Origin of the sequence: Yersinia sp. 2540 StPb PI (assembly GCF_052217165.1) — a bacterium.
Taxonomy (GTDB): Bacteria; Pseudomonadota; Gammaproteobacteria; order Enterobacterales; family Enterobacteriaceae; genus Yersinia; species Yersinia enterocolitica_E.
In genome coordinates, this window is the sequence record NZ_JAZGQC010000001.1 from 2,767,953 (window position 1) to 2,825,269 (window position 57,317).

The window sequence follows — 57,317 nt, forward strand, 5'->3', positions numbered from 1 at the left end:
TCTACCGCGCCACGGCAAACGGCTTCGGTGATACGCATTTTACGATTATCATTCAGCGTATCAATGCGGCTAGGCATAATTCGGTCTGTACGCTCACAGATGGTCGCCATGATGGTGACAGACTCTAATGGGTACTTACCCTTGGCGCTTTCACCCGACAGCATCACGGCGTCTGTACCGTCCAGAATGGCGTTAGCAACGTCGCCAGCTTCTGCACGGGTAGGGCGTGGGTTTTTGATCATTGAATCGAGCATTTGCGTTGCAGTGATAACAACTTTGCGAGCGCGGTTACATTTCTCAATCATCATCTTCTGCGCGAAGATAACTTCTTCAACCGGGATCTCAACACCCAGGTCACCACGGGCAACCATGATACCGTCAGATGCTTCCAGGATTTCGTCGAAGTTATTCAGACCTTCCTGGTTTTCGATTTTAGAGATGATTTGGATATGCTCGCCACCGTGCGCTTTCAGGTGTTCGCGAATTTCCAGCACGTCTGAACGTTTACGGATAAACGAGGCTGCAACGAAGTCCACACCTTGCTCACAACCAAAGATCAGGTCAGCTTTATCTTTTTCAGCCAATGCAGGTAGCTGGATAGAAACGCCTGGCAGGTTAACGCCTTTGTTTTCACCCAGATCACCGTTGTTCAGTACTTTACATACCACGGTGCTTTCAGTGACTTCAGTCACTTCCATGCCGATCAGACCATCGTCAACCAGCACGGTATTACCAATTTTCAGGTCAGCAGCAAAACCGGGATAAGTCACAGCAACGATATTGTCGTTACCGATAACACTTTGATCCGTGGTAAAGGTGAAAGTTTGACCGGCAACCAGGGCTGCATCTTTGCCGCCTTCCAGTTTCATGGTGCGGATTTCAGGGCCTTTGGTGTCCAGCAGGATGCCAGCTTTGTGGCCGGTTTTTGCCATGACAGCACGAATATTCTTGATACGTTGACCATGTTCTTCATAGTCACCATGAGAAAAGTTCAAACGCATAACGTTCATGCCGGCATCAAGCAGTTTTGTCAGCATTTCTTCAGATTCGGTTTTGGGACCGATAGTACAAACAATTTTAGTCTTTTTGTCGTTCATGTTCATGAGGATTTTTCTACAAGTTGTGATGGATTAAAAACGAAAGTTCCGTTAATGAGATCAACGGAGTGGGATCTGATTAGTGTCTGGTGTAGCGAAACGTTACAAAGAAGCAAAACATTACTAAGGATAGATGACAGTTGCGGAAGTTGAGCGGAAAACTTTAGCACGAGGCTAACCGCATGATCGGTATACGATGGCGTAAATGTGAGTTGTATTTTTTTAGCGTATCGGCAGATCAAGATGCTGAAACCATTCAACTGAAACGACGGTTCGTATTATAAGCGGTAAGTAACGGGAAATGAAATAGAAAACAGAAACTCATTGCCGTTTTTTATAAAAAGGGGGAATTAGTCGCGCAAGTATTGCGAATATTTCTTAGTTTGTTGCGCAACTGGTGTGATTTTTAACATTTTTAGCCAATCCAGGGTTGAAAAACAAGCAGGAGGTGGCAGGGCGATTGGTTGATATTTATTGCTTTATCTCGGTTATATATTGCAGGAGATAGGGGGGTAAAAGAGTATTGGGAAAATTAAGAAAACAGAGAGTAAACCGCAAATGCAGAGTGGTGCGTTCTAATGGACTCGAACCATCGACCCCCACCATGTCAAGGTGGTGCTCTAACCAACTGAGCTAAGAACGCATCTAAAGATGATAAACCTGTTGCCAGAGTGGTGCGTCCGAATGGACTCGAACCATCGACCCCCACCATGTCAAGGTGGTGCTCTAACCAACTGAGCTACGGACGCACATTACCCGACTGACTTGACGCTACAGTGTTACCAACTGCAACGACTACTACCCTGGCGACTGAACTAACAAAATATTTAACGCAAGCTACATGCAATAAATTTGGTGCGTCCGAATGGACTCGAACCATCGACCCCCACCATGTCAAGGTGGTGCTCTAACCAACTGAGCTACGGACGCATCCTCTTTTATTACTCACCATCAATGCTGACAGCGGGGACGAATATTAACGAGCTGCCCGTCTGCTGGCAAGGGGAAAAACACAATATTCACCGCAAACTCACGTAATTGCTGCGCTTTTGCCCATTGCGCTGTTTTTTTCTCCACCTCGGTGTTTTACGCAGTCGCGACTCGCCAATATGAATTCTGCCCGTCACGCCAGAGACTATCGGTACTAATGCGCCGCCTTTTGCAGGATAAATGCTGCTGGTTGTTTTTGTAACCAGCGGATGCGCAGTGCCATTAAAATCGCCGCAGAAGTTAAGCCAATAACGAACCCAATCCAGAAACCACTTGGCCCCATGGCGGGCACGATATAATCGGTCAGCCCCAGCACGTAACCACTCGGTAACCCCAGTAACCAATAGGCAGTAAAGGTAATAAAGAAGATCGAACGTGTATCCTTATAACCACGTAGCACACCGCTACCGATCACTTGAATCGCATCCGATAGCTGGTAAATAGCGGCCAGCAACATCAAGTGCGAGGCCATCATTACCACTGCCGGTGTTTTGTTGTACAGCAAGGCAATATGCTCGCGGAAAATAACGGTAAATACCGCAGTGACACAGGCCAGCATTAAACCCACGGCAATACTGGTATAAGCGGCCACTCTCGCTTGTTCTACCGAGCCTTGACCGAGGCGGAAACCAACACGAATGGTAGCTGCTACGCTCAGCGACATCGGTAACATAAACATTAATGAACTAAAGTTGAGCGCAATTTGGTGCCCGGCAACAGCGACAATGCCCAGGGGCGAAACCAGTAAGGCGACAACCGCGAACAGCGTCACTTCAAAGAAGAGTGCCAGAGCAACCGGCAGGCCAAGGCCACCCAAGCGTTTCATTACTTGCCAGTCCGGTGCGGCGAACCCTTTCTCCAGTTTGATATCTTGCTGTGAACGAGCGCGGGTGACATACCAGCGCATCATCAGGAACATCACCCAGTAGACTGTGCCTGTTGCCACCCCGCACCCGACGCCACCCAATGCCGGAGCACCGAATTTCCCGTAGATGAAAATATAGTTAACCGGAATATTCACGAGCAAACCAATAAAGCCGATAACCATCCCCGGCTTGGTTTTGGATAAACCTTCACATTGATTACGTAGCACCTGGAAGAAGAGATAGCCCGGCGCACCCCACATAATGGCATGCAGGAAGCCAACGGCTTTATCTGCTAGCACGGGGTCAATATTATGCATTTGCATAATAACGTGGTCGCTATTATATAGAACAAACATAATTAGCAGTGAAACGCAAAGCGCCAACCAAAACCCTTGCCTGACTTGATGGGCAATTTGATTGCGACGCCCGGAACCGTTGAGCTGTGCAACTGTCGGGGTTAGTGCCAACAACAAACCATGGCCAAATAAAATAGCCGGTAACCAGATAGAAGTACCTACCGCCACGGCAGCCATATCAGTAGCACTGACAGAACCGGCCATAATGGTGTCAACCACGCCCATGGCGGTTTGAGATAATTGCGCGATGACAACGGGAATAGCGAGAGCCAATAAGCTACGCGCTTCGACGATATACTTCTGCACGTATGCACCTTTCTCTACCTGTCGCCCTTCAATATACAGGGGTGTTGGCTGCCCTTGCTCACTCCAGACACTTAGTTATCTAAGCTGCTGGAGGTTCACGCGGTTGCCGCCTACCTGTATCTCGAAGTAACTTGGGTATAACCTAGTTATGATTTCAATAACGACTATTTATCGCGCCATGGGCGATAAATAAAATAGCGGAAAAACAATAAAGGATTGTACCTGCTCATCGCGCTTAAGCAATCTTTGTTACTAATTATCAGCTAAATACCTCTTATCTGTTTTTTTAGTGTAAGTGGTTTGGTTTTCCTTATCTTCTGAGGCAAAATCAAGGCAAAGAAACTTTCTTTCTATAGATAAGAGGCATGGCGTATGTTTACCGGTATTGTTCAAGGCACCGCGCCGGTGGTTGCCATCGAAGAAAAATCAAATTTCCGCACCCATGTAGTCGACATGCCAGCGGAGATGTTGCCTGAATTAGCGTTAGGCGCTTCTGTTGCCCACAATGGTTGCTGTCTGACAGTCACCGCCGTTGAGGGTAATCGGGTTAGCTTTGATTTAATGAAGGAGACACTGCGTATTACCAATTTGGGCGATATTAAGGTTGGTGATAGCGTTAATTTGGAACGTGCGGCTAAATTCAGTGATGAAATCGGTGGACATCTCATGTCCGGCCATATTATTTGTACTGCTGAGATTACCAAAATATACACATCAGAAAATAATCGCCAGATCTGGTTTCGTATGCCCAGCTTTGATTTAATGAAGTATGTGTTACACAAAGGTTTTATCGGTATTGATGGTATCAGCCTAACTATTGGTGAGGTTGAGAGGAACCGCTTCTGTGTACATCTGATACCAGAAACACTGTCGCGGACCACATTAGGTAAAAAGCGTTTGGGACATCGGGTAAATATCGAGATCGATCCACAAACCCAGGCGGTGGTGGACACGGTTGAGCGGGTATTGGCTCAGCGGGAAACTGTATCCGCTACGCCGGTAGTTGATAAGGTCACTCGCGGATAAATGTGGGTTTAACGTAAATAGGATAGGATAGGACAGGCAGTTCACCTGTCCTTTTTAAGTATTAACGCGGCACGCGAATCCCACCCTCGACCCCGTTAGGGCTGAATAATACTTGCCACAGTTGGATGTCTCTGGCGCGGAAAGCACCCGCACAGGCATTGAGATAATAGCTAAACATCCGCTCAAATCGTGACGAGTAATTCGCAGCCAGGCTCGGCCAAGCGGTTTGAAAACGTTCATACCACGCCATCAGGGTGCGATCATAATCAGCGCCAAAATTGTGCCAATCTTCCATAATAAAATAAGGCTCACTGGCGTTAGCAATATGTTTTACTGACGGCAGGCAGCCATTAGGGAAGATATATTTATTAATCCACGGATCGATACTCAGATCGGTACGATTAGCACCGATGGTGTGCAGTAAGAACAGGCCATCTGGCTTCAAATTGCGGTTTACGACATCAAAATAGGTGTGATAGTTCTTTGGCCCGACATGCTCGAACATACCGACAGAAACGATACGATCGAACTGTTCGTTCAGATCACGGTAGTCTTGCAATAAAATAGTGACGTCTAAGCCTTCACAGCGTTTTTGTGCCAGTTTTTGTTGTTCAGCCGAAATGGTCACACCGGAAACGACGACCCCGTAATGCCGGGCGGCATAGGCGGCGAGGCCCCCCCAGCCACAACCGATATCGAGCAATGTCATGCCCGGAGCCAATTGAAGTTTTTCGCAGATCATCCGCAGTTTATTTTCCTGCGCTTGCTCAAGGGTCGTGGCATCTTTCCAGTAAGCGCATGAGTATTGCATATTCGAATCCAGCATTAGGCTAAACAGATCATTACCCAGATCGTAATGTTCTTTGCCAACAATCCAGGCTCTTTTCTTTGATTGCAAATTAATAATACGCGCAGCAGCAATGCGTAAAGTATCTTTGAGATGGTGTGGAAGTTGATTTTCCAGGCCAGCCCTGAGAACCCGTTGGAAAAAGATATCCAAGCGGTCACATTCCCACCAGCCGTCCATATAACTCTCACCTAATGCCAAAGATCCTTCTTGAAGTATTCGTTTGAAAAAGTCTGGGTTATTGACTCGAATGTCGAAAGGGCGTGAGCCATTGATTTCAATATCAGCCCGATTCAGCATTTCTTGTACAATGCGAAACCAAGGGGTTTCTTGAATACTCTGGTCTTCTATACAGGATGAACTCATAGCTTCTCCATCACTTTCTTCTGACTTATGACCCGCGATACATGCAGATACATACCAATAAGGTTGTCGTGACCTTGGTGTCTAATATCCATAACGGACAGAGGAAGATTAAGAAGAAACCCTAATAAAGATTGATTTAGGGTAACTCATCCATAAGCGTAAATGTGACGCAATCCACGCGCACAGAAAGTACTTAAGATAATGCTTTTTTTTAATGATATCGTAATCGGTTAAATCGAGTATAGGCTTGCCGGGAGGCTTTCTCAATAATAAATCACACCCGGCTCACGTGTTCCTTAGTGACTATTTCTATTGGAAATTAATTCACTCCGACCTTGACGCTACCGCTGTGTTAGCGACTCTCGTTACTTAGCCCATCCTTGGGTCTTGCCTCTATCAGGCCGCCGCTTGCAGCGTTCAAATCGATTTCCGACCCGAATCATTCCTTATCCAGGCTCATCGTGGTTCATTCGCTTGTTGCTTTGCTGTGACACCGATGACGTTGGGCATCGAATTAGTATCATTTTTTTCTTTTCGCAATGCGTAGCAATGAATGCCATATCCTAAAAACGCCAGCACCACGGTCGACAACATCACGGTCACTGTTGCCAGCAATGGCTGGCTGATATAGGCCGATACCAACATACTGGCAACAAAACATAACCCGAGCTGAAGCGTATTTTGTAGCGCGGCTGCTTTACCGGTGTTCGCTGGAAAAGGCATTAATGCATTCGCTACGATAATAGGGTAGCAGGCACCATTCACCAGCGCCATTATGCAGAATGGAATAAGTAAGGTCAGCAGCGTCGGCGTGGTTAACGTTGCTATCAGATAAAGTGCAATCATGCTGATTGCATATCCCGCCAACAGCCACGGCAGCAAGGTATTGCCCTTGATCCGGGAAAGAGCACTGCGACAACCAAATCCACCTAACAGGAAGGCCAGGGTCTGGGGGACATAACTTAATCCGATGACATTCGGGCTATAGCCCATATCACCCAGAATAAAAGGTGAACCGGTTAACCAGGCAAAGAAACCGGCACTACAGGCAGCAAACATCATTACGTTGCCACTGAATGTTGCCGACTTAAGCAACTGCCAGAAACTGATGTTGGTGCTATTGCGTGCCGCATTATCTTGTGCGGTTTTTTTGCGTTCGTTCAACCGCGCCGTTGGGATCAATAGCAGCAACGTAACGGCCAGTAGCACTACAAAAATTGAACGCCAACTGAAGTGGTTTAATAACCAGGCACCCAGCAGCGGAGCTAACGCGGGAGAGAGTGCTACGAGCGGCATAATGGTGGCAAACACGCGATTGGCCTTGCCATCGCGATAACGGTCTACCACTAACGCCTGCCAACTTACAGCAGCAGAACACACCCCTACCGCCTGAATAAAGCGGAGGACCAATAATTGTGTCGCATTTTCAACCCATAAGATCCCCAGACAACCGATGGCAAATAACGCCAAACCGGCTAACAGTACCGGTTTACGGCCTAACTTATCCGATACGGGTCCCCAGATAAGCTGAGCGATAGCAAAACCGGCGAGGAAGATACTTAAGCTGGCACTGATGGCGCCGGCAGACGTTTGAAGCTCTTGTTGCATTGCGCCAAAAGCGGGCAGATACATGTCAGTGGCCAAATAGCCCAACATACTCAGACCGGCCAGATAGAACATAAAACCAGACGACGTTTTCATTCTTTATTTCTCTTTATATCCTTGGTCCTTGAAACCGCAGAGGTGTTAGCAGCGGCTCCAATGACGTTGGCTAAATTATAATTTTTGCAGGCAAAACTTCTGTTATAGAAAATTAATTGCGGAGGGCATTCTATCCGCTGCGATATTCTGTTGTGAAACGGTAATATTTGCACCATGCTGTTAAAAAATTTGATAGCAAATTAGTGATGTAAAAAGGTGAAAAATCATGTGGTCTGAATATTCACTGGATGTGGTGGACGCAGTAGCCCGTACTGGGAGTTTCAGTGCTGCTGCTCAAGAATTGCACCGCGTACCGTCTGCGATTAGTTATACGGTGCGCCAATTGGAAGAGTGGCTGGCCGTTCCGCTGTTTGAACGACGTCATCGCGATGTGGAATTAACCGAAGCTGGCGTGGTTTTTATTAAAGATGCGCGCGATGTTATCAAAAAAATGAATGACACACGCCGTCAGTGTCAACAGGTGGCGAATGGTTGGCGTGGGCAGTTAAATATAGTGATAGATAAAATTGTTAAACCACAGCGTAGTCGCCGCTTAGTGTTGGATTTTTATCGACATTTTCCTGATATTGAACTGCGGGTACGCTATGAAGTATTCAACGGTGTGTGGGATGCGCTGGTGGATGGACAGGCGGAAATGGCCATTGGTGCGACCCGCGCGATCCCGGTTGGTGGGCGGTTCATCTTTCGCGACATGGGCTTTTTAAGCTGGCATTGTGTAGTGAGTGTCGATCATCCTTTAGCCCAATTAACCGAGCCACTTAGCGATAATCAGTTACGGCCTTATCCCTCACTTTGCCTGGAAGATACCGCTCGTAATTTACCTAAACGTGACACCTGGACTTTAGCAAACCAGCAGCGATTGGTCGCCCCGGACTGGGCAACGGGAATCGATTGCTTGTGTGCAGGATTGTGCATCGGGATGGTGCCGGCACACATGGTATCGCCGTTGATTGAGCAAGGGAAGCTAGCGGCACTGACGCTGGCTGAACCGTTGCCCGATAGTCCATGTTGCTTGACCTGGGAGCAGAACAACCATTCACCAGCATTGGCCTGGCTGCTGGAATATCTAGGTGACAGTGTCACACTTAATGCCGAATGGTTGAAAGATGACAGTGAGTTATCAATCAATGACTGAGAATTAATGAGGCAAGATTAGCCGCCGGTAGAGCTAAACACTACCGGCAGGAGAGGATTAACGGCGATAATCGAGGAACGGACCATCAGCGACAGAACGACGCTCAATCAGTTTAGGGTGTACCTCAATGGTCTGCGAATCTTCACGTTTGCTGACAATACGGTCAAGTAACATGGCAAAGGCCGTTTCGCCCAGGCGCTCTTTGGGCTGGTGAATAGTGGTTAGCGCCGGCGAGAAATAGCGCGCATTACGCACATTATCATACCCGATCACCGAAATATCTTGTGGTACCCGTAGGCCCAACTCATCAGCAGCACATATCGCGCCCATGGCCATAATATCGCCGCCACAGAACACCGCCGTTGGGCGATGTTTTTGTGTCAGGATTTGATGCATCGCTTTATAACCGGATTCCGGTTCAAAATCCCCTTGGACTACCCACTCATCACGCAGGGTAATATTTGCTTCTTCTAGTGCTTTCAGGAACCCATGGTGGCGGCCACCACCGGTATTACGGGCTAACTGGCCGGGGATAGCCCCAATGTCACGATGACCGCGCTCAATCAGGTAACGGCCCGCCAAATAGCCACCTTCAAAGGCGTTATCAATAATCGAGTCAGTAAAATCACCCCGAGCGGTTCCCCAATCCATGACGACCATTGGGATATTGCGATATTCTTCCAACATCCCGAGTAGCTGCTCAGGATATTCTGAACACATCACCAGCAACCCATCGACACGTTTTTGTGCCAACATCGCCAGATAAGCTTTTTGCTTGTCCAGATTATTATGAGAATTACATAAAATCAGGGTATAACCTTTGCTATAACAACTATTTTCGACCGCTTCGATCACTTCGGCAAAATAGGGCGCTTCGCTGGATGTTGCCAGTAAACCAATTGATTTAGTGTGATTAACTTTCAAACTGCGGGCTACAGCGCTGGGTGAATAATGCAGTTCTTTAATGGCAGCCCACACCGCAGCCTTGGTATTCTCGGCGACGAAACGAGTTTTGTTGATAACGTGCGAAACGGTGGTGGTGGACACACCCGCGTGTTTGGCCACATCTTTAATCGTTGCCATAAAAAGAATGACTCCTAAGCTTACCGGTTACAGTAGGGTAAGTATTATGTTAATCGTTTGCCTGCATAACCCGAAAACCGCTCAGACAAAAACACGATATTAGGCTGGGAAGTTAAATCAGCTGATTGTCTGAGAGTATTTATTGGACGTTATTAGTCGGTATGCAGTTATGAACTGCGAATTTTGGCTGATCTGGAGGAAAAGTGAAAGGGGTAATCAAAGTTATAAAGTGCGTAATGAGCACAAGATTTTTTTTCTGAACTGTGGGAAAATAATTTAACACACTAACTATGTGCCTTTTCTCTACTACAAACTAACCGGCTAAGGAGTTTTTATGGATACCAATCTGAAAATGTCGCTGATTACGACTGTTGGTGCGCTGGCGATGATTATTGTCTTTAGCTTCGTGGCGGTAATGAATTAATTAAACCGCTTGCCGGTGTGAAGTGATAAGTAGGGCGGGTTAACCCCGCCCTTAATTATTTTTACGCGTAATGCGACGATGGATTGTCACTCTTCTTGCCGTATCAGGCTAAATTTTTCTCAACGAAAGACCAGTTAACCAGTGCCCAGAAGTTTTCCAGGTATTTTGGCCGCGCATTGCGGTAATCAATATAGTAAGCATGTTCCCACACATCTACGGTTAACACCGGTTTATCGTTGGTGGTCAGTGGAGTTGCTGCATTAGACGTACTGACAATCGCCAGTGTGCCATCTGCTTTTTTAACCAGCCAGGTCCAGCCCGCACCAAAGTTTTTTACTGCCGCATCAGTAAATTGCGCTTTAAATTCAGCAAAAGAACCAAATGATTGATTAATGGCATCGGCAACTTTGCCCGTAGGTTCGCCGCCGCCGTTAGGTGACAGGCAGTGCCAGTAGAAGGTGTGGTTCCAGACTTGGGCCGCATTATTAAAGATCCCGCCATTAGAGGTTTTTACAATCTCTTCCAGCGTCTTACCCGCAAACTCAGTGTCTTTAATCAAGTTATTGAGATTAACCACATAGGTGTTGTGATGCTTGCCGTAGTGGTATTCCAGCGTTTCAGCTGAGATGTGGGGCTCTAGCGCATTTTGCGCATAGGGTAATGCCGGTAATTCAAAAGACATAGCTCTCTCCTTTCGGGGTTGCTCAGGGTGTTTGCTCCTCAAATCACATCAATTGCCACGGGCAGTGAGGTGGCGAAGAGCGGTTAAAGCTTAATTGTTGTATTTTTGTTGTGGGTATTAATCTTAACAACTTTCAACAAGAATGACAGATATAACCACACTGTTTGATGGGTGATTGTATCAACGTTATGCCATGGGGATAATAAGTGCAGGGGCGTTATTGTGCCATCAGCACCCGGTGAGACCACCGGGCGCAGACTGAAGTCTTAGCGGATGGTTTTCGGGGTGACCACACGGCGTGCGCCAACGTAATGATCCTGCCAGTAGTCATTGTCCAGCATACTGATACGAATTTCTTCGCCAGTGCGTGGGGACTGAATGAACTTACCGTTACCCAGATAGACGCCTACATGGTCGGCGACGCCACGGTTGGCAATATTGAAGAACACTAAATCCCCACTCTCCAGCTCAGCGCGTTTGACGGGGGCGGCGTCACGCAAGTGATACATCTCGTTCGCGGTACGCGGCATTTTTATTCTGATCACGTCTTTATAGGCGTAATAGATAAGCCCGCTGCAATCAAATCCGGTATTAGGAGAGGTGCCACCCCAACGATAAGGTTTACCGACTTGCTTCATCAGTTTGCTCATCGCGGTCTGTTTGGCGTGTTGATAGCGTTTTTTATGCGCTGGACTGAGCTTGATTTTACTATTGGCGACTAATTCGGTAGCCGCTTTGCCTTGGCTTTTATTTCTGTGTCGGCCATAAGCGACTTTTTCTGTTTTTTTACCTGCGGCCACTTTTTTATTGGCTGCAGTTTTAATATTGGTTTTTTTCGGATTGCTGGTTTTTTTTGTAGCGATTTTACTGACTTCCTGCGTTTTCTTTTTAATGGTTTTAGTCGTGCCGGCGGCAATTTTCTTTTTATCGCTGCTGGTTGCTGTTTTATTGGTAGTCACTTTGTTGGTAGGGGTTTTATTGCTGGCTACTTTTACTTTTTTGGTACTTTTATCTGCTTTACGTTTTTTACGATCATCAGGGCTGGCCTGGCTGACCTGTCCTTTCTTCTGCTCAGCAGACACATGAGCCTGCGGCGACGCATGCGCCAGATTTAAAAATAGCTGGGTAAACAGCAGCACAAACAGCGTAAATATTAAACGCATAATAACGCTACCAACCTTGCCCTGAGATGAATATGAAGAGTCACAGTATTGCCGAAACTCACGATATAAAAAAGCAGAGAGCGACAGGATCTTAATCGATATTGTGAGAAAACATTAATGGCTTAGATATTGTCGCTTTTTCACACGTCTAATGGACTTAAATCAACCATACGTCAACGAGTTATCTCTTTCCTACTTGAAGCCGCAGGGCAATCCCATAAAGAAGATAATAGTGAAGTGATGGGATCAAAAATGTTATTCTAAATGCACATATTTGTAGCTGACAATATAACCATTCGTCCACGGAGTAAAGCCCCTGCAAAAGATGGCGTTTTATTCCAGTGGTAACAGTCGCTACAATAGGCCGGACGCAATAATAAAACAGCCCTAATGGATAGGTTCTAAGTATTGTAGCCACTATATGGCTTGAGGAAGCAAGAAATGACGACGATTGATAAAATCCAGCGCCAGATAGCAGAAAACCCAATCCTGCTTTATATGAAGGGTTCACCAAAGTTACCTAACTGCGGTTTCTCGGCTCAGGCTGTGCAGGCGCTGTCTGCCTGTGGCGAACGCTTTGCTTATGTTGATATCCTGCAAAACCCGGATATTCGTGCGGAACTGCCAAAATATGCTAACTGGCCAACCTTCCCACAATTGTGGGTTGATGGTGAATTGGTCGGCGGTTGTGACATTCTGATGGAAATGTATCAGCGTGGCGAACTACAACAGTTGTTGAAAGAAACCGCTGACAAATACCGTGCACAAGAAGAAAAGCCTGCCGCAGAATAGGGTATGTGTGTTTTCGGTGACAAAAATAAAAAGGTGGCCTTTGAGCCACCTTTTTTTGAACGTAAAATTGTTGCGTCTTCTCTCATGAACAATCTTCTCTCATGAACACTGCGCTATTCGGATTCCCCCGCCGGTATAGGCCAGCCACCCAGTTTTTTCCAGCGGTTAACCAGTTCACAGAATAATTTTGCCGTTTGCATGGTGTCATACAATGCGGAGTGCGCCTGACTACTATCAAACGGAATACCTGCCGTCAGGCAGGCTTTCGCCAGCACAGTTTGCCCTAGCACCAGCCCACTGAGCGCCGCAGTATCAAAGGTTGCAAATGGGTGGAACGGGTTACGTTTCAAACTGGCGCGTTCAGCAGCAGCCATCACGAAGCTGTGATCAAAATTGGCGTTGTGTGCCACGATAATAGCTCGGTTACAGCCTTGATCTTTCAGCCCTTTACGCACGGCTTTAAAGATGGCATGCAAAGCATCGTATTCACTCACAGCACCACGCAAAGGGTTGGTCGGGTCAATGCCATTAAATGCCAGTGCTTCTGGTTGCAGATTGGCACCCTCAAAGGGTTCTACATGGAAATGCAGCGTTTCATCGGGTAATAACCAACCATCCTTGTTCATCTGCAAGGTCACGGCAGCAATTTCTAATAATGCATCGGTTTGCGCATTAAAACCGGCGGTTTCCACATCAATTACAACGGGGTAATACCCACGAAAACGGCCACTTAGGGCGTTAAGATCACTTTTATCTGCCATCAGTTTCTTATCTTCATCGAATTCAGCGCGCATTATGTCAAATTTTAGCGCGGGATGCAGGGGGATATCGCGATGAGAAAAAAGGCACCTTAGGTGCCTTTGCGCTAATCAGTTGCCAAGGCCGTGTCCGGCGCTCTTATTCTCGATTAACTCGATTTTGTAACCGTCGGGATCTTCGACAAAAGCAATAATAGTATTACCGCCTTTTACCGGGCCGGCTTCACGGGTCACATTCCCACCAGCCTGACGAATTTGATCGCAGGTAGCGGCAACATCATCCACGCCCAGCGCCAGGTGACCAAATGCAGTCCCCATGTCGTAACTGCTCACGTCCCAGTTATAGGTCAGTTCAATCACTGAACCTTCACTTTCATCGCTATAACCGACGAAAGCCAGCGAGTATTTATACTCCGTGTTTTCGCTGGTACGCAGTAAACGCATCCCTAATACCTTGGTGTAAAAATCGATAGAGCGTTGCAGGTCACCAACGCGGATCATGGTATGGAGTAAGCGCTTCATAATACCTCTTTATAATCAACAGTTTAAAGTTTTAAAATCATTATAAATCAAAACTGATATATAATCATATAGTAATATCATCCCGCTCACTACCATGACTCTTCTGATATTTGGTTATCATTATGGCGGGATTGTCCCTGGAAAGGGGGGAATAAATTGACTTTTTTTGTGACATTATGTCAGTACACTATTCTGATTCGGTAAAATATCTGTATTATCCCATGGTTAGTCGTAGGAATTTTATGGATATTATTCTTATGGATGAATCATTAAATGGACTCTTTAGTTGTAGCGATAGCAGAAGCTTTATTTAATTTATTGGTAAGCCTATTTTCTTTTTTATTTTCGATAATACTCTTCGTGGTTGAAGCAATCTATTCTTTAAGCTACGGTGCTAAATGGATACGTATATTAATCACAGTAGGCGTATTGAGTGTTATTGCGGGTAGTATCGTGTTTTTTGCCATGATATGAAGATCAATTTAATCGACTCTCCCGCTATGCGTTCTTGTGGTTAATCATCTGCATGTTAAATAATGTCATTAAAAAACAATCTGTTAATTTATAGTTGAGTATCGGGGAGGACCGTCACTTCTGAAATATCAGTTTGATGCCTAGCAGCGCCATGACCAAACCACCAATACGGTCAAAATATATTTTGAAACGCATATAATAGTTTCTTGGTACCGGGGCGGACAGGACACAAGCGACGATTGCGTACCAAATGAGGTCAATCAAGAATGCCAGAACAGGTAACACAATATACATCCAGCCCACGATATTCTGAGTAAGGATTGCGGCAAATATGCCGCCAAAAACCAGTGCTGTATTAGGATTACTAATTTGTGTAATAAGCCCGATATAAAATGAACGAGACAGACTTGTTTGTCCGCCAACCTCGGGTTCAAATTTTATTGCTTTTTTAGGCGCGAAAAACATTTTAAAGGCTAAATAAATGAGATAAAAACCGCCGCCAATTTTAAGTGACATATATAGCCAAGGTACGGTGAGTAGCAAAGATTGCAAACCAAGCAGAGCGACCAAGGCAAAGAATGCACACCCGGTGCCCATGCCTAAAGCAACGGCTAAAGCATTTTTAAGTGAGGATGACATTGCCGTTCGCGCAACAAGGATGAAACTCGGCCCTGGAGACATAGCCCCTAAAGCTATCACTCCACTGATGGTTAAAACAGCAATAATAGCACTGTCCATGTTATCCTCCCTGTAAGTATTCCTCTGTTTCTACTCGTCATTTTTTACAAAATCAATGGCTTTATCTTGTTTCCAAAGAATTCGAAATGAATCACTAAATACTCAAGTCGATAGGGGGTTGTATTACATCATCCGTAGTGGGGGCGATTGCGCCATTTTTTGTGTTATCTCACCTGTAGCCATAAACAAAACAGCCAGTCAGAGGGTTAATCTAACTGACTGTTATTTAATGATTTAATCTACGGGCGAATCACAGAGTTGGGTAGTCGGTATAACCTTTTGCGCCACCGCCATAGAAGGTATCACCATCTGGTTCATTCAACGGAGCCTGTTGCTGCAGGCGGGTTACCAGATCCGGGTTAGAAATATAGCTACGGCCAAAGGCGACAGCATCAATAAACCCTTTATCAATGAGCTCTTCAGCTTTTTCAGCCGTGTATGCACCGGCACCCACAATCACACCTTTGAATTTGGCGCGCACGGCATCACGGAATGCGTCGGAGTAAGGCTTACCACCCGCCCAGTCGGGTTCTGACATGTGCAGATAAGCAATATGACGTTTGTTCAACTCGTCAATGAGGTACAACGCAGCCTCTCCCTGATCCTCGCCATTATCCAAGCCGTTGAATGGCCCCAATGGTGAAATACGAATACCAATATGTTCAGCGCCCCATTCGGCTACTGTTGCATCAACCACTTCCAATGTCAGACGGGTACGGTTTTCAATACTACCGCCGTATTGGTCGGTACGTTGATTGGATGCCGGAGACATAAATTGATGCAGCAGGTAGCCGTGGGCTGCATGCAATTCAATATAGTCAAAGCCAGCTTCACGGGCATTCGCTGTTGCCTGGCGGAAATCATTAATGATGCCAGGGATCTCTTCTGTTTCCAGGGCGCGTGGGGTGGAGCAGGGAACGCGTACCCAGGCTCCCGTTTCATCGCGCACGGTGGTGCGGGTATCCGCGGCAATGGCTGAAGGTGCTACCGGCGCTTGCTGACCTGGCTGCAAACTGTTGTGCGAGATACGGCCGACATGCCATAACTGTACAGCAATATGTCCACCGTCTTCATGCACCGCCTGCGTGATTTTTTTCCATGCGTTTAACTGTTCCTGAGTGTGTAACCCTGGAGCACCCGCATAGCCTTTCGCCTGGAAAGAAATCTGGGTGGCTTCGGTAATAATCAAACCGGCGCTGGCCCGTTGACGGTAATATTCAGCCATCAGAGGAGTTGGAATATCACCTGGCTCAATGCTGCGCAAGCGCGTTAGCGGAGCCATAAATACGCGGTTTGGCAATGTGAGCGTGCCAACTTTCAAAGGGGAGAACAGTTTAGCAGTCTTCATGGTGCGTCCTATATTAATAGACCAGTCAACTAGCAACTGGGTAAATTCTGAAAAACAAAAGTGTTAGCTTCAGAATCATTGGATTATGGGGTTGGTTGTAGAATCAGTTCGATACTTTCTAGCGCACAGGTCAGCGGAGCAACCGATCGTTTCACTTTAGCCCGCAGTGAAGCACCGAGCCACAAGGCATACAGTGTTTCAGCGGTTGCCGCCGGTGAGAGCGTAATGCGCAGCGAGCCTTCAGCAATACCGGCTTCAATGGCATCTTGCAACCGACCAATCACACGGGCAGTGCCGATATCCAATGCATGGCGCATAGGTTCGGATAAGTCACTTACCTCTGCTGATAGTTTCACCGCCAGACAAGCATTGTGGCATTCACTGCCACAATAGTTAGCAATAGCTTGAGCAAAATAGTGCAACAAATGGTGGCGCATATCACCTTGTGAATGGGTGAGCAGGCTTTCCATTTCAGCGTCGTAACGATCAAAATAACGCTGTAGCATCGCTTCACCAAAAACTTCCTTAGAACGGAAATAGTGATAAAACGAGCCTTTCGGTATGCCTGCCGTGGTCAGTAACAGGCTGAGACCCATACCATTAAAGCCAAGACGCAGGCTAAGGCTCTCACCGGTTGCTAACAGATGTTCACGGGTGTCTATGTGTGTGTGCTGTATTTTGTTCATGTCGCAAAGCGTAATAGACCAATCGGTCTAGGTCAAGAAAAAAATGCCAGCGGAGGGAAACGCTGGCATCAAACTCACTATCAGGTATTAACTCTTTACGGACTTTTTTGACTGATTCTTTCGCCCTGGGTTCGGCATTTCTGTAGTAAATCTAGTTCTGATTGGTATTCACTGGTTTGAATATTCATCATGCCCAATAAGGTATGGAACAGATTATCTTGTGATATTTCATCATGTTGTGCACTGGATGATAAGCACTGACGGTCAATGCCATAGTTTTTTGTATATTCAGGTGATAGCCACATTAGAAATGGTATATGTGTCTGCTGACTTGGGGCGAACATATAAGGGGTACCGTGCAAATACATACCATTTTCGCCTAATGACTCACCGTGATCAGAGAGATAGACCAGCGCAGTGTTAAAGTTATTATTGTGTTGTTGCAATAACTTAATGGTGTTACCCAACATCGCATCGGTATAAAGAATAGAGTTATCGTAGGTATTTACCAATTCCTGTGGGGTGCAATCCTGAATTTGGTTGCTATCACAGGTAGGGGAAAACTGGCGAATCTCTGGGGTTGAGCGGCGATAATAAGCCGGCCCGTGGCTGCCCATTTGGTGTAAGACAATGACACCGTCACCTTGTAGCCCATTAATATAATTATCTAATTTATACAATAATGCGTTATCTAAACAGACCCCGTTCTCGCAATCGGCGGTGAGCTGCAATTGGGTAACATCCTGATGTGGAATGCGATCGCAGGCACCTTTACAACCCCCGTCATTTTCGCGCCATAAGACATTCAAGCCAGCGTGGGCAAGAATATCCATTAAGCCCTCCTGATGACTGGCGAGGGTGGCATCATAATTTTTGCGCGCCATATTCGAGAACATACAAGGTACCGACACCGCAGTTTCAGTCCCGCAGGATGATGCTTTGCTGAAATAGGTAACATCTTGTTTTTTTAGGCTCGGGTTGGTTTCTCGCCCATAACCGCCCAAGGAGAAATTCTCTGCACGGGCAGTTTCACCAACCACGAGAATGACCAGCGTTTTCTTTTGTTGCCCACTAATCAATGGGCCTTTATGGGCATCTTCACCGAGTGTTACCAGTGGCAGATTACGGGTGAAATATTTGTGTTTAGTGAATTGAAAACTGCCACTGACAAAGTTGGATGGGGTTAACATTTTAACGATGTTTTTATTATTACGAATCAACGATGCATAATCTTTATAAAACAGGGCAGCAACCAACAGAATAATCACTGCTGATATCAAAATATTTGCTGCGCGCAGCCCCAACATATACCACCATGGGCGGCTGACCCGAATACGGGCAAAGCAGACCAGGGTCGCAGGAATAATACCCGCCACCAGTAGCCATAGGGCCATACGGGGAGTGAAAAGAGCGGCCGCCTCTTGTGAGTTGGTTTCAAAGGCATTTTGCATCATATTGGCGTCAATGACGGCACCATAACTAAACATAAAATAGTTTGCCGCCGCGCTGCCCAACAGCAATAGAATAATGATTGGCTTATGCAGAAAGGGCACAGCTAACAGGCTAAATATGATGTTCAGTGCGCAAAATATCACCACCGGAATTGTCGCGGCGAAGAAGTAACTGTCACTGCTGTCAAAATGGATCAGCGACCAGGCTTTCGCAATAAACAGTGCGTTATGACCCAGAGTGAAAAAGAGTGCACTGGCCAGGATAAAACTCAGACTGTTACACTGTAACTTATATCGAACATTCATTGTGAAAATGGAATCCTACAGTTCACTAATTACCTGAATGGTATCGAATGAAACTTAAGATAACCTTAGCGGTTAAGGGCCGCGCCTCGGCGCTGATAGCGGATTTTTACAACCGTAAACAAATTGGACTTGCCAGCTGCGGTGAAGCAGTCTTCAATTAAGGTATCAGCCGCAGGAGGCAGCGTGTCTCAGCAACTTGAGTTTTTCGACATTCCCAGTCCGTGCCGTGGCATCTGCCAAACAGATGACCGTGGCTTTTGCCGTGGCTGCCTGCGTAGCAGGGATGAGCGCTTTAATTGGATGAAAATGAGTGACCCGCAGAAACGGGATGTATTGCGTTTATGCCGCCAACGTCTACTGCGCTTGCAGCGTGGTAACAAACAAGTCGATGAGCCGTTACCAGAACAACCTTCCTTATTCTAATTCGCGCTTAATCGGTCTTAAACTTTACCATTTCTGGCTATTTTACCGCTAAGCCCCCGTTTGACCTTGAATTGATGGTTCAGGGAGGATTTAACCTTACCGCCGGTTGTGTATGCTTATAGGTAGATAAACAGATGAGGTAGCTAATAATGGATACACGTAGCCAACTGGCTCCGCTTGGACCTGAATTTTCACGTATGATTTGCGGTTATTGGCGGCTGATGGAATGGGGCATGACGCCTGAGCAGTTGTTGGTTTTTATCGAGCAACACATTGAGTTGGGTATTACTACGGCGGATCATGCTGATATTTACGGCGGTTATCAGTGTGAACAAGCATTTGGCCAGGCCTTACGGCTTAAACCGTCCTTGCGTGACCAACTGGAGCTGGTGAGTAAATGTGGCATTGCCACCACGGCTAAACCGGAACATGTGTTGGGGCACTACATTACGGATAGTTCACATATCATTGCAAGTGCTGAGCAATCATTGGCCCATTTGCACACTGATTATCTTGATTTACTGCTGATTCACCGACCGGACCCGTTGATGGATGCCGATGAGGTGGCAGAAGCCTTCACCCAACTGCACAAAAGCGGCAAAGTAAAATATTTCGGTGTGTCAAACTTTACTCCTGCGCAATTCAATTTACTGCAATCACGCCTGCCATTCTCGCTGGTCACGAATCAGGTAGAGATTTCGCCGCTGCATCAGCCTGCTATTGTCGATGGTACGCTCGATGCCTGCCAGCAACTGCGTATCAAACCCATGGCATGGTCTTGTCTCGGTGGCGGTAGGTTGTTCAGCGACCCGGAGTACCAGGCATTACGTGATGAGTTGCAGGCGGTAGCTGACGAAATCGGTGCAGCAAGCATTGAGCAAGTGGTTTATGCCTGGGTGCTACGTTTGCCGTCAGCACCGCTGCCGATTATTGGCTCTGGCAAAATAGAGCGGGTTAAAGCCGCATGGGCATCACTCTCCTTGACGATGACGCGCCAGCAGTGGTTCCGCATTCGTCGTGCTGCACTGGGTTATGACGTGCCTTAAGCTTCTTTTCTGCGCCAGTAAGCCTCAGGCTGGCGCAGTTTTGTTTTCCTCGGCAGGAGGGGCCAGTTGCAGTTGTGTCAGTGAGCAATATAATCGCCAAATCAGCCCCGCCAGTTCCCGCCCAGAGGCATCGGGGTATTGAGCCAAAATAGCACTCATTCGTTGTAACTCCTGCAATGTTGCGAGTAACGAACTGGGTTGCACACCTTTTTCGGTCATACACCCCTTCAGGCAGTGAATACAAACGTCCCGTACTGCTGACAAGGGTGCAGAGGTGGTTTGCCAATCACGTAATTGCCAGACCACATGGCTACAATTGAGCAATACCATCCCCCAACGCAGCAGCCACAGGCGAGCTGACTGATCTTTACTGAGATTGAGTTGGTTAATTCGATGGTAAATCAGTGATTCGAATTGATTCTGGCTCTGTTGTGGATGGCTACTGATCTGATCAATGAAATCGCGGCGGAGCATCCGAATGATACGTCGACTTTTGCGTTTATCAGAACTGGGGCGCAATAGCTGAAAAGCAACACCTGCTAACATTACGCCGACTAATTTACCAATATTATCATTAAGGAACTCTTGATAATCATAGCTCGGCGGGTTGGTTACACTTAGGAAAGAACCCATAAAGACAATCAATTGTCCCCACAATGAAGCATAGGCCGGATGCTGTAGTTTCATCATCTGCATGGTGATTAAAATGGGGAACAGTACGGCAGCAAATTGCCAGAAATCATCAATCTGTACCATCACACCAAACTTAAGAATAAAGCAGCCGATAGAAAGCAGAACAATGGCTTTCAATAGTGTAGCAATACTGTCGGTTGGCGACGGGGTTGCGGAGTAGAGCACGCAACTTACCGCGGCCAATGCCAGTGCAGCACTGCCCGAACTCCACTGCGTATTTATCCAAAATGCACAACCAATAACAATACACACGAAGGTTCGCAGCCCGTTATAGGCGGCCTCATAAGTATCGGTATGGCGAGCCAGCGCGGTTACTGGTGGCGGTTGTGGCAGGTCGCTGGCCGATTCTTTATCCAACTGTGTCAGCCAACGATTCACTTGCAAATATAACCAACAAAAATGCTGTAATCGTAACCAGAAGGCGCGGTGTCGATAGTCGAACTCATCATGCGGGGCGATTTGTTGCAGTATTTTGGCCAACTGATATTTATCGCAATCGGGTCGCTGTAGTGTTTGTAGCAACTGTGACAGCACTGGTGTCAGGTTCTCCGGTGGCGTTGGCCAGTTAAGCAACATGCGCCGTAAACTGGTAATTACACTGGTTATACGTAATTGACGATGCAAAATAAAATTCAAGACGTTATTTTGCCGCCGCAAGCGGTAATGGCTCCAAAAGGCCTGGATCCGCAGTACATTCATGGTCAGAATCTGGCCAATTACCCCTTCATGTGAGGCACGTAGCTGGGGGTTATGATCGGTTTGCCACAATAACTCGGCATGTTCCAGTAAGCGAGATTGCATGCGGCGCAGTGAGGTCAGTAATGCTTCGCCGTCGGAGGTGCTCGGCATCAGCATCATCATCAGGCCACCACAAAGAATACCGGTAATCACTTCACACACTCGGGCTTGCGCGATATCAAAAATTTGCTGGGTGCCAGCGGTGTTGACCGTAGAAAAGGCAATAATTGCGGTGGTATAACCGGCTAACGCAAACGCATAAGAAACATTATTTTGATAGTGATTGGAGACAAAAGTACAAAGGGCAATCCAGGCTGCAATTGCAAAGGTAAACAGCCAGGGATCATTCAGGCAATGGCCGGCAATTACCACGGATGCGGCCGCCCCCAGTAAGCTGCCGATGATGCGACCAATACTTTTGCTGATGACCCCGCCGACGGTGGGGAAACTCACCACTGCAGCGGAGGTCATTGCCCAGTAAGGCTCATCTAAATTCAGCGCAAAGGCAATCCACAGTGATAAGCACATTGCCAATGAATTACGCAATGCATAACGCCACTGACCGGCATTGGCTTTACCCCATGGGGTCTGGTGCCACAGGGGGAAGGAGATACGCATCGTTTAGTCAACCAGTGAAATAGTGCAGGTGGTGCCCGCAATAAGGGTGACATCGGCTGGGACATCCAGCAGTTTGATTCTTACCGGAACCCGTTGGGCCAGCCGTACCCAAGGAACATTAGGTTTTACATCTACCAATAAGTCACCGCTGCTATCAACACTTTGGTCATAAATAGCACGACCAATACTTTCGACTACGCCGCGTAAAGGAATGTTGCCATTATACAAAACAATCTTGGCTTTATTACCTTCTCTAATATGTTTCAACTTGGTTTCTTCGAAATAGCCCATCACATAGAATGAATTGGTATCGATTAGCGCGACTAATGGTATGCCGGCGGTAGCATAGTTACCCACCCGTGTTTGCAAGTTGGTTATATAACCATCGGTCGGCGCATAAATACGGGTTTTGCTGAGATTCCATTTCGCTTGTTCGACATTCGCCACCGCGCCCTGGTAGGCCGCTTTCATGCTATCGGCGGTTAAGTTGGCAATGTCGAGATCTTCACCAGAAATGATGTTTTTCGGTAAATTTCGCCGACGTTCTGCTTCATGATTCGCTTTAGCCAGGTCAGCTTGCGCCTTCACTAAAGCGGCTTGCGCGTTATCCAGTGCCAGTTGGTAGGGTTGTGGGTCAATCACAAATAATAAGCTACCCGAGCTTACCAACTGGTTATCATGAACTACTATTTTAACCAGTCGGCCCGACACTTCCGGGGTGATGCTGACCAATTCAGCCCGGACTTTACCATCGCGAGTCCAGGGTGATTGCATGTAGTAGTTCCACATCCACCAACCCGCACAAAGTGCGAGAGCGAAGACAATGACAGAGGAGAAATATTTAAGAGACTGATGATTCATATCAATTTACCAACTGGCTAATATCCATAAAGAAACGCTGACCGCAATGACAAAAATTGACAGATCCATTAATATTGGATGCCAGATGTCACCAGAGTAGATCCAATTCCGTAGGACATGATGGATCAATAGCCAAAACACCAAACCTAGCATAACCGCCTTAAACATCGGCGGGAAATAGATTGAGGCACCTATAACCAAGTCTGTAAGAGGTGCGTTTATGGGTAACACTGATACATACATAAGGTTAATCCTTAATAGGTATTTTTAGCCAAAACATCATTTTTTCTAAAGGATTCGCCGTATTTATTGCTATTACCCTAGCATCGACGGTATATATACATTTGTGTTTTTAATGTTAATTACCCAAAATAGACGGGACTCTGGGAGTTATGCTAGCACGCTAATTAAAAGGAGGGGCAATTGGAATCGACATTAGGATCTGATTTAGCACGATTAGTTCGCGCTTGGCGCGCGCTTATCGACCATCGGTTGAAGCCGCTGGAGTTAACTCAAACGCATTGGGTTACCTTGCATAACATTAATCGTTTACCGCCTGAACAGTCACAAATTCAACTGGCAAAAGCGATTGGTATCGAACAACCATCACTGGTTAGAACCTTAGATCAACTGGAGGAGAAAGGTTTAATCACACGGCATACCTGCGCAAATGATCGTCGTGCGAAGAGGATAAAACTGACGGAGCAGTCTTCACCGATAATAGATACGGTTGATGGAGTCATATGTTCCACCCGTAAAGAAATTCTTGGGGGGATTTCAACAGATGAGATTGAATTGCTATCTGGTCTGATTAATAAGCTTGAGAGCAATATTAACCAATTACAAAGCAAGTAATAATAAAGATTTACGACTCTATTCACAGCAGAAAGAAATATTTTAGTAAAACAAGCCAGAGTTCATTACGAACTCTGGCTTTTACCTGAAGACAGTAATAGCAGAGTTATTAGCGTGGGCTAACGGTAACGGTGCTACCACTGCTCGCTAGCATCACGCGCTGACCGACGCTAAAGCGAGTTGGGCCTTGTTTTTGCACCACCAGAATGGTTGTGCCGTCATCTTTACGGACTTCAAGTTGCACGCCGTCGGTGCGGTTCATTGCGCCCTGAACACCTTGCCCTGCCATACCACCCGCAACAGCACCTGCTGCAGTTGCCAGGCTACGACCAGTGCCACCACCAACAGTATTACCAAGGAAACCACCCAGGACTGCACCGCCAATGGCACCCATGACATTGTTTTCATCGCCACCCTGAATAGTGACTGGGCGTACGGATAGTAGGGTACCGTAAGTCACAGTTTGTACTTGTCGGGCTTCGGATGCGCTGAAGACATCACCGGACAGGGTGCTATTATTGGCACAACCGGTCAGAGTAACCGCAGCGATAGCAACGGCGATTAGTGGCTTGATCATAAAAACTCCTATTAAAAATGCACAACCGTATTACGGTTCAGTATGCCAGGGATATCCAAATCCAGTCCATTGATGGCCCAGTATTTGCACAAGGCCGATATTTGCACAAAGTATGGCTTACCCAAATGTTTATTTCACTACTTACTTATTTTAACTTTCTGCTTAATTTTTCGACCACCATCGATGGGTACGCAGCTTAGCGGTTTATACTTCAACGAATATTAAACGGCAGTTTAACTTTCTTAAAGTAAGAAATATCACTGCGATAAATGAAAATGTCAGTAAGAGTGACTTTTATGTGACCTTTCCTACAAATAAAAAGTAGCGTTTAGGACAGGCTCCTATAGCGGTATACACTTTAAAAAGTATATCTTTTCAGGGTGTTAATTTTATTATTCTGACTTGGCTTGTGGAAAGTCTTATTGCTATTTTGTCCCTGAATGAGGGAATAAGGTCATTGCTATGAAATCAGGCCGTTTTATTGGAGTGATGTCAGGAACCAGTCTGGATGGGATTGATGTGGTGTTAGCTGCCATTGATGAGCGTATGGTAGCCCAGCAGGCCAGCTATAGTCATCCAATGCCGCTACAGCTGAAAAAAGATATCCTCGGCATGTGTCAGGGCCAGTCTACGACCTTGTCCGCAGTGGGTAAGCTTGATGCCCAACTGGGTATCTTGTTTGCGCAAGCGGTGCAGGGCTTACTGGCAAAAGAAGGCCTTAGCGCACAGGACATTACCGCCATTGGCTGTCATGGGCAAACGGTGTGGCATGAACCGCTCGGTGAACCGGCGTTTACAATACAATTAGGTGATAATAATCGTATTGCAGCGTTGACAAACATTGCTACTGTTGGGGATTTCCGCCGCCGTGATATGGCTTATGGCGGGCAAGGTGCACCTTTGGTGCCCGCTTTCCACCATGCTTTACTAGCCCATGCCACCGAGCGGCGCATGATACTGAACATTGGCGGTATTGCTAATTTATCTATGCTATTACCCGATTTGCCGGTGCGGGGGTTTGATACCGGGCCTGGCAATATGTTGATGGATGCCTGGATCTGGCGTAATCGTGCCTTACCCTATGATAAAGATGCGTGCTGGGCACTGTCGGGGCAAGTTAATCAACCGCTGCTTGAGCTGATGTTCAGTGATCCCTATTTTGCCAAACCTGCCCCAAAAAGTACCGGGCGCGAATATTTCAATGCCGGGTGGTTGGATAAGCAATTGGCGAAGGTGCCGGGGCTGAAACCGGAAGATATTCAAGCAACGTTGGCAGAGTTAACTGCGCTATCAATCGCCGAGCAGGTGCAGTTGGCAGGGGGCTGTGAGCGGCTGTTGGTGTGTGGCGGCGGGGCGCGTAACCCGTTGCTGATGTCACGGATGTCAACCTTGTTACCGGGGACGGAGGTGTGCGTAACTGACAATTTTGGTGTGAGTGGCGACGATATGGAGGCTCTGGCGTTTGCCTGGCTGGCATTTCGGACGTTGTCCGGTAAATCGGGTAATTTGCCATCGGTGACCGGAGCCAGTTGCGAAACCATTTTAGGAGCAGTCTATCCTGTATCGTCACGCTGAGGGTGTTAAGCTGCCATAGGGTACGGTGCCTTATTCCATCAACGAGGACGACATAATGAAACACTTATTTGTTGCAACTTCAGTATTTGGCGTAACAGCAGTATTGATGTTGGCAGGATGCAGTCTGGTTCAACCTAAAAGTGAAACGTTGCATTATCAGTGTGGCACAACCCGGCTGACCGTTGCTCAGGACAACCGCCAAGATAAAGTCAATTTGGTGTTAGATGGTGAACAGTTGACCTTACCTCAGGTGCGTGCAGCTTCCGGCACTAAATATAGCGACGGCCACTATAGCTTCTGGTCGAAAGGAAATAGTGCTTTTGTTGAGCGTGATGGAAAAGTCATTATCAATGACTGTGTTTTGATCAAGTAATCAGGCCGTTGTCTGCTCTGAGTGATTGTGATTCTTGCTCTGCAAGGGCAGAATAATAGTCACTGCTTTCCTGCGCGTTACAGAGCTTATATGACTGACAAGAATGAATTTGATGTTGCAGATCTACGTCGTGAATATATTCGCGGCGGTTTGCGTCGCAGTGATTTAACCGAAAACCCACTGGACTTATTTGAACGTTGGTTAAAACAGGCCTGTGAAGCGCGTTTGCCTGATCCAACAGCTATGTGTGTGGCTACGGTAGCTGCCGATGGCCAACCTTATCAGCGCATTGTGCTGCTGAAGCATTATGATGATCAGGGTATGGTGTTCTATACCAATTTGGGCAGCCGCAAAGCGCAGCAACTGGCTGAAAATCCACATATTAGTCTGTTGTTCCCTTGGCATATGTTAGACCGGCAAGTCATTTTCCTCGGAACCGCAGAACGGCTTTCAACCCTTGAAGTGCTAAAGTATTTCAGTTCCCGCCCGAAAGATAGCCAGATTGGTGCCTGGGTTTCCCAACAATCATCGCGTATTTCTGCTCGTGGTGTATTGGAAAGTAAGTTCCTCGAGTTAAAGCAAAAATTCCAGCATGGTGACGTGCCATTACCCAGTTTTTGGGGCGGATTCCGCGTTAAGTTTGACTCTGTGGAGTTTTGGCAGGGCGGTGAGCATCGCTTGCATGACCGTTTTATTTATCAACGGCAAGCAGATGCATGGAAAATTGACCGTTTAGCTCCTTGAGAACGATGAAATAATTGTGGTTAAGCCTAGCGCTCGTGTGACGGGCGCTTTATTCTATACCCTTCGTACTTGAAGCCGCAGGGGTGTTTTTACGTTCGTTACTCGGCCCACCCCTGAGTCTCGCCTCTGCGAGGCCACGGCAAGCAGATTTGTCACCCGAATTGCTTATTTCTTATTTGAGTAAGCTCAGTGGGATTTATTTGCTTGCTGCCTGGCTGCAACACCAAGTTCTTTGGGTATAAATCCTCTTTTCCTGGTAAAAGATAATTTTTGTAAAAGACAATTTTTTGTGAAAAACAATGGAGTCGTTGATGACCAGCAGCAACCTGATTAAACAATTGCAAGAGCGGGGCCTCGTTGCCCAGGTTACGGATGAAGACGCGTTAGCAGAGAGACTGGCGCAAGGGCCAATTTCACTGTATTGCGGTTTCGATCCTACCGCAGACAGCTTGCATTTGGGTCATCTGGTTCCGTTGTTGTGCCTGAAGCGTTTCCAACTGGCTGGGCATCGTCCCGTGGCGCTGGTCGGTGGCGCTACCGGTATGATTGGTGATCCAAGTTTCAAGGCCAGCGAACGCAAACTGAATACGGAAGATACGGTTAACGAATGGGTGGAGAAAATCCGCCGTCAGGTTTCGCCATTCCTCGATTTTGATTGCGGTGAAAACAGTGCTATTGCGGCCAATAACTACGATTGGTTTGGTGGCATGAATGTGCTGACCTTCCTGCGTGATATTGGCAAGCACTTCTCTGTTAATCAGATGATCAATAAGGAAGCGGTTAAGCAACGCCTGAATCGCGATGACAGTGGGATTTCGTTTACTGAGTTTTCCTATAACCTGTTACAAGCTTATGATTTCGCTTGCCTGAATAAAGCTCACGGTGTGGCGCTGCAAATCGGCGGCTCTGATCAGTGGGGTAATATTACCTCTGGTATTGATTTGACACGTCGCCTCCATCAGCAGCAAGTTTATGGCCTGACCGTGCCATTAATTACTAAAGCTGACGGCACTAAATTTGGTAAAACCGAAGGTGGTGCGGTATGGCTTGATCCGAAGAAGACCAGCCCTTACAAATTCTACCAGTTCTGGATTAACACCGCAGATGCCGATGTTTATCGTTTCCTGAAGTTCTTTACTTTCATGAGTATGGAAGAAATTAACGCGCTGGAAGAAGAAGATAAAAACAGCGGCAAAGCGCCACGTGCGCAGTATGTTCTGGCCGAAAATGTCACCGGCATGGTCCATGGTGCAGAAGGCCTTGCTGCCGCCAAACGTATTACCGCGAGCTTATTCTCCGGTGATTTAAATGAGATGACCGAAGCCGACTTTGCTCAGTTGGCACAAGATGGCATGCCGACAATTGAACTGGGCCGCGATGCTGATTTACAACAGGCATTGGTTAATGCTGAGTTGGTCCCTTCTCGTGGGCAGGCGCGTACTATGATTGGTTCTAATGCTGTCGCCATTAATGGTGAAAAGCAGGCAGACCCAGAATACATCTTTACCGATGCTGATCGCCTGTTTGGGCGCTATACCTTATTGCGTCGTGGCAAAAAACATTATTGCCTGATTAGCTGGCTATAAGAATGAAATAAGATAAGGGGCCGAAATGCCCCTTATTTTTTGGCTAATGTTTTGTTAGCTGATGTTTTATTCCGGTCAGCGCTGTATTACAAAGTGGGCATGGGTGCCCTTAACTTTAGGCCGTTCCAATGAAAAATATACTTTCGATTCAGTCTCATGTTGTTTTTGGCCATGCGGGTAATAGTGCTGCTGAATTTCCTATGCGCCGAATGGGGGTCAATGTTTGGCCGCTGAATACCGTCCAGTTTTCCAACCATACGCAATATGGTCACTGGACCGGTTGTGTGATGCCCGCCAGCCATTTGACTGAAATAGTACAAGGCATTGCCGATATTGATCGGCTGAAAGATTGTGATGCGGTATTAAGTGGTTATATCGGTTCACCCGAGCAGGGCGGTCATATTCTGGCTGCGGTTGCACGCGTAAAACAAGCCAATCCGAATGCCTGGTATTTTTGTGATCCGGTCATGGGGCATCCAGAGAAGGGCTGTATCGTCGCCCCAGGGGTGGCAGAGTTCTTCTGTAAAGAAGCCTTGCCTGCCAGCGATATCATTGCACCGAACCTGCTTGAACTGGAGCAGCTTAGTGGTGTGCGGGTTGAAAGTGTCGAACAGGCCGTTAAGGTTGCTCGTGATCTGTGCGCCCAAGGGCCAAAAGTTGTGTTAGTTAAGCACCTAAGCCGCGCCGGTTATCATGCTGACTGCTTTGAAATGTTATTAGTCACGGCCGATGAGGCATGGCATATCAGTCGTCCGCTGGTGGACTTTGGTGCCCGCCAACCGGTCGGTGTGGGTGATTTGACCAGTGGTTTATTGCTGGTGAACTTGCTGAAAGGTGAAGCCCTGGATAAGGCACTGGAGCATGTTACTGCCGCTGTATATGAAGTGATGCTGAAAACTCAGGAGATGGGTGAGTATGAACTTCAGGTTGTCGCCGCTCAGGATGGAATTGTTAATCCCGTCAGTAAATTCTCTGCCATCAAGTTATAATCCCTGCTATACAGTGCCCCTTAATGGAGGGGCACTCTAATTAATCAAATGACTTATTTCTTAACGTCTTCTGCGGCTAATGCGGCTTTAACGGCTGGGCGTTCTGCTACACGGCCCATATATTTATCCAAATTACTGCGCTGGGTAATATCAAGTTTCAGCGCACTCGCCCAACGAGTGACAGTAAATAAATAGGCATCAGCCACGCTGAATTTTTTGCCTAACAGATAATCGTGTTGTGCTAATACGCTGTCTACATAACTGAATTGTTTATTCAGCCGCTCACGTGCGATCGTTTTATAGTCATCCGGTGTTTTCGGGTTAAACAGTGGGCTGAAACCTTTATGTAATTCAGTCGCAATGAAGTTTAGCCACTCAATGGCATGATAGCGGGAAAGAGTCCCTGATGGGGCAATCAGGTGGCGGTCTGGCACCATATCTGCCAGATATTGCACGATAGCAACACCCTCAGTGAGCAGGCTGCCATCATCCAGTACCAAGGCGGGTACCTGTCCTTTTGGGCTGATGCTTAAATAGTCTTCACCCGTTTCAGTTATTTTGGCCACCAGATCGACACTCTCAATACTAAAATCTAACCCTGCTTCACGTAATACAATATGTGGAGACAGAGAGCAGGCACCGGGTTTATAGAACAATTTCATCACAAACTCCTTAATCGATCACTGAAAGAAAAAAGCTTCCTTAATCCTAAGGCAGGCGGGGGAAAAATGCTGCTAGCGGTGTAATATAATTGTGCGGGAAATAAAATTAGTCGCAGAAATAAAGTGTTGTCCTACAGCAGTGAGTATCCACCGCTGTAGGTAATCCCTGTCTGTTATTATCAGGCAGTGGAAATCAGTTACCGTGGTGGGCGAGTGCTGATCGATGCGGACCAGCTAAAAGTGGTAGTACTTGGTGCGGTTTTTTTGGTTTTTCTTTCTACGCGGGTTAACTTGGCGACTTGTTCCCGAGCGTTCATGATTTTATCTATTGCTTCTTCTCTTACTTTATTCTGTTCTGAATTGGTTAAAGCCCTTCCTAAATTTATTCTGGCTCTATCGAGTTGCGTTTTGACGTCACGTTGCTCACTTTCGGTCATTTCTTTTAATGTTAGCCTTTTCATTTTTTTCGCCTTGTTTGCATCAGTCTTACTCAGTGTACAACCTTATCCTGCGTGTGGATGTAAGAGATTGCGATCTGGGCGACATTAATCACCATAAAAGCCTGATATTAGCCCCAGTCAAAGCTAATAAAGCGAGAACCAACGGAGTAACAGCCACCGCTCTCTGTACATGTTATCAGGAGCGGTGTTAACGAAGGGAATGTTTGGAGGTCATAATAGCCGTGAACCGTAACCCCACAGCAATACAGTCAGACCAAGGAGTAACTCTAATACCAGCACGCCGATGGCAAATGTGGAACCGGAGAAAATAAAACCTTCTTGTCGGTCAATATTTAAGAAGGTGGGGATCGCCAAATACATCAGGTAGCCTGCATAGCAGAGTGCAATGATGCCAACCAATAAGCACAACCAGATAATCGGGTAGAGGGCAACCACGCCACCTAAAAACATGGGCGTTGCGGCATAACCGGCGAATAAGGTACAGCTTTGCCAACTGGGCCGGCTCTCATAGCGGCGGGCCATCCAATAAATCACTCGTCCCATGAGAGCTACCGCCGCCAAAATCAAAACATAGAAAATAATGGCAAAATAGAGTGCGGTAAGGGGCGCCAGTTTTATTATCTGACCATCACCAAAGTTCCAGCCCACTTGTGTGGTGCCGATAAACGCGCAAATCACGGGAATGGCAGCCATTAAAAGGACGTGATGGGCATACAGGTGGCGGACACTTTCCCCCTCGCGTTTAATTTGCTGCAATTCCTGACTAGGACGGGTCAGAAGCCCCCATACATGGTTTATCATAAATCACCTCCTTGCCGGTTATTGACCGCAAATAACAGACGGGTTTCATTCTGATATCGCTCAAAATGGGGTTAACGCTGTGCGGTCTGTTATCAGTATAGTTTATTTTTTGCGCACAAATAATGTGACGAAGTTATCATTGATAAGGCGAGTGATATTCATCATCTTAGTAAATGTTTAAGATGAATCAGTGAATTAATCAGGTATTTTTAAACAGGAGCCGTTTATGGGTATTCAGGGAAATGATAGTCGAATTGACAACATAGAGTTTGCCGTCGGTGATATTGCCCGCTCGAAGGATTTCTATGGCAAGGTATTCAATTGGCGCTTTACTGACTATGGCCCAGGATATTGTGAGTTTACCGATGGCCGACTGACCGGCGGCTTCACCACCCTGAGTGACGTTCAGCCCAACGGTGGGCCGTTAATCATTCTGTATGCTGATGATCTTGAACAGACGCAAAAACGGTTGGAAGAAGCGGGAGCCTCTATTGTGCTGGCGATATTTACTTTCCCCGGCGGGCGTCGTTTCCACTTTACCGACCCGGATGGCTATCAGTTGGCGGTATGGTCTGATAAATAAGTATTGAATTTAGGACTTATTCTCGCCAAACGACAGGCTGTCTGAGTTTTACGTGGGAGTTGGCAGGATAAAGCACTTGGCACGCGTGCTTTATCCTGCCGGGCAATTATGCGGCGGTTACTGGGGTCGCTTTATTACTCTCTGTTGGTGCGAGAGTCATGCGATACAGTTTTGGTGCGGTGAGCATCATCAATACTGCGATAATGGCAGTGACAATACCAATCTGCATAAATACATGGCTATAGATTGCCAGTGATGCATGGGCATCAGTAATATCACTTGGCACCGCAGTTAATGCTGCAACTTTACCGGCGATCAGGGCTGCTGCTGCCGTCGTCAGGAACCATGAACCCATGATGAAGCCCATCAAGCGCTGAGGTACCAACTGCGCAACCATCGCCAGGCCCAGGCCCGAAATCATCAGTTCCCCGATACTTTGCAATGCGTAGCTCAGGATCAACCAGTTAACGGACACAATACCATGTTCGTTGGCGAAGCTGGCACCCCATGGTAGAACCAGGAAGGCCGCAGAGCAGAGCACCATACCGAAAGCAAACTTGTGTGGCATTGGTAGGCGGTCACCCATCTTATTATAGATAGCCGCCAGTATTGGGCTGGCTACCATGATCCAGAACGGGTTCAGCGCCTGATACTGTTCTGGTTCGAAGGTAATACCAAAGATTGAATGCTCAACGTTATGAATAGCAAAGAAGTTCAGCGACGTTGGCATTTGGCTATACAGCACAAAGAACACCACCGCTTCCAGCATCAGTAAGAATGCCACAATCATTCGGCGGCGGGCAGTGCCATGCAGAGAGAAGGTCTCTTTGGCAAAGATACAGATGATGCCCAGAGATACTAATGCCAACGCCCAACGTGCCACTATTTGGTTATGCAGCAACCAGCTTGACAGCGTGACCAGTGCAACCACACCCACCAATACCATCAGTAACTTTTTAATCTGTAGTGGTGCAAAGTCAGGTTTTGAACCTTGATTTTTTACCCATTTACGGCAGAACCAGAAGTTTACCAAGGTGATCAACATACCCACTACGCTCAGTGAGAATGCGACGCTCCAGCCATACTTCGCCGCTAACCATGGGGTGGCCAGCATAGAGAAGAATGAACCGATATTGACGGACATGTAGTACATGGTGAATGCGCCGTCTAAACGCGGATCATCTTTGTTATAGCATGTTGACAGCAGAGAGGAGGGGTTGGCTTTGAACAAACCATTACCAACCGCAATGGTCGCCATACCCAGATAAACCCAGAAAATGTCATGGCCCGAGTAGGCAATCATGGCATAACCGACTGCCAGCGTTAATGCACCAAGCACGATGACACGTTTGGCACCGAGTACCTTATCGCCTAACCAGCCACCGATGGCCACAAAGCCATAGACCAGTGCACTGAAGGATGAGAACAAGGTGATGGAGTCGGCTTCGCTCATCCCGAGCATTTTTACCAGATAGACGGCCATGATCCCTTGCAGGCCGTAATAACCAAAGCGCTCCCAAAGCTCGATAGAGAAGATCAGGTAAAATGCTTTTGGTTGTTTGAAAGCATTCATACTGATGCTTTCGGGTTGCTCACTGTTGGGTGGCTGTTGACTGTTGTTTGCTGTTGACACGGGGACCTCTGTTTTTCACTACCGACCATAAATGGTGGGAGAGACAAAAGTGAATGCGCGAATCGGCATCCTTTTGCATTGTTATAAGATGTTTAGCGGCGGTTAATGTTCACTATCTTTGTCAACGAGACAAGGCTTTTGCAATATTCTGTTACATATATCTCAAGCAGGGCTATGCGACCATGTTACAAATGTTATGCAGTATTAACGTTTATGTTTTAGCTGTTTGACGATTTTTTGTTTTGATTAAAAGCTGAACTGATTTTATTTGGTGATATATTCTGCTATTTGATTGGTTAATGGTTTATATGGTCATATGTGAGTGAATAAACAATTCAATATTGTGGTTATTGTGAATAATCTGAAATTATCCAAATTTCGTTCAAATGTTAATCAGTAAAATGCCTGAGTTGAAAGATGAAATGGGATCTGGATCAGATAGCTGTGTAAATTTTTCGCGCGAAAAAGGCCAGCACGGCAAAACATGCCACAAAGGGACGATGGTATACTGGATAGAATCATGACAATCTGAGTATCTGTATGGATATCAAGCAACTGGTCTATCTCTGTAATCTGGAGCGCGAGCGCCATTTTGGTCGTGCGGCTGAGGCCAGCTTTGTCAGCCAGCCAACATTGTCGATGCGTCTGAAAAACCTGGAGCGGGAACTGGGGGTGGCACTGATAAACCGGGGTAATAATTTCGAAGGATTTACCGCCGAAGGTGAGCGCGTATTAGCCTGGGCCAGAGAGATTGTCTCTGTCTATCAAGGGCTAAAGTTAGAGGTGGAGTCCCTTAAACATGGTTTAAACGGCACGCTGCGTATTGGTGTAGTACCACAATGCAGTATCTCGTTGGCACTATTACTTAAAAGTGCCAGTGAACGCTATCCCCACCTGGATTACCGTGTTTCAGTGTTAAGTGCTGACCAATTACTGGAAGCTTTAACCGGTCACTCGGTCGATGTGGGCATTGGTTTTTTTGAATTGACCACCTTGAATGAGCTGCATTTTCAGGTACAACCGCTAGTTGACGGGGGCATTGACCTGGTGTTTCACCCCGGACATTTCCCTGATTTGATCGGGACTGAGCCGCTGGCATTGGCCCAAGTGGCACAACTGCCGCTCTGCCTGGCTGAACCCAGCCGTTACTTCCGCCGTTATCTGGATAACAGTTTTCGTGATGCCGGTCTGTCGCTGCATGTGCGGCTGGAAAGCACTTCTATCTTTCAGTTATTACAAGGCATCTTTGTCGGTTTAGGTTGTGGCTTGTTCCCGCAGGGCAGTCTACTTGAGGATATGTCACCCGACCTGCAACGGCGGCCGGTGGATATTGAGAAGATGAGTCGGCATGCTGCTGTCGTGGTGGCTGAACCAGGGCGAGTTACACCGCTGGCCCAGCACTTTTTTGATGTCGCTAAAGTGTGGTTGGCTACCCACTAAAACACTGCAATCCGCAATTGCGGGTGAGTATCAAACAGCTTGCCCCAGCGTTTGTCTTAACCGGTTGGTCCATCCGGCTGCGGCGATGTCGAAGATGATACTTACCAGTTGCTGATTACTGACACCCAGAGCTAACAATGGACTGATATGTTGATGACTAAAGCGTTCTGGCGCGCGAGTCAGCTCGGCTGCGGCATAGATAAGCCAGTGGATAATCTGCTCATCAGATTGAGTCGCCAAAGCGTTATCAATCCCCGCGTCAAGTGCCGTTATCAATGTGGTGTTAGGGGTTAATTGCTGCAATTGGTGTTTATGGATAGCCAGACAGTAGCGACTGCCATTGATGCGCGCAGTCACCAACGCCACCAATGCCAGCCAATCAGGTGGCAGCAACAGAGGATAATGTTGCCGGGTGATAATGGTGCGGTACGCGAGCAGACTTTGTTGATGATGTTGCAGCAACTCACTGAGGGTTATCTCTGTTTCATCTGACGATGGCTCAGATGAAATGATCTCTGAGGGTAACCAACCTTGCCATTGCGCTACAGATGACGCTATCAAGCCTGCGGGAGCATCTTCCATGCGCGGAAAACCGGGCAATATTACCGTAGGATATCCAGCGAGTGCACCAAGGGCTGCCACTACTCTGGCTTGATAACTAACAAAACCAATAATCTGCGATAAAACGATAATATCTGTAGCGGTTAAACCTACATCAGCGAGTTGTTGCAAAGCATGCTTATCAATTAATGTCGGCTGACTGGCCAGTTGACGGGCATATTGGGTTATCTGTGTCAGTCGCATATTACTTTCCCGCGATGCGTCCGGGCTGGAAAGTGGCGTCAGGCGGGCGGCATAATGGCTGCACAACCGTTGAACCCCGGTAACTTGTGCCACCGTCAGCGCGGTACTTAAGCGGTCATACAGTGAAAATGTGTGGTCTCGGTTCAGCTCGACAGTGAGCGGGAAAAGTGCCTGATACATTGCATCTGAGGCAGACAAAATCGCGGCATGCTGGCGTAACGGGTCATCTAATCGGGCGGGAATAGTGTCGGCTAAGCCAAGCAAAAAGATACCCTGTTCAATGCTGTTCTCATTTGTCAGCAGATTATCGCCATTACAACTATTAGCACTGTAACTCTCGTCGGTGACGGGGGCGGCGTAGATCTCCGGGTTACCGCTGCGTTGAGTTTCATGATACCAATGGGCATTATCCTGTTGTCGAAATTGCACCATGATGACCTCCGTTAGGGACAGCAACGCGCCCAGGTTAACGATAAAGAGGTTGTAAGCACCGTTTGGCTATAAACCGGGAGCGAGTCAGTGACAAGGGTAGGTAGTGCGGTATCGGACCGGGAGCATAGCAAAGTAGTCGGTATCAACATCGGCAAGATATCCTGTTGTTTTATGGAATGAACACAGTGGATATCATTACTGATTGAGTTTGCGAGATAAAATAATGTTAAACCATAATCCATAACTAAAAGTAATAACATATTATTATATATAACAAAAATGTTGTTACGTTAGCGAATAAATGACTAAAGAAGCAGGAAAAAATCCGCGCTGAGGTGAGCGCGGAATGGGGCATCGTGGCGGTAAATGGTAGGGCAGAAAACCCGCTTAGAAATGGCCTGAGTCCCGCCGCCAGGCATCGGCGGTTAAAGCTTCACCAAAGTGGCTGGAAATCAGCCGCTTAGTCAGATCGTGCAGCGGGGATGCCAGTACCTCGGCCGTGCTACCACGCTCCACCACTTCCCCTTCATGCATCACAATCACCTGATCGCTGATATGTTTCATCATGCCTAAGTGCTGGGTGACATAAATATAAGATATGCCATGTTTTTCCTGTAATTCCAGCATCAGATTAATAATCTGTGAGCGCATGGACATATCCAAAGACGCCAGTGCTTCATCGGCAACAATCACTTTAGGTTGCAGGATAAGTGCCCGTGCCAGTGCGATACGCTGCTTCTGGCCGGACGCCAACATATGCGGATAATAGTTAGCGTGATCGGGCAGTAATCCCACTTGCCGCAAGGTCTGATAGATTCGTTGCTCACGAGCCACCGCGTCTAAATCAGTGTTCAATTTCAGTGGCGCATCCAACAACTGGCCGATGCGCTGACGCGGGTTAAGTGAGGTGCTCGGATCCTGAAAAATCATACGGATACGTTGGCTGCGGTAAGCATAATCACCGTAGGACAGGCGATGATCGTCAATCAGCAATTCACCATCAGTTGGTTCAATCATGCCCGACAGCATTTTTGCCAAGGTGGATTTACCGGAACCGTTCTCACCAATCACCGCCAGGGTCTGGCCTTCGCGTAAAGTAAAACTGACCGATTTGACCGCTTCCACATGCTGACGACGAAATAGCCCGGTGCGGTAGCGGAAGGTTTTGCTCAGATTACGGACTTCGAGCAGAGTCTCTGCCATTATTGCTCCTCCAGATTTAAGGGGAAGTGGCAGGCAAAGGCGTGGTTTTTTACCAGCCGCAAGCGCGGTGTTTCAATACAGGTTTTTTGCGCATAAGGGCAGCGAGGCCCAAGGCGACAACCAACGGGCAAATGCTCCAGTGATGGAATAGCCCCAGGCAAGGTATTTAAGCGACTTTTATGTGGCAGGGAGCGGCCAAAATCGGGCATGGCACGGATCAGCGCCTGAGTATAAGGGTGGTGGGGCGCGGCCAGCAGGTCTTCGCAAACGGCACTTTCCACAGTTTGGCCACAATACAGCACGTTAACCCGATTCGCCCATTTACTCATCATCTGCAAGTCATGGCTTATCAGCAAAATAGTGGTGTTGTTATTCTGATTAAGTCGCGCCAGCAGACGGAAAATTTGTGCCTGAGTGGTGGGTTCCATGGCATTGGTGGGTTCATCGGCGATAAGCAGCCGAGGTTGATTAGCCAGTGCAATGGCAATCATCACCTTTTGGCATTCACCTTCAGTCAGCTCATAGGGATAACTGCGCATAATATCTGTGTGATCTTTAATCCCTACACGGTGCAGCAGCTCAATTGCCCGCCGTTTGCGCCAATGAAAACGTTGCCACCAGCGACCTTTATAGGTCCAGCCCGGTATCGCTTGTATCAATTGCCGACCAATATTTTCTGAGGGATCCAGACAGGATTGCGGTTCCTGAAAAATCATCGAGATATTATGGCCGATCACCTTGCGTCGTTCGCGTGGGGTCAATTGCAACAGATCGATATCGTCAAAACGAAAACGGTCAGCGGTAATGCGCCAGTTATCTTTACTGACCCCACAGATAGCTTTGGCGATTAAACTCTTACCGGAACCGGATTCACCCACCAGGCCACGGACTTCACCCTCAGTCAGGGTAATACTGATGCGATCAACCGCTTTGACCATCCCTTCAGAGGTCATAAATTCAATGGTGAGGTTACGAATATCAAGTAACGGCATTATTCCACCCCCGCATTAATTGCCCGGCGCATACCGTCACCCAACAGGTTAACGAGCAGTACGCTGACTAAAATCGCGCCACCCGGCAACATCACGGTCCACGGGGCGACATAGACTAAATCAAGTGAGTCCCCCAGCATCGCCCCCCATTCCGGTGAGGGCAACTGCGCGCCTAAATCCAAAAAGCCCAACGCAGCAATATCCAAAATTGCCATTGATAGTGCCCGGGTAAATTCAGTGACCAAAACAGCGGCAATATTGGGGAAAATAGCATAAGCCAGAATATGAGGGGTGGAAGCCCCGTCCAAACGGGCGGCAATAACATACTCTTTATCTAACTCATCATGTACGGCGCTATAAATGGTTCGCACCATTCGGGGTAGCAGTGCCAGCCAAACCGCGAACATGGCATGTTCTAAACTCGGCCCGACAAAAGCGACCACAATGATGGCCAGCAGCAGCGACGGAATAGAGAGCAGGGTATCCAGCACATGATTAAGAATAGCGGAGCGAAAGCCGTGAGTGATACCGGCAAATACACCAAGGATCACGCCACACAGCGCCGCAGCCAGTGTGACTAACAGTGCCGAGCCATAAGTCGATGCGGTTCCCGCCAATAATCGGCTTAAAATATCGCGGCCGAGATCATCAGTGCCAAGGAAGAACGAAACGTTACCATAGCGCGACCAGGAAGGCGGGAGCAGTTGGTAGCCCAAAAACTGTTGGTCAAGGGCATAGGGTGCCAGTGTATTGCCCAACACACAAAGCACCAAGAGGGCGAGTACGCCGTAGAAGCCCACCATTGCCAAGGCATCGCCATAGAAAAGCCGCCAGGTATACAGCAACGGGCTGGGCATTTTCTTCTCACGGTAGACATTATCGAAGGGCATACCATTCCTTATGCTTTAGCGGTGTCATCATTGCACCCAGAATATCTGACAGGACGTTAATGACGATAACCAACGACCCGACCACCATTACCCCCGCAGAAATGGCGGCGTAATCCTGCTGGCGAATGGCGTTTATCAACCAACGGCCCAATCCCGGCCAGTTAAACACCACTTCGGTTATCATCGCTAATGTCAGCATGGTGGAAAACTGTAACCCCAGTTTTGGAATGATGGGCGGCAATGCATTATGCAGCACATGGCGGCGAATAATGGTAAAGCGTGATAGGCCGCGAGTGGCGGCGGCTTTAATGTAGTTTTGCCCGATAACATCATCGGTACTGGTGCGCATCAGGCGAATGACTTCGGTCGTTGGGGCCACCGCCAGTGCGGTGATTGGCAGGATCATATGCTGCACAGCACTGAGCATCATCTCTTTGCGATACGGCGAAGGTGATAGCCATGCATCGACCAGAGCCAAACCAGTGACCGGTTTCACTTGATATAACAGGTCAAACCGGCCAGAAACCGGCAGCCAACCTAAATGCAGTGAAAAGAACAACATCAACAGCAGCGCCAACCAGAATACAGGAATTGAGAAACCAAGTAATGCGACAGAACTGATGGCGATATCAGCCCATTTCCCGCGCATCACACCGGCAATAATCCCCAGCGGAATACCAACAAATAGAGCCAGGGTAAAGGCCAGCACACATAATTCCATAGTGGCGGGGAAGGCTTCACGCAATTGCTCGCTAATAGGTTGACCATTGATGCTAGAAACCCCGAAGTCCCACTGAAACAGGCTACTGAAATAGAAGCGGTAAGCATCCATTAAGGATGCGCCATTTAACGGCGCATGAGGGGTAAAGTAGCTCAGGCTAAAACTGACCAGTGACAACATAAACAACGTTATCACTAATAGTAATAAGCGGCGTAAGGTGAAGATAATCATGGTTTTTTGCCCTCATTGCTCTCACGGAACACGCCAGCAAAAGAAGAATTGCCAAACGGGCTTAATACCAAACCTTTAATATCATAACGGTATGCCTGTAACCGTAATGAAGATGCTAATGGCAACAGTGGCAATTGTTGCTCCAAAATACGCTGAGCTTGCTGATAATATTCAATACGCGCGGATAATTGCTGGGAACGTAATGCTTTTTGCAGCAATTCATCAAACGCCGGATCACACCAATGAGCATAGTTTGTTTGCGAACGAATTGCCGCACAGCTTAATAGCGGGCGGAAGAAACTGTCCGGGTCATTACTGTCTGTCGACCACCCCGTCAGCGTCAGGTCGTGATTCATCTCCATCAGCCGCGCCTCTTGGAATCGGCCTTCGACCGGCACGATATTGACCGTAATCCCCACCTGAGCCAAATCAGCCTGAATCAGTTCCGCCGTCTTTAATGGGCTGGGATTATAAGATTGCGAGGCGGTCGGCACCCATAGATTGAGTTGTAAATTAGTCAATCCAAGCTGTTTTAGAATCTCTTTAGCTTTTTCTGGATTATATTCGGTTACCTGGGCCTGATTGTCGTATGCCCATGATGCACGAGGTAAAATAGACGCCGCGGTCTCAGCGGTACCGTAATAGATTGACTGCATTAATCGCTGGTTGTTAATCGATAATGCGATCGCCTGCCGCACCCGCTGATCGTTGAGTGGTGGCTTACGGGTATTGAATGCCAAATAAGCTACGTTCATCCCCGGGCGCAGTGTCAGGCGCAGGCGAGGGTCATCTCGTAAAATGGATAATTGGCTGGCCGCAGGATAGGCCAACACATCACACTCGCCGGTCAGTAGTTTGGATAAGCGGCCAGTACCACCCGCACCCAGATCGATAACCACCTGCGGCATGCGCGGTAAACCTTTCCAATAATCACTGTTACGGAACAGACGAATGTATTGCCCGGAGCGATATTCGTTCAACAAGAAGGGACCGGTCCCCACAGGCTCACGATCGATCTGCTCTTGTCGGCCTTTTTGGGTCAACACGTCGGCGTACTCGGCAGAGAGTACTGGTGCATAATGGGTAGCCAGATGCCAAAGGAAGGAGGCATCTGGAGCCTTCAGCTTAAATTCAACCGTATAATCATCCAGTTTTTTGACACTTTGCACTGCGTCGGCAAATTGTAAACTGTCGAAGTAAGGGTACTCGCCCCCATTGACATTGTGGTAGGGGTGTTGTGAGTCAAATACCCGCTGAAAGCTGAATATCACATCATCTGCGTTCATCATCCGGGTTGGGGTAAACCAATCGGTGGTCTGGAAGGGGACGTCTTTACGTAAATGAAAACGATACGTCGCGCCGTTATCCAACACTTGCCAACTTTCAGCTAATTCAGGGATTAAACGGTAGGTATACGGGTCAACGTCCAGCAGGCGGTCGTAAAGTTGTGCTGCCAGGGTATCGATGGTCAATCCGCTACTGGCCATCTGCGGATTAAAGGTATTGAGTATCCCGCTGACACAATAGACGAAGCCACGTTGGCGGATATCCGGCAGCGGTTGAGCAGGTTGAGGGGCCGGGGCGGGTTGCGCCAGCGCTGATGTCGCAAGGCAAGACAACGACAGCAAGCAAATAAGTAAAGCACGCATAAACGCTTCGCAGTAAGTAAGCAATACTCTTAGTGTACCGTAATCTGACACTCGCCCCAATCCATTGAGTAAAACAACTGCACTGTCTGCTGGTTGTTGCAGCAATCGAGGTGAATAAACAGCAAATTGTTGTTTATACGCGAGGATGTAGTGAGAGCAATGGGGGGGCAGCGGCGGTGTTCGATGCTGTAATTGAGTATAATTCCATCATAATCAGTGCGGGAATGAGAAAAATTCTCAACAAAGTGTTTGCAAGTGCTATTGATAACCATTATCATCATTTTGCTCTTCGAGATAAGGCCAGTAGCTTCTGGTTTTAGACAGGAAAGCACGACATTGCTCACATTGCTTCCAGTGTTTTTTAAGCCAGCTCGGGTGCTGGCTTTTTTTTTTGCCTGCCGCTATTAATTTCCTTTCATATATTATGGGTATCGATGCCCGATTAAACGTTTCATTTTAAGTTATATTTATCATTTATGTGACCAGATTTTTTGAGCTATAACATCAATAGGCCAATTGCTATATTCACACCTGAAAGATGTTAGCAACCAAACTGGGCTTATAGAGTATGGAGGCGTTATGAGCCGATATCAATTAATGATTTTATTATTTATTTTCGGTGTGATAAATATTAATTGTTGGGCTAAGCCGCCGGATGTTGTTTAGCGTGTGGATACCCGCGACCATCAAGAAATATTCAGTCAGGGTTTTTACTCTTTAGGTGATAATGATATTGTACTAGAACACCTTAGTGGCAGCAGTTGCCGTGGTGACCATATTACATCAGCGGATAGTGCATTTATTTCTATCACAGCAGATAAAGGGTTTACTTATTATTATTTAGAGCGAGCGTTGAAAAAAATACCAACGACAAAGGGCAGAGATGTATTGGATTATATTTATCAGATAAGAGGTGGTAGTAATATGTATAGCGCAGATTATACATTGGATTTTTTATTACGACTGGGGCCGAGTGGTATGCAACAGAAACTTCACCGTATTTTTCGTTATTCACCGTTCTTATCGGAATGGATGGCGCATAGAAGAATTTTAGCAGAACAAATTATGTCAGCAGCTTCATACCTGTTGCGTCAGGGCAAAGTTATAGCTAATGAATTTATACCCAACTCTTTATATCGGCAAACACGTTCGAGCGCCAGTGCGAATCCTTATCATAATGCTTTTATTGTGCCTCCAGTTTTGAATATTATGCGAACCTGGATGCCCAGGATTGGAATTCGGCCGATGGTCAGGGCGTATTTTGGCAATATGGAGTCAATAAACCTTAAGTGGGATATAGATTCAACCTATATAAATAATAGAATGTTTAAGCTGATAGTGATTTTTTAATGATGGGTTTGATATAAAAAACTAAATATAGAGGTGTATTATGAAATTAATTTTTTTCGGGTTTGTTGTGTTTTTTTGTAGTTCGGCGTTGGCGACGAAATCTGGGAATTTAAAATCACAATGTGATGCTGATAACGGTACTATGATTTATAATCAAATAATTAGAAATTATAATGCGACTATTATGTGGCGACCCGGTGATATATCAGTTAACGCGATTAATATTAAAGTGGATGATAATTGGTATGGAACCATAGCAGAAGATAAAATTAATGGTAATGGAGGGAAAGGATTATCCAGTTTTGCGCAAGCCGCATATTTAATTAGTCTTCCTGTCAATGTTTGTGTTAAAGGTAAATATCTGCGGGGGGTGGGGGGAGTCGATTAAGTTTTCGCTCAGAACAGCAGGTGATAATCCTCTGCGCTGAACGAAGTATTTTCTACTGATCACTGTCGCCACTCAAAATAGCGTGTTTCTTTAACATGCCGCGTAACTGATGGTAGGTTAGCCCGAGTAAACTGGCGGCTTTACGTTGATTAAATCGTGCCTGTTCCAAAGCATGTTTTAACATCTGCTGTTCACTGTGATGTAACCATTGCTTTAGATCGAGGGGCAATTGAGGTAATGCCGCCAGGTGATCATCGACAACTTCTGGATCTTTGCTTTCAGAGACTTGCCGCACAGCAAAAGGATTGATAATAATATTATCCAATGGCTGACTACTGCTGCCATGGCGATAGACTGAGCGCTCAACCACATTCTTTAACTCACGGACATTCCCCGGCCAACGGTATTGCAGTAATTGCGCTTTTGCCGCAGAGGTGAAGCCCGGAAACAGTGGTAAACCTAACTCTCGGCACATCTGGATGGCAAAGTGTTCAGCGAGTAACATGATATCTTGCTGGCGTTCACGTAGCGGCGGTAGTTGCACCACATCAAAGGCGAGCCGGTCCAGCAGGTCGGCGCGGAACTTGCCCGCCTGCGCTAACGCGGGCAAATTGTCATTAGTAGCACAAACCAATCGTACATCCACTTGTAGTGGCTGACTGCCGCCAACGCGCTCCAGATGACCATACTCAATCACGCGCAGTAACTTTTCCTGTACTAGCATGGGGGCTGTTGCCAGTTCATCCAAAAAGAGCGTACCCCCATCCGCGCGTTCAAAACGCCCTAAATGGCGCTTCTGAGCACCGGTAAACGCTCCCGCTTCATGACCAAACAATTCTGAATCGAGTAAGTTTTCATTCAACGCGGCACAGTTAAGTGAAATGAACGGCCCCTGCCAACGGTTTGATAAATAATGCAACCGATGAGCAATCAGCTCTTTACCGGTACCTCGCTCACCAATCACCAATACCGGCTTATTCAGCTTTGCCAGCCCGGAAACTTGCTCCAGTACTTCAACAAAAGAGTTTGCTTCGCCTAACAGGTTTTCTAATTGCTCGCTCATGATGAAATTCGCCAATAGTTGGTTAAAACACTCACTTTACATTCTATCTTAATTTAAGCAGAAAATATTTTTTTGTTATTTTTCAACTTATTAAAACTCATGAAAAGTTGGCACGACTCTTGATAATAGTTATTCCACAAGAGTTAGGCGAATGGATGCAACCAGACGCCACTATTTCAGAAAGCCATTAAGTCAAAGAGGACATACATTATGGGTATTTTTTCACGCTTTGCCGATATCGTGAATGCCAACATCAATACATTGCTGGATAAAGCGGAAGATCCACAAAAATTAGTACGCCTGATGATTCAGGAAATGGAAGATACACTCGTCGAAATTCGTTCAACATCTGCCCGCGCATTAGCTGAGAAAAAACAGTTGTTGCGCCGCATCGATCACAGCGCAAGTCAGCAGCAAGAGTGGCAGGAGAAAGCCGAGCTGGCACTGCGTAAAGATAAAGAAGATTTAGCCCGCGCAGCACTGATTGAAAAACAAAAAGTTATTGCACTGATTGATACACTGACCCGTGAAGTGGCTACAGTGGAAGAAACACTGAGCCGCATGAAACATGAAATTAGCGAGTTGGAAAGTAAGCTAACTGAAACCCGCGCCAGACAACAGGCGCTGACCCTGCGCCATCAGGCTGCTGCGTCATCTCGCGATGTGCGCCGCCAGCTCGATAGTGGGAAACTCGACGAAGCTATGGCACGTTTTGAGCAATTCGAGCGGCGTATTGACCATATGGAAGCTGAGGCTGAAACTGTGGGGGTCGGCAAACAAAAGTCGCTGGAAAGCCAGTTTGCTGAACTGAAAGCAGATGATGAAATCAGTAACCAGTTGGCCGCCCTGAAAGCGAAAATGAATTCGGCTGAGTAATGGTCTTGATCCATTTGCGTAAGCCCTATCTTTTGCTCTGTTTTATCGCTTTAGTGGCGAAAATATATCGAGCGGGCCGTAAGCAATAAAGCGGCCTGCCATAATTAAAATGCGGATACCCGCCAGATGATTAAGGGGAACGAATGAGTATCCTGTTTCTTGCCATACCACTGACCATTTTTGTGCTGTTTGTCGCACCTATTTGGTTATGGCTGCATTACAGCAATCGCCAGCAAAGTGGCGCTCAGCTTAGTCATCAGGATATGCAGCGCCTATCACAGTTAACTGATGATGCTCGCCGGATGCGGGAACGGATTCAAACATTAGAAGAAATTCTTGATGCGCAACATCCGAACTGGAGGCAGTCATAATGGGCGATGTTTTTAAAAATAATATGTTAAGTGGCAAAAAACTGTACCGGGTGCCAGAAGAGGGGATGATCAAAGGGGTGTGTGCTGGTCTGGCCCACTATTTTGATATTCCAGTACGATTGATTCGGGTGATGGTGGTGTTATCCCTGTTCTTTGGTTTGTTTGTTTTCACTATCGCGGCCTATATCGTACTGACTTTTATACTGGAACCGGTCCCCGCAGCCAGTTTTAATGGGCAGCATGAAGCAACGCCTCGTCAGCTTCTGGATCAACTAGAGTTTGAGTTGGGCGCCGGGGAGCAGCGTTTGCGCCAGGTAGAGCGCTATGTCACCTCTGAGACTTTTGGTGTCCAGAGCCGTTTTCGCCAGTTGTAGTGTTACCAATTATTGCAGCCGGGAATGTTGCCCATAGATGTTACTTACCTATCCATATAGCCTGCCGGAGGGCAAAAGATGAACAATAATCCCGCCCGTTCACGTGCAGGTGTAGTATTAACGTCACTGGTTAAAATTATCTTTACTGTTGCATTGGCCTATGGCCCGGCCAGTGCGGCTGGCTTGATAGTAAAGAGTGTGAGCCGCAAGCCCCTGCGTTGGTTGCTGCTGATGCTGCTAGAGCCAATGTTAAAACGCGCAATGCAGGCAGCTGCTGGCCAATTTGCCAAGGAGAAGCATGAAACGACTGCAAAATGAGATTACGTCTTTGGTTAATCGTGGGATGGATCGCCATCTCCGCTTAGCAGTAACCGGCTTGAGCCGCAGCGGGAAAACTGCCTTTATTACTTCGTTAGTGAATCAATTACTTCATGTCCACAGCGGTGCACGTTTGCCGCTGTTTTCGGCTGTGCGCGAAGAGCGGCTACTGGGTGTAAAACGGGTGCCGCAGCGTGATTTGGGTATTCAACGTTTTACCTATGATGAAGGATTGGCGTCTTTATATGGCACACCGCCAAACTGGCCAACTCCAACCCGTGGCGTCAGTGAAATTCGCTTAGCATTGCGCTTTCGTTCTGGTGATTCGCTTTTGCGCCACTTTAAAGAGACATCGACACTTTATTTGGAGATTGTCGATTATCCCGGTGAATGGTTACTGGACCTGCCTATGTTGGAACAGGACTATTTAAGCTGGTCCCGCCAGATGGCGGGCCTACTACAAGGGGATCGCGCACAGTGGGCCAAACCTTGGCTAACATTGTGTCAGCAGTGTGATCCGTTAGCACCGGCAGACGAAAACCAGCTAGCGGCCATTGCACAGGCTTATACCGATTATCTTATTCGCTGCAAGAATGAAGGCCTGCATTTCATTCAACCCGGGCGGTTTGTCCTGCCTGGTGATATGGCTGGTGCGCCTGCACTACAGTTTTTCCCGTGGCCGGAAGTGAATGAACTGAGTGAATCACGGCTGGCGCAGGCGGATAAACATTCCAATTTGGGTATGTTACGCACCCGTTTTAGCTATTACTGCAACTCGGTGGTGAAAGGTTTTTATAAAGAGCATTTTGTCCGATTTGATCGACAAATTGTGCTGGTGGATTGTTTGCAACCCTTGAACAGCGGGCCGCAGGCATTTAACGATATGCGCCTGGCTCTGACCCAATTAATGCAGAGTTTCCATTACGGAAAACGAACGTTATTCCGTCGCTTATTCTCGCCGTGTATCGATAAGCTGATGTTTGCGGCGACTAAAGCGGATCACGTGACGGCGGATCAACACGCGAATCTGGTATCGTTACTCCAGCAATTAGTGCAGGAAGCCTGGCAAAATGCTGCTTTCGAAGGGATCAGTATGGATTGTGTTGGGCTAGCATCGGTACAGGCGACAGAAAGTGGCATAGTCGAACATCAGGGGCAAAAAATCCCTGCATTGCGTGGCCATCGCCTGCTGGATGGTGTACCGCTGACGGTATTCCCGGGGGATGTCCCGGCGCGTTTGCCTGGTCCGGCATTCTGGCAGCAACAGGGTTTTCATTTTGATGAATTTCGCCCACAAGCGGTGAATGTTGATAGCCCATTGCCCCATATTCGGCTGGATGCAGTGATGGAGTTCTTATTGGGAGATAAGTTGCGATGAGTGAGCCGTTGAAACCACGGATAGATTTTGAACAGCCTTTGCAGCCTCTTGATGAGCCAGTATTAAAAGCAGCACAGGCTTTTGATCAACAAACCGCGCAGAACTTCTACCCTGCGGCACCTGAACTAGACGCTGAAGATGAAGAAGGGCGGGTGGAAGGGTTGGTGAATGCTGCGCTGAAACCCAAACGCAGTCTGTGGCGCAAAATGGTGACGGCCGGACTGGCACTCTTTGGTGTCAGCGTGATTGCCCAGTCAGTGCAATGGGTTAATCAGGCTTGGCAGCAGCAGGATTGGATAGCACTGGGGGCAACGACTGCCGGTGGGCTGATTGTGGTAGCTGGGGTCGGTTCGGTGTTGACCGAGTGGCGGCGTCTATACCGTTTACGCCAGCGGGCACAAGAGCGCGATGTCGCACGCGAACTTTTGGTGAGTCACGGTATCGGGCAAGGGCGCGCCTTTTGTGAAAAACTGGCGCGTCAGGCCGGATTGGAGCAAGGGCATCCGGCACTGCAACGTTGGCAGGCGTCACTGCATGAGACTCATAACGATCGAGAAGTGGTTGAGTTATATGCCAAACTGGTACAGCCAGCACTGGATAATCAGGCACGGGCAGAAATTAGCCGCTACGCTGCTGAATCAGCATTAATGATTGCGGTCAGTCCTCTGGCGTTGGTGGATATGGCCTTTATCGCCTGGCGTAATATTCGTCTGATTAATCGTATTGCCGCTCTGTATGGTATCGAATTGGGATATTTCAGCCGAATTCGGTTATTCCGCTTAGTGTTACTGAACATTGCCTTTGCCGGGGCTTCCGAATTGGTACGAGAAGTGGGTATGGATTGGTTGTCACAGGATTTGGCCGCTCGTTTATCGGCTCGTGCGGCGCAAGGGATCGGGGCGGGGCTACTGACCGCCCGACTGGGTATCAAAGCGATGGAGCTATGTCGCCCGTTACCGTGGCTGGATGGTGATAAACCTAAACTGGGAGATTTTCGCCGCCAGTTGATTAGCCAATTGAAAAATACGCTGCCGAAAAAAGACAAAGCTAAACCGTAATCAGTTGGCTATTTCAATCGCGGATCGAAGGCGAAGGAGAGTGTTTTGGCGGTACTCAAACAGGCCTGAAAATCTTTGTGGCGTGGGTTGACCAGCATATTGTGTTCTGATGGCACCAGTGTGGACGGGACCAGTAATCCAATTGATGATTCTGATGCCAACCACTCGGTGCCGATATCCATCGTAGCGGCAGGTGCGGGGTCGTTACGCCAGTCAATGGGCCAATCCTGTGGCTGTAACAGCATGATATTGCTATCATCAATCTCAATTTGAAATAATTCAAACTCACTGAGTGTTGAGCTGTCTTGAATATGCACCAGTGTTTCCAGCATTGCCAGTGACACACTACTGGCTAAATAGATGGCAGCGTGGCCTTTATGATTCCAGCGGCCGCCATAGATTTCAGCGCCATAGCCGGTCCAGGTTGAAGCAAGATAACGGCGCATCACAATGCGATAGAGCATCATAAGTATTGCCCCGTCGGGTTGCCAGTAATTGTGAACTTATCCATGTCATCTTCCCTATAGAACTTTTATCCTTCCTGGCACTCCGCTATGAAAATACACCGTGTTCCAGCCGGCCAATTAAATCACAGATTTCTAGCGCGCCGGTTTCGGTCTCCAGCAGTGAGTCAGGGCTGCGATGCCCAAGCCCCTTAATTGGCGTCGACATCCAGACGATGGCTTTGCCTTTATCACCACCAAATAGATCAACGGCGGCATCCATTACTCGCACGAAACGCGCAATTCGCTCGCTCTCTTCCGGGGTAAAACGGCCATCATGGGTGCGTCTGCGGGTTAGACTACGGCTGGGAATACCGGTAGCACGCAATACTTCAGATTTAGGTATGGACGCCCAGAGATGGATGCTGTCGATGACATCGACAGAAAAACCCAATTTGATGCTATCCACCAATACCGTGCCACGACTGGCCGGCAAACCAATTTCACGCCAGAGCGCCCCTGCCTTGGCTGTGGGGGTAGGCTGATAAGCTCTCATGTAACCTCCTCGGTCATATGGCTACCTCTACTATAGCCAGTTGGCCGATGGAATGCAAAGTGTCACCTCACCTTGACGAAGGGACTGATACAGTCAGGCATTATATTATTCTGAATTATTCTTATAAAAACTAATAACTCGCTAGATGTATGGCGCGCAGGCGCTGAAAATCTTACCTTGCTAGCATTGGTCGGGAAAAAAATCAGCAAAAACCCGATTCCTGTCAACTTTTGCTGACAGACTGCTTCATCAGCAAGGGGGGACAGGGTATTATCATAAGCAGAGACTCCGCACCTGCACTATATAAGGTCGATACTGATGCGCTTGGAAGTTTTTTGTGAAGACCGACTCGGTCTCACCAGAGAGTTACTTGATCTCTTGGTTTTACGCAGCATTGATTTACGGGGGATCGAAATTGATCCGATAGGGCGTATTTACCTGAACTTTTCTCAACTGGATTTCAGTGTATTCAGTGCCTTAATGATGGATATTCGACGTATCGAGGGGGTAACAGACGTTCGAACCGTCTCCTTTATGCCATCAGAACGTGAACACCGCTCGCTGCGAGCGTTACTTGAATCGATGCCAGAACCGGTATTCTCCATTGATTTAAGAGGTAATCTTGAGTTAGCGAACCCTGCGGCCCGTGAGCTTTTCTCCCTTCATGAAGAGCGTATTCGCCACAAAACTGCCGGCAGTCTACTCGGGGGATATAACTTTGCTCGTTGGTTTGAAGGGGGGGAGACCGCGCCTCATACCGAACGGGTGTTGATCAACAATCAGGATTACCTGATGGAGATAACCCCCATCGAGCTTGAAGACGAGCATCAGCAGAACCAAACAGTGGGTGCAGTGGTGATGTTAAAATCCACGGCGCGCATGGGTAAACAGTTACAAATCTTATCCGTTAACGATGATACTGAATTTAAACAGATTGTTGCCAGCAGCGTTAAGATGCGCCAAGTGCTTGAGCAAGCCCGTAAGTTGGCGATGCTGGATGCCCCCTTGCTATTGGTTGGTGATACCGGTACCGGTAAAGATCTCTTGGCTCACGCCTGTCACTTGCGTAGCCCGCGCGGGAAAATGCCTTTCCTTGGCCTTAATTGTGCTTCAATGCCGGACGATGTGGTAGAAAGCGAGCTATTCGGCTATGCAGCCGGGGCTTACCCGAATGCCATCGAAGGTAAAAAAGGCTTCTTTGAGCAGGCGAATGGTGGCTCGGTGCTACTGGATGAAATCGGCGAAATGTCGCCACGCATGCAAATCAAACTGTTGCGATTCCTAAACGATGGTACCTTCCGCCGTGTCGGGGAAGAACATGAAGTGCATGTCGATGTTCGGGTTATTTGCGCCACGCAAAAGAACCTGGTGGAGTTGGTTCAGCGTGGTGAGTTTCGTGAAGATCTCTATTATCGCCTTAATGTGCTGACTATCACCTTGCCACCATTGCGTGAGCGTCAGGCTGATATCATGCCACTGACCGAATTGTTCGTTGCCCGCTTTTCGGACGAACAAGGCGTGCCACGGCCGAAGTTGGCTCCTGAACTGAGCAGTTTTCTGACTAATTATGGTTGGCCCGGCAATGTGCGGCAGTTGAAAAATGCCATTTATCGCGCCCTGACCCAATTGGACGGTTTCGAACTGCGGCCCCAGGACATTATCTTGCCGGAGTTTGAAGTTGAAGCCGTACTGGGGGACGAAGTGCTTGATGGTTCGCTTGATGACATCAGCAAACGCTTTGAACGCTCAGTGCTGACCCGTCTTTACCGTAATTATCCCAGTACACGTAAATTGGCCAAGCGCCTTGGCGTCTCGCATACCGCGATTGCCAACAAGTTGCGCGAATATGGTTTAAGCAGTAAGCGACCAGTCAGTGATGACAGCGAAGAGGAGTAAGCAACAGAGCAATGTGTTGCTATAAATGGATAGTATTAAAAACGGATTGTATTAAAAACAGATAGTATTAAAAACGGATTGTAATAAAAAACGGCTGTACCCAGATGGGCCAGCCGTTTTGAGTTAATGCTCCGGTTTAGTTAAACCGAAGTTAACCAGTTATTTCAGTGCTGCCAGCGCGGCATCATAGTTTGGTTCAGTGGTGATTTCGTTAACCAGTTCGCTGTAGATAACGTTATCTTGCCCATCCAGAACCACCACAGCACGCGCAGTCAAACCAGCCAATGGGCCTTCGGTAATGGCCACACCATAAGCTTGTTTGAAATCGGCGCCACGCAGCGTTGATAAGGTCGTTACGTTGCTCAGGCCTTCAGCACCACAAAAGCGTGATTGAGCAAATGGCAGGTCAGAGGAGATACAAAGAACGACGGTGTTCTCAAGTTCGCCAGCCAATTGATTGAATTTACGTACCGATGCCGCACAAACGCCGGTATCAATACTTGGGAAGATATTCAGGACTTTACGTTTGCCAATGAAGCTGCTTAGGGCAACATCAGATAAATCTTTCGCAACCAAAGTAAAGTCTTTTGCTTTATCGCCAGCTTGTGGCAGTTGACCTGCAACAGTCACTGGATTGCCTTGAAAATGTACGGTCTGTGTCATTATTTGATCCCTTTTACAGATGTGTAACACGAAGTTCAGTTTAAGGTAACAATGGCGGCTTGGATATGAGAAATTTGCTAAATAATTGAGATTTTGCTTACGTTAGGTTCTAACGTCTGATACTCAAGCCCGAATTCTGCCAAGGAGCCATAATTGAGAACAATGCGTTTCTACCCTGAGGCATGGCCTTTACATTCTGCGTTTGTTATTTCCCGTGGTAGCCGTACAGAAGCCAAAGTGGTGGTCGTCGAGATTGAAGAGGACGGCATTCTGGCTTGCGGCGAATGTACCCCATATCCACATTATGGTGAAAGTGAATCATCGGTCATGGCACAGCTAGCTTTGGTTGTGAATGCCATAGAAGGTGGCATTTCACGGCAGGCTTTACAGCAGCTATTACCCGCAGGGGCGGCCAGGAATGCGGTAGATTGTGCACTGTGGCAGTTGGAATGTTTACAGAACCGACAAAGTTTGTGGCACATGAGCCAGACAACGGCTATTCCCCATATTTCAATGGCTCAAACAGTCAGTATCGGCACGCCAGAAGCGATGGCGTACAGTGCCAGTGCATTGGCACATCTTGGCGCCAGATTGCTGAAAATAAAACTTGATGACCATCTTATTGCTGAGCGTTTAGTGGCGATCCGCAGTGCTGCGCCAGAAGTGACCTTAATCGTGGATGCCAATGAATCCTGGCAAACCGAAGGGCTGGTTGCCCGTTGCCAGTTACTGGCAGATTTAGGTGTGGCGATGCTGGAACAGCCGCTACCGGCCGGTGAAGATGATAGTTTGCAGAATTTTATTCATCCGTTGCCGATTTGTGCTGACGAAAGCTGCCATACGCGGGCGGATTTAGCCGGACTGGTTGGCCGCTATGACATGGTAAACATTAAACTGGACAAAAGTGGCGGGTTAACCGAAGCGTTATTGCTAGCCGAGCAGGCAAAATCACAGGGATTTGCCATTATGCTCGGTTGCATGTTGTGTACTTCCCGCGCCATACGAGCGGCCTTGCCACTGGCACCGGGCGCGCGGTTTGTTGATCTCGACGGCCCGACATGGTTGGAACAGGACATTGAGGATGGACTGCACTTCTCTACGGGGGCGATTGATTTGTCGGTTTAATCCGCCAACGTAAGTAAATCCACCAACGCAGCCAGATAACATTCACTGGCTGCATCGGCGGAAATCGGCGGTAATTCTGCGGTGATACACGGCAAATTGCGATCAGCGCACCAGCTACCAAATGACCCCGGTGTGGCGTAACCGACACTGTTAACGAGCGGTAATGCGAAATTGGCTGCCAACCGAGCCCCTAGCACAGAGTTACCAGGGTCTTCAATGCAGGCCAGCGGTTCATGGAATGAGACGACCCAGCGGGGAGCAAGTTGCTCAATCAAGGCGCATAAAGCTTGTGTTTCTGGTTCTGAACCTGCGTGTTCTCCCGTCAATAACCGGACATCACGTGCATCAGCGGCACTGTTCCAGCGATAAACCGTCTCGCCTGGTTGCCAGTTTTTTGCCGGGAAATTGCGATTAAGATCAACACCATTGGCATTAGCACGTAACCCTAATTGGCAACCATCCGGGTTCACTGCTAATACCACATGATGGCGCTGTTGTTCCGGGGCAATAGTGCGTAACGCGCAGGAAAGGGCAACAATGGCCGCACTTTCATCGCCATGGGTGCCGGCGATAATCAATCCGGTGTTAACAGATGACGTGGGGGCAGGGAAGTAAAGCAGCGGTGCACCCAGCAGCGATTGGCCGTAGTGTTGGCCTAAGGTGAGCAAATTTCCTCGTGCTGAACGAGGTCGATATTGAGTCATAATGTTCTCTGTTATCCTGAACATATTTATAATACTTTCAACATAGCATTTAATATTATTTCTTTGAATCAATAAGTTATTTTTGATGCTGATGGCAATGGTTCAGAGAACCATAAAGGCTAACGTCAGTCGCTGATTGTATTGTTGAATGCAGTTTACTTTTGATGTTGCCGTGGTGAGCTATATTTTATCATCGTCAGTATAGGGTTTAATCTGCTAGTTTATATCGACAACGTGTTGAGTTGATGTTGACGCTTTACTGTTTGATTTACTTTAAATAAATAGATCCAGAAATAATGATGGGTTAAATTTACACACACAGTAACCCCAAGGTCATGGCTAAATATTGCCTGCATAGAATATGTTGGTACGCGCTGTGAGTAGTTAACGTTATGAGCAGTCAGGGGCTGCTTTCGCTGACATGGACAACAACGATAAGGTTATCGATTATGCGCTATTTCCGTTATGCATTGTGTGCCGCATTAGTGGGCACCGCGTTGGGCGCAGCAAATGCTGCTGATGTTCCTGCGGGTACCGTATTGGCAGAAAAACAAGAAATCGTTCGTCATATTAAAGATGAGCCAGCCTCCCTTGATCCGATGAAAGCCGTGGGGCTAATCGAGGCTCAGGTCGCGCGTGACCTGTTTGAAGGCTTAGTGAATCAGGATGCTCAGGGCCAAATAATTCCCGGAGTGGCATTAAGCTGGCAAACAACAGATAACCAAACCTATATATTTACCTTACGTAAAGACGCTAAATGGTCTAACGGCTCACCGGTCACTGCACAGGACTTTGTTTACAGCTGGCGTCGATTAGTTGACCCTAAAAGTTTATCTCCTTTTGCCTGGTTCGCTGAATTAGCGGGGATGGAGAATGCACAGCAAATTATTTCAGGGAAAATGTCACCCGACACGCTAGGGGTGAGTGCTATTAATAATCACACCTTAAAAGTCAAACTCAGTAAACCGGTACCTTATTTCCCAAGTCTGACAGCAAATTTCAGTTTATTCCCGGTTCCCCAGTCTGTTGTTGAACAATATGGTAATGATTGGACCAAAGTCGGTAATCTGGTAGGCAACGGCGCATTTAAATTACAAGATAGAGTCGTCAATGAAAAATTGGTATTGGTACCAAATGAACACTATTGGGACCATGCGCATACGGTGCTGACCAAAGTAACGTTTATTCCAATTAATCAGGAAGCAAATGCCACTAAACGTTATCGTGCGGGTGATATTGATATTACAGAATCATTTCCGAAAAATTTATATCAGAAGTTGCTAAAAGATATTCCTGACCAGGTTTATACGCCTGATCAGCTAGGAACCTATTATTACGCCTTTAATACGCAACGTGCACCAACCAATGATATTCGCGTACGTAAAGCATTGTCTTATGCGATAGATCGTAAAATCATTGCTGAAAAAGTATTAGGTACTGGAGAGAAGCCAGCTTATCACTTTACGCCTGATGTTACTGCCGGCTACCATCCGGTTGCAAATTTATTGCAGCAGCAAGATCAGGATGAATTGAACGCACAAGCCAAAGCATTGCTGCATGCTGCGGGCTATGGTCCTGATAAGCCGTTAACATTATCCCTCTTGTATAATACCTCTGATAATAATCAGAAATTAGCCATTGCCATTGCTTCTATGTGGAAGAAAACATTGGGTGTGGATGTCAAAATGATTAACCAGGAATGGAAGACATATATTGACAGCCGTAACACCGGTAATTTTGATGTGGTTCGTGCGTCATGGGTCGGTGACTATAATGAGCCGTCTACCTTCCTGTCACTGCTGACATCCACACACAGCGGAAATATCGCCAAATTTAATAGTGTAGATTATGATAAGTTACTCAATGAAGCGGGTAAACAGACCAATGCTAAAGCACTGAGTGATGATTATAATAAAGCTGAACAGATTATTGCCGAGCAAGTACCTATCGCACCTATATATCAATTTACCAATGGTCGTTTAATTAAGCCGTGGGTGAAAGGTTATCCAATCACTAACCCTGAGGATGTGGCATAC

Annotated in this window: 57 protein-coding genes, 3 tRNA genes and 1 pseudogene (2 of these 61 cut by a window edge); 26 read left to right on the forward strand and 35 right to left on the reverse strand. The window is 47.3% G+C overall.

Annotated elements, in window-relative coordinates; translation table 11 throughout:
• The 5 genes from pykF to V1956_RS12655 form a co-directional block, all read right to left on the reverse strand.
• Positions 1–1,097, reverse strand: the 5' portion of a protein-coding gene (pykF, locus tag V1956_RS12635) for a pyruvate kinase PykF (RefSeq protein WP_372559909.1). The gene continues 322 nt to the left of window position 1, outside the view; the window shows 1,097 of its 1,419 coding nt (coding positions 1–1,097); its start codon is at positions 1,095–1,097; the stop codon falls past the left edge of the window.
• 566 nt (positions 1,098–1,663) lie between these two features.
• Positions 1,664–1,740: transfer RNA gene (locus tag V1956_RS12640), tRNA-Val, on the reverse strand.
• A 29-nt stretch (positions 1,741–1,769) separates the two neighbouring features.
• Positions 1,770–1,846, reverse strand: a tRNA-Val gene (locus V1956_RS12645).
• Positions 1,847–1,950: 104 nt separating this feature from the next.
• A tRNA-Val gene (locus V1956_RS12650) sits at positions 1,951–2,027 on the reverse strand.
• Positions 2,028–2,241: 214 nt separating this feature from the next.
• Positions 2,242–3,615 carry an MATE family efflux transporter gene (locus V1956_RS12655; protein WP_372559122.1) on the reverse strand — a complete coding sequence of 458 codons (1,374 nt, stop codon included), beginning with the start codon at positions 3,613–3,615 and terminating at the stop codon, positions 2,242–2,244.
• Between the two features lie 372 nt (positions 3,616–3,987).
• Between V1956_RS12655 and V1956_RS12660 the strand changes: the two genes are divergently transcribed.
• Complete coding sequence (locus tag V1956_RS12660) at positions 3,988–4,641, forward strand: riboflavin synthase subunit alpha (RefSeq protein WP_420074601.1); 654 nt, start codon at positions 3,988–3,990, stop codon at positions 4,639–4,641.
• A gap of 61 nt (positions 4,642–4,702) precedes the next feature.
• On the opposite strand, the gene cfa is transcribed toward V1956_RS12660, so the two are convergent.
• Together cfa and punC are read right to left on the reverse strand one after the other, a co-directional pair.
• Positions 4,703–5,854, reverse strand: coding sequence for a cyclopropane fatty acyl phospholipid synthase (cfa, locus tag V1956_RS12665; RefSeq protein ID WP_420074600.1), 1,152 nt, complete (start codon positions 5,852–5,854; stop codon positions 4,703–4,705).
• A 456-nt stretch (positions 5,855–6,310) separates the two neighbouring features.
• The gene (punC, locus tag V1956_RS12670) at positions 6,311–7,555 is read right to left on the reverse strand and encodes a purine nucleoside transporter PunC (RefSeq protein ID WP_420074599.1); all 1,245 of its coding nucleotides are present in this window, start codon (positions 7,553–7,555) and stop codon (positions 6,311–6,313) included.
• A gap of 226 nt (positions 7,556–7,781) precedes the next feature.
• Here punC and punR point away from each other — a divergent pair, with 226 nt between their 5' ends.
• Positions 7,782–8,711: a DNA-binding transcriptional activator PunR gene (gene punR, locus V1956_RS12675; RefSeq protein WP_372559118.1), complete on the forward strand. Its 930-nt coding sequence runs from the start codon at positions 7,782–7,784 to the stop codon at positions 8,709–8,711.
• 57 nt (positions 8,712–8,768) lie between these two features.
• On the opposite strand, the gene purR is transcribed toward punR, so the two are convergent.
• The gene (gene purR, locus V1956_RS12680; protein ID WP_442825183.1) at positions 8,769–9,794 is read right to left on the reverse strand and encodes an HTH-type transcriptional repressor PurR; all 1,026 of its coding nucleotides are present in this window, start codon (positions 9,792–9,794) and stop codon (positions 8,769–8,771) included.
• Between the two features lie 334 nt (positions 9,795–10,128).
• Here purR and cydH point away from each other — a divergent pair, with 334 nt between their 5' ends.
• Positions 10,129–10,218 carry a cytochrome bd-I oxidase subunit CydH gene (cydH, locus tag V1956_RS12685; protein WP_019079325.1) on the forward strand — a complete coding sequence of 30 codons (90 nt, stop codon included), beginning with the start codon at positions 10,129–10,131 and terminating at the stop codon, positions 10,216–10,218.
• A 103-nt stretch (positions 10,219–10,321) separates the two neighbouring features.
• Here the strand turns inward: cydH and sodB are convergent, their stop codons facing one another.
• Together sodB and V1956_RS12695 are read right to left on the reverse strand one after the other, a co-directional pair.
• A complete protein-coding gene (sodB, locus tag V1956_RS12690) occupies positions 10,322–10,900 on the reverse strand; it encodes a superoxide dismutase [Fe] (RefSeq protein ID WP_372559117.1) in 579 nt (192 codons plus the stop codon).
• 266 nt (positions 10,901–11,166) lie between these two features.
• Entirely contained in the window at positions 11,167–12,063 is an 897-nt protein-coding gene (locus V1956_RS12695; protein WP_442825184.1) for a C40 family peptidase, read from the reverse strand.
• Positions 12,064–12,504: 441 nt separating this feature from the next.
• On the opposite strand from V1956_RS12695, the gene V1956_RS12700 reads away from it, so the two are divergent.
• Complete coding sequence (locus V1956_RS12700; protein ID WP_083158738.1) at positions 12,505–12,855, forward strand: Grx4 family monothiol glutaredoxin; 351 nt, start codon at positions 12,505–12,507, stop codon at positions 12,853–12,855.
• A 113-nt stretch (positions 12,856–12,968) separates the two neighbouring features.
• Here V1956_RS12700 and rnt read toward each other — a convergent pair whose 3' ends face one another.
• The 6 genes from rnt to eptA all read right to left on the reverse strand — a co-directional run bounded on the left by rnt (position 12,969) and on the right by eptA (position 19,138).
• A complete protein-coding gene (gene rnt / locus V1956_RS12705) occupies positions 12,969–13,649 on the reverse strand; it encodes a ribonuclease T (protein ID WP_193784653.1) in 681 nt (226 codons plus the stop codon).
• Between the two features lie 75 nt (positions 13,650–13,724).
• Positions 13,725–14,135, reverse strand: coding sequence for a lactoylglutathione lyase (gene gloA / locus V1956_RS12710; RefSeq protein WP_420071993.1), 411 nt, complete (start codon positions 14,133–14,135; stop codon positions 13,725–13,727).
• A 588-nt stretch (positions 14,136–14,723) separates the two neighbouring features.
• Positions 14,724–15,347 carry a LysE family translocator gene (locus V1956_RS12715; protein WP_372559114.1) on the reverse strand — a complete coding sequence of 208 codons (624 nt, stop codon included), beginning with the start codon at positions 15,345–15,347 and terminating at the stop codon, positions 14,724–14,726.
• Between the two features lie 250 nt (positions 15,348–15,597).
• A complete protein-coding gene (locus V1956_RS12720) occupies positions 15,598–16,695 on the reverse strand; it encodes an alkene reductase (RefSeq protein ID WP_442825185.1) in 1,098 nt (365 codons plus the stop codon).
• 83 nt (positions 16,696–16,778) lie between these two features.
• Entirely contained in the window at positions 16,779–17,381 is a 603-nt protein-coding gene (locus V1956_RS12725) for a TetR/AcrR family transcriptional regulator (RefSeq protein ID WP_083158741.1), read from the reverse strand.
• 95 nt (positions 17,382–17,476) lie between these two features.
• Positions 17,477–19,138, reverse strand: a complete 1,662-nt coding sequence (gene eptA, locus V1956_RS12730) for a phosphoethanolamine transferase EptA (RefSeq protein ID WP_442825186.1) — start codon at positions 19,136–19,138, stop codon at positions 17,477–17,479.
• A 183-nt stretch (positions 19,139–19,321) separates the two neighbouring features.
• On the opposite strand from eptA, the gene V1956_RS12735 reads away from it, so the two are divergent.
• Together V1956_RS12735 and V1956_RS12740 are read left to right on the forward strand one after the other, a co-directional pair.
• A complete protein-coding gene (locus V1956_RS12735; protein WP_372559112.1) occupies positions 19,322–19,561 on the forward strand; it encodes a DUF1289 domain-containing protein in 240 nt (79 codons plus the stop codon).
• A gap of 149 nt (positions 19,562–19,710) precedes the next feature.
• On the forward strand, positions 19,711–20,607 hold the full coding sequence (locus V1956_RS12740; protein ID WP_442825187.1) for an aldo/keto reductase: 897 nt from the start codon (positions 19,711–19,713) through the stop codon (positions 20,605–20,607).
• Between the two features lie 24 nt (positions 20,608–20,631).
• Here V1956_RS12740 and V1956_RS12745 read toward each other — a convergent pair whose 3' ends face one another.
• Genes V1956_RS12745 through V1956_RS12755 form a run of 3 tightly spaced genes read right to left on the reverse strand, consistent with a single transcriptional unit; the run spans position 20,632 to position 23,760 of the window.
• Positions 20,632–22,656: an FUSC family protein gene (locus tag V1956_RS12745; protein WP_420074711.1), complete on the reverse strand. Its 2,025-nt coding sequence runs from the start codon at positions 22,654–22,656 to the stop codon at positions 20,632–20,634.
• A 3-nt stretch (positions 22,657–22,659) separates the two neighbouring features.
• A complete protein-coding gene (locus V1956_RS12750) occupies positions 22,660–23,517 on the reverse strand; it encodes an efflux RND transporter periplasmic adaptor subunit (RefSeq protein ID WP_372559109.1) in 858 nt (285 codons plus the stop codon).
• A gap of 6 nt (positions 23,518–23,523) precedes the next feature.
• On the reverse strand, positions 23,524–23,760 hold the full coding sequence (locus V1956_RS12755) for a DUF1656 domain-containing protein (protein ID WP_083158747.1): 237 nt from the start codon (positions 23,758–23,760) through the stop codon (positions 23,524–23,526).
• A 180-nt stretch (positions 23,761–23,940) separates the two neighbouring features.
• On the opposite strand from V1956_RS12755, the gene slyA reads away from it, so the two are divergent.
• Positions 23,941–24,372 (forward strand): transcriptional regulator SlyA, encoded by a 432-nt coding sequence (gene slyA, locus V1956_RS12760; protein WP_083158748.1) that lies wholly within the window; start codon positions 23,941–23,943, stop codon positions 24,370–24,372.
• 109 nt (positions 24,373–24,481) lie between these two features.
• Here slyA and V1956_RS12765 read toward each other — a convergent pair whose 3' ends face one another.
• Positions 24,482–24,949, reverse strand: a complete 468-nt coding sequence (locus V1956_RS12765; protein WP_083158749.1) for a glycine zipper 2TM domain-containing protein — start codon at positions 24,947–24,949, stop codon at positions 24,482–24,484.
• 462 nt (positions 24,950–25,411) lie between these two features.
• On the opposite strand from V1956_RS12765, the gene anmK reads away from it, so the two are divergent.
• The 5 genes from anmK to pdxY all read left to right on the forward strand — a co-directional run bounded on the left by anmK (position 25,412) and on the right by pdxY (position 30,216).
• A complete protein-coding gene (gene anmK / locus V1956_RS12770) occupies positions 25,412–26,524 on the forward strand; it encodes an anhydro-N-acetylmuramic acid kinase (protein WP_083158750.1) in 1,113 nt (370 codons plus the stop codon).
• A gap of 55 nt (positions 26,525–26,579) precedes the next feature.
• On the forward strand, positions 26,580–26,897 hold the full coding sequence (locus V1956_RS12775; protein ID WP_372559108.1) for an MliC family protein: 318 nt from the start codon (positions 26,580–26,582) through the stop codon (positions 26,895–26,897).
• Between the two features lie 90 nt (positions 26,898–26,987).
• Positions 26,988–27,641: a pyridoxamine 5'-phosphate oxidase gene (gene pdxH / locus V1956_RS12780; RefSeq protein WP_372559107.1), complete on the forward strand. Its 654-nt coding sequence runs from the start codon at positions 26,988–26,990 to the stop codon at positions 27,639–27,641.
• Positions 27,642–27,952: 311 nt separating this feature from the next.
• Positions 27,953–29,227, forward strand: a complete 1,275-nt coding sequence (gene tyrS / locus V1956_RS12785) for a tyrosine--tRNA ligase (protein ID WP_372559106.1) — start codon at positions 27,953–27,955, stop codon at positions 29,225–29,227.
• A gap of 128 nt (positions 29,228–29,355) precedes the next feature.
• Complete coding sequence (gene pdxY / locus V1956_RS12790; RefSeq protein WP_372559105.1) at positions 29,356–30,216, forward strand: pyridoxal kinase PdxY; 861 nt, start codon at positions 29,356–29,358, stop codon at positions 30,214–30,216.
• Positions 30,217–30,269: 53 nt separating this feature from the next.
• Here pdxY and gstA read toward each other — a convergent pair whose 3' ends face one another.
• From gstA to V1956_RS12805, 3 genes are all read right to left on the reverse strand, one after another.
• Positions 30,270–30,878 carry a glutathione transferase GstA gene (gstA, locus tag V1956_RS12795; protein WP_083158755.1) on the reverse strand — a complete coding sequence of 203 codons (609 nt, stop codon included), beginning with the start codon at positions 30,876–30,878 and terminating at the stop codon, positions 30,270–30,272.
• 197 nt (positions 30,879–31,075) lie between these two features.
• A complete protein-coding gene (locus V1956_RS12800) occupies positions 31,076–31,339 on the reverse strand; it encodes a DUF3811 domain-containing protein (RefSeq protein WP_005184457.1) in 264 nt (87 codons plus the stop codon).
• A 210-nt stretch (positions 31,340–31,549) separates the two neighbouring features.
• Positions 31,550–32,140 carry a Yip1 family protein gene (locus V1956_RS12805; RefSeq protein WP_420071514.1) on the reverse strand — a complete coding sequence of 197 codons (591 nt, stop codon included), beginning with the start codon at positions 32,138–32,140 and terminating at the stop codon, positions 31,550–31,552.
• 226 nt (positions 32,141–32,366) lie between these two features.
• Here V1956_RS12805 and V1956_RS12810 point away from each other — a divergent pair, with 226 nt between their 5' ends.
• A complete protein-coding gene (locus V1956_RS12810; RefSeq protein WP_083158757.1) occupies positions 32,367–32,723 on the forward strand; it encodes a VOC family protein in 357 nt (118 codons plus the stop codon).
• Between the two features lie 106 nt (positions 32,724–32,829).
• Here V1956_RS12810 and dtpA read toward each other — a convergent pair whose 3' ends face one another.
• On the reverse strand, positions 32,830–34,356 hold the full coding sequence (gene dtpA / locus V1956_RS12815; RefSeq protein ID WP_372569223.1) for a dipeptide/tripeptide permease DtpA: 1,527 nt from the start codon (positions 34,354–34,356) through the stop codon (positions 32,830–32,832).
• 540 nt (positions 34,357–34,896) lie between these two features.
• Here dtpA and V1956_RS12820 point away from each other — a divergent pair.
• Positions 34,897–35,796 (forward strand): LysR family transcriptional regulator, encoded by a 900-nt coding sequence (locus V1956_RS12820; RefSeq protein ID WP_442825188.1) that lies wholly within the window; start codon positions 34,897–34,899, stop codon positions 35,794–35,796.
• Between the two features lie 30 nt (positions 35,797–35,826).
• Here the strand turns inward: V1956_RS12820 and V1956_RS12825 are convergent, their stop codons facing one another.
• The 6 genes from V1956_RS12825 to sapA all read right to left on the reverse strand — a co-directional run bounded on the left by V1956_RS12825 (position 35,827) and on the right by sapA (position 42,718).
• Positions 35,827–37,032 carry a CMD domain-containing protein gene (locus tag V1956_RS12825; RefSeq protein ID WP_442825189.1) on the reverse strand — a complete coding sequence of 402 codons (1,206 nt, stop codon included), beginning with the start codon at positions 37,030–37,032 and terminating at the stop codon, positions 35,827–35,829.
• 387 nt (positions 37,033–37,419) lie between these two features.
• The gene (gene sapF, locus V1956_RS12830) at positions 37,420–38,235 is read right to left on the reverse strand and encodes a putrescine export ABC transporter ATP-binding protein SapF (RefSeq protein ID WP_032906086.1); all 816 of its coding nucleotides are present in this window, start codon (positions 38,233–38,235) and stop codon (positions 37,420–37,422) included.
• Positions 38,235–39,227, reverse strand: coding sequence for a putrescine export ABC transporter ATP-binding protein SapD (sapD, locus tag V1956_RS12835; RefSeq protein ID WP_372559098.1), 993 nt, complete (start codon positions 39,225–39,227; stop codon positions 38,235–38,237). The genes sapF and sapD overlap by 1 nt, the downstream gene beginning before the upstream one ends.
• Positions 39,227–40,117: a putrescine export ABC transporter permease SapC gene (gene sapC / locus V1956_RS12840; RefSeq protein ID WP_372559097.1), complete on the reverse strand. Its 891-nt coding sequence runs from the start codon at positions 40,115–40,117 to the stop codon at positions 39,227–39,229. The genes sapD and sapC overlap by 1 nt, the downstream gene beginning before the upstream one ends.
• Positions 40,104–41,069: a putrescine export ABC transporter permease SapB gene (sapB, locus tag V1956_RS12845; RefSeq protein WP_372559096.1), complete on the reverse strand. Its 966-nt coding sequence runs from the start codon at positions 41,067–41,069 to the stop codon at positions 40,104–40,106. Before sapB ends, sapC begins: the two co-directional genes overlap by 14 nt.
• Positions 41,066–42,718 carry an ABC transporter substrate-binding protein SapA gene (gene sapA / locus V1956_RS12850; RefSeq protein ID WP_372559908.1) on the reverse strand — a complete coding sequence of 551 codons (1,653 nt, stop codon included), beginning with the start codon at positions 42,716–42,718 and terminating at the stop codon, positions 41,066–41,068. The genes sapB and sapA overlap by 4 nt, the downstream gene beginning before the upstream one ends.
• 110 nt (positions 42,719–42,828) lie before the next feature.
• Here sapA and V1956_RS12855 point away from each other — a divergent pair, with 110 nt between their 5' ends.
• The 3 genes and pseudogenes from V1956_RS12855 (at position 42,829) to ytxB (ending at position 44,456) form a co-directional block, all read left to right on the forward strand.
• On the forward strand, positions 42,829–43,038 hold the full coding sequence (locus tag V1956_RS12855) for a hypothetical protein (RefSeq protein WP_442825190.1): 210 nt from the start codon (positions 42,829–42,831) through the stop codon (positions 43,036–43,038).
• Between the two features lie 259 nt (positions 43,039–43,297).
• A pseudogene (ytxA, locus tag V1956_RS12860) lies at positions 43,298–44,068 on the forward strand (putative AB5 enterotoxin ADP-ribosylating subunit YtxA).
• A gap of 40 nt (positions 44,069–44,108) precedes the next feature.
• Positions 44,109–44,456: a putative AB5 enterotoxin binding subunit YtxB gene (gene ytxB / locus V1956_RS12865; RefSeq protein WP_442825191.1), complete on the forward strand. Its 348-nt coding sequence runs from the start codon at positions 44,109–44,111 to the stop codon at positions 44,454–44,456.
• A gap of 52 nt (positions 44,457–44,508) precedes the next feature.
• On the opposite strand, the gene pspF is transcribed toward ytxB, so the two are convergent.
• Positions 44,509–45,519 (reverse strand): phage shock protein operon transcriptional activator, encoded by a 1,011-nt coding sequence (gene pspF, locus V1956_RS12870; protein WP_420072273.1) that lies wholly within the window; start codon positions 45,517–45,519, stop codon positions 44,509–44,511.
• A gap of 210 nt (positions 45,520–45,729) precedes the next feature.
• Between pspF and pspA the strand changes: the two genes are divergently transcribed.
• From pspA to V1956_RS12900, 6 genes are all read left to right on the forward strand, one after another.
• Positions 45,730–46,395, forward strand: coding sequence for a phage shock protein PspA (gene pspA, locus V1956_RS12875; protein WP_372559093.1), 666 nt, complete (start codon positions 45,730–45,732; stop codon positions 46,393–46,395).
• A gap of 143 nt (positions 46,396–46,538) precedes the next feature.
• Positions 46,539–46,766, forward strand: coding sequence for an envelope stress response membrane protein PspB (gene pspB, locus V1956_RS12880; RefSeq protein ID WP_032906081.1), 228 nt, complete (start codon positions 46,539–46,541; stop codon positions 46,764–46,766).
• Positions 46,766–47,140: an envelope stress response membrane protein PspC gene (pspC, locus tag V1956_RS12885; protein WP_193784654.1), complete on the forward strand. Its 375-nt coding sequence runs from the start codon at positions 46,766–46,768 to the stop codon at positions 47,138–47,140. The genes pspB and pspC overlap by 1 nt, the downstream gene beginning before the upstream one ends.
• A 78-nt stretch (positions 47,141–47,218) precedes the next feature.
• Positions 47,219–47,458: a phage shock protein PspD gene (pspD, locus tag V1956_RS12890; RefSeq protein WP_083158769.1), complete on the forward strand. Its 240-nt coding sequence runs from the start codon at positions 47,219–47,221 to the stop codon at positions 47,456–47,458.
• The gene (locus tag V1956_RS12895; protein ID WP_083158770.1) at positions 47,439–48,836 is read left to right on the forward strand and encodes a YcjX family protein; all 1,398 of its coding nucleotides are present in this window, start codon (positions 47,439–47,441) and stop codon (positions 48,834–48,836) included. Before pspD ends, V1956_RS12895 begins: the two co-directional genes overlap by 20 nt.
• Positions 48,833–49,894: a TIGR01620 family protein gene (locus V1956_RS12900; RefSeq protein WP_372559092.1), complete on the forward strand. Its 1,062-nt coding sequence runs from the start codon at positions 48,833–48,835 to the stop codon at positions 49,892–49,894. Before V1956_RS12895 ends, V1956_RS12900 begins: the two co-directional genes overlap by 4 nt.
• Positions 49,895–49,902: 8 nt before the next feature.
• On the opposite strand, the gene V1956_RS12905 is transcribed toward V1956_RS12900, so the two are convergent.
• Positions 49,903–50,361: an RES family NAD+ phosphorylase gene (locus V1956_RS12905; protein WP_372559091.1), complete on the reverse strand. Its 459-nt coding sequence runs from the start codon at positions 50,359–50,361 to the stop codon at positions 49,903–49,905.
• A gap of 85 nt (positions 50,362–50,446) precedes the next feature.
• Positions 50,447–50,893 (reverse strand): DUF2384 domain-containing protein, encoded by a 447-nt coding sequence (locus tag V1956_RS12910; protein ID WP_372559090.1) that lies wholly within the window; start codon positions 50,891–50,893, stop codon positions 50,447–50,449.
• Positions 50,894–51,211: 318 nt separating this feature from the next.
• Here V1956_RS12910 and tyrR point away from each other — a divergent pair, with 318 nt between their 5' ends.
• Positions 51,212–52,789 carry a transcriptional regulator TyrR gene (gene tyrR, locus V1956_RS12915; protein ID WP_420072390.1) on the forward strand — a complete coding sequence of 526 codons (1,578 nt, stop codon included), beginning with the start codon at positions 51,212–51,214 and terminating at the stop codon, positions 52,787–52,789.
• Positions 52,790–52,948: 159 nt separating this feature from the next.
• Here the strand turns inward: tyrR and tpx are convergent, their stop codons facing one another.
• On the reverse strand, positions 52,949–53,452 hold the full coding sequence (tpx, locus tag V1956_RS12920; RefSeq protein WP_083158775.1) for a thiol peroxidase: 504 nt from the start codon (positions 53,450–53,452) through the stop codon (positions 52,949–52,951).
• 153 nt (positions 53,453–53,605) lie between these two features.
• Here tpx and ycjG point away from each other — a divergent pair, with 153 nt between their 5' ends.
• A complete protein-coding gene (gene ycjG / locus V1956_RS12925) occupies positions 53,606–54,577 on the forward strand; it encodes an L-Ala-D/L-Glu epimerase (RefSeq protein ID WP_372559088.1) in 972 nt (323 codons plus the stop codon).
• On the opposite strand, the gene mpaA is transcribed toward ycjG, so the two are convergent.
• Positions 54,574–55,281, reverse strand: a complete 708-nt coding sequence (mpaA, locus tag V1956_RS12930; protein WP_420072391.1) for a murein tripeptide amidase MpaA — start codon at positions 55,279–55,281, stop codon at positions 54,574–54,576. The two genes, ycjG and mpaA, sit on opposite strands and share 4 nt — an antisense overlap.
• A 449-nt stretch (positions 55,282–55,730) precedes the next feature.
• Between mpaA and V1956_RS12935 the strand changes: the two genes are divergently transcribed.
• Positions 55,731–57,317: the 5' portion of a peptide ABC transporter substrate-binding protein gene (locus V1956_RS12935; RefSeq protein WP_083158778.1), read on the forward strand. It continues 30 nt past the right edge of the window; 1,587 of the gene's 1,617 nt are visible here — the first part of the coding sequence; it begins with the start codon at positions 55,731–55,733; the stop codon falls past the right edge of the window.

Coding starts and splice junctions, on each gene's coding strand:
- V1956_RS12820 (WP_442825188.1), top strand. CDS start 34,897: ATGGATATCAAGCAACTGGTCTATCTCTGTAATCTGGAGCGCGAGCGC.
- V1956_RS12720 (WP_442825185.1), bottom strand. CDS start 16,695: ATGAAGACTGCTAAACTGTTCTCCCCTTTGAAAGTTGGCACGCTCACA.
- V1956_RS12740 (WP_442825187.1), top strand. CDS start 19,711: ATGGATACACGTAGCCAACTGGCTCCGCTTGGACCTGAATTTTCACGT.
- V1956_RS12765 (WP_083158749.1), bottom strand. CDS start 24,949: ATGATCAAGCCACTAATCGCCGTTGCTATCGCTGCGGTTACTCTGACC.
- V1956_RS12905 (WP_372559091.1), bottom strand. CDS start 50,361: ATGATGCTCTATCGCATTGTGATGCGCCGTTATCTTGCTTCAACCTGG.
- cfa (WP_420074600.1), bottom strand. CDS start 5,854: ATGAGTTCATCCTGTATAGAAGACCAGAGTATTCAAGAAACCCCTTGG.
- V1956_RS12810 (WP_083158757.1), top strand. CDS start 32,367: ATGGGTATTCAGGGAAATGATAGTCGAATTGACAACATAGAGTTTGCC.
- V1956_RS12700 (WP_083158738.1), top strand. CDS start 12,505: ATGACGACGATTGATAAAATCCAGCGCCAGATAGCAGAAAACCCAATC.
- sapF (WP_032906086.1), bottom strand. CDS start 38,235: ATGGCAGAGACTCTGCTCGAAGTCCGTAATCTGAGCAAAACCTTCCGC.
- gstA (WP_083158755.1), bottom strand. CDS start 30,878: ATGAAATTGTTCTATAAACCCGGTGCCTGCTCTCTGTCTCCACATATT.
- pspC (WP_193784654.1), top strand. CDS start 46,766: ATGGGCGATGTTTTTAAAAATAATATGTTAAGTGGCAAAAAACTGTAC.
- V1956_RS12825 (WP_442825189.1), bottom strand. CDS start 37,032: ATGGTGCAATTTCGACAACAGGATAATGCCCATTGGTATCATGAAACT.
- V1956_RS12805 (WP_420071514.1), bottom strand. CDS start 32,140: ATGATAAACCATGTATGGGGGCTTCTGACCCGTCCTAGTCAGGAATTG.
- V1956_RS12800 (WP_005184457.1), bottom strand. CDS start 31,339: ATGAAAAGGCTAACATTAAAAGAAATGACCGAAAGTGAGCAACGTGAC.
- pdxY (WP_372559105.1), top strand. CDS start 29,356: ATGAAAAATATACTTTCGATTCAGTCTCATGTTGTTTTTGGCCATGCG.
- V1956_RS12755 (WP_083158747.1), bottom strand. CDS start 23,760: ATGTATGTATCAGTGTTACCCATAAACGCACCTCTTACAGACTTGGTT.
- V1956_RS12660 (WP_420074601.1), top strand. CDS start 3,988: ATGTTTACCGGTATTGTTCAAGGCACCGCGCCGGTGGTTGCCATCGAA.
- cydH (WP_019079325.1), top strand. CDS start 10,129: ATGGATACCAATCTGAAAATGTCGCTGATTACGACTGTTGGTGCGCTG.
- mpaA (WP_420072391.1), bottom strand. CDS start 55,281: ATGACTCAATATCGACCTCGTTCAGCACGAGGAAATTTGCTCACCTTA.
- V1956_RS12695 (WP_442825184.1), bottom strand. CDS start 12,063: ATGCGTTTAATATTTACGCTGTTTGTGCTGCTGTTTACCCAGCTATTT.
- pspF (WP_420072273.1), bottom strand. CDS start 45,519: ATGAGCGAGCAATTAGAAAACCTGTTAGGCGAAGCAAACTCTTTTGTT.
- sapC (WP_372559097.1), bottom strand. CDS start 40,117: ATGCCCTTCGATAATGTCTACCGTGAGAAGAAAATGCCCAGCCCGTTG.
- V1956_RS12725 (WP_083158741.1), bottom strand. CDS start 17,381: ATGAACAAAATACAGCACACACACATAGACACCCGTGAACATCTGTTA.
- V1956_RS12715 (WP_372559114.1), bottom strand. CDS start 15,347: ATGGACAGTGCTATTATTGCTGTTTTAACCATCAGTGGAGTGATAGCT.
- tyrR (WP_420072390.1), top strand. CDS start 51,212: ATGCGCTTGGAAGTTTTTTGTGAAGACCGACTCGGTCTCACCAGAGAG.
- pspA (WP_372559093.1), top strand. CDS start 45,730: ATGGGTATTTTTTCACGCTTTGCCGATATCGTGAATGCCAACATCAAT.
- pspB (WP_032906081.1), top strand. CDS start 46,539: ATGAGTATCCTGTTTCTTGCCATACCACTGACCATTTTTGTGCTGTTT.
- sodB (WP_372559117.1), bottom strand. CDS start 10,900: ATGTCTTTTGAATTACCGGCATTACCCTATGCGCAAAATGCGCTAGAG.
- sapA (WP_372559908.1), bottom strand. CDS start 42,718: ATGCGTGCTTTACTTATTTGCTTGCTGTCGTTGTCTTGCCTTGCGACA.
- rnt (WP_193784653.1), bottom strand. CDS start 13,649: ATGCGCGCTGAATTCGATGAAGATAAGAAACTGATGGCAGATAAAAGT.
- anmK (WP_083158750.1), top strand. CDS start 25,412: ATGAAATCAGGCCGTTTTATTGGAGTGATGTCAGGAACCAGTCTGGAT.
- purR (WP_442825183.1), bottom strand. CDS start 9,794: ATGGCAACGATTAAAGATGTGGCCAAACACGCGGGTGTGTCCACCACC.
- pdxH (WP_372559107.1), top strand. CDS start 26,988: ATGACTGACAAGAATGAATTTGATGTTGCAGATCTACGTCGTGAATAT.
- sapD (WP_372559098.1), bottom strand. CDS start 39,227: ATGCCGTTACTTGATATTCGTAACCTCACCATTGAATTTATGACCTCT.
- V1956_RS12775 (WP_372559108.1), top strand. CDS start 26,580: ATGAAACACTTATTTGTTGCAACTTCAGTATTTGGCGTAACAGCAGTA.
- eptA (WP_442825186.1), bottom strand. CDS start 19,138: ATGAATGTTCGATATAAGTTACAGTGTAACAGTCTGAGTTTTATCCTG.
- V1956_RS12745 (WP_420074711.1), bottom strand. CDS start 22,656: ATGCGTATCTCCTTCCCCCTGTGGCACCAGACCCCATGGGGTAAAGCC.
- V1956_RS12750 (WP_372559109.1), bottom strand. CDS start 23,517: ATGAATCATCAGTCTCTTAAATATTTCTCCTCTGTCATTGTCTTCGCT.
- pspD (WP_083158769.1), top strand. CDS start 47,219: ATGAACAATAATCCCGCCCGTTCACGTGCAGGTGTAGTATTAACGTCA.
- ytxB (WP_442825191.1), top strand. CDS start 44,109: ATGAAATTAATTTTTTTCGGGTTTGTTGTGTTTTTTTGTAGTTCGGCG.
- V1956_RS12900 (WP_372559092.1), top strand. CDS start 48,833: ATGAGTGAGCCGTTGAAACCACGGATAGATTTTGAACAGCCTTTGCAG.
- tpx (WP_083158775.1), bottom strand. CDS start 53,452: ATGACACAGACCGTACATTTTCAAGGCAATCCAGTGACTGTTGCAGGT.
- V1956_RS12910 (WP_372559090.1), bottom strand. CDS start 50,893: ATGAGAGCTTATCAGCCTACCCCCACAGCCAAGGCAGGGGCGCTCTGG.
- sapB (WP_372559096.1), bottom strand. CDS start 41,069: ATGATTATCTTCACCTTACGCCGCTTATTACTATTAGTGATAACGTTG.
- V1956_RS12895 (WP_083158770.1), top strand. CDS start 47,439: ATGAAACGACTGCAAAATGAGATTACGTCTTTGGTTAATCGTGGGATG.
- punR (WP_372559118.1), top strand. CDS start 7,782: ATGTGGTCTGAATATTCACTGGATGTGGTGGACGCAGTAGCCCGTACT.
- punC (WP_420074599.1), bottom strand. CDS start 7,555: ATGAAAACGTCGTCTGGTTTTATGTTCTATCTGGCCGGTCTGAGTATG.
- tyrS (WP_372559106.1), top strand. CDS start 27,953: ATGACCAGCAGCAACCTGATTAAACAATTGCAAGAGCGGGGCCTCGTT.
- gloA (WP_420071993.1), bottom strand. CDS start 14,135: ATGAAGCGCTTACTCCATACCATGATCCGCGTTGGTGACCTGCAACGC.